The sequence below is a fragment of the Paenibacillus hunanensis genome, from assembly GCF_014645615.1.
Classification (GTDB): Bacteria; Bacillota; Bacilli; order Paenibacillales; family Paenibacillaceae; genus Saccharibacillus; species Saccharibacillus hunanensis.
This window is the reverse complement of record NZ_BMMB01000017.1, coordinates 1-50,157: the sequence shown is the minus strand read 5'-3', so window position 1 is coordinate 50,157 and position 50,157 is coordinate 1. Positions and strand designations below refer to the sequence as shown.

Genomic DNA, 50,157 nt, shown 5'->3' with positions numbered 1-50,157 from the left:
TTTGATCTTCTTCGTATAGTCTATTTTTCATTCTATTTTGTTCTATTTACTACCTCTATTAGCTGCTTTTGTTATTCACTTTCTTTGTATTCTTCTTGTTCTGCTTTCTGTTGTTCTCGATATGTATTATGCAATTGCCACTTAGTGTTTTCTCTTTTCTGGCTTTGTTTCAGGTTTTTTAACTTTTAAGCGTACTCTTGTTGTTCCAATTTTGGATGTAGCAGTAGAAGGTGTTGCAGAGAGGTATTGAAGAACGATGTTGCAGAGGGGCTCGAAAGAAAGAGGGATACGTATTATACAATTGCTATTTGGAGTTTTGTAGCTATTAACTAGAAGCAGATAGTCTAGAAGTGATTATATTAATTGTATGAGCTATGATTAGATCATTTTATTCAGGCGAGCACGAAAGCAGTCGAGTACGAAAGGCTTTTGATATTAGGCATGCAGGATTTGGGTTTCGATTCGGATGGTTAGTTTGGAATTTTATGTAGGGATTTAGTGAAGCATACTTAGTCTTTTAATATAGCGCTTAGAGACATCCAACTTGGAAATCATATACAATATTATTATTTTGTCCATGATGAGAGGACATTCGTGTTCCCTGAAAAGCCAAATTGGATTGTTCAAAGTTCATTTATGTGATTATGCTGTAACGTTCTTGACAGCCCATAACCCCTTTGCTAAGATTGCAATAATATATTTTCAGAAACTTATTTTCAAGAATGTATTTCTTGATCATAAAGGCTTTAAATCAGGCTTAAAAGCTTATGAATATTCCCTTTGAGACGGTGCCCTGAGCACTGGAAATGATCGGAACCTATTCTTTGATTTTTTTCCGGCTGTGACAGCGGATTAAAACGGATTTATTTATAAGCCTCATATCAAAAGAAGAAAAGGGAGGAATATCCTCGTGTGGGAAACAAAGTTTGGTAAAGAGGGACTAACATTTGATGACGTGCTGTTGGTTCCACGTAAGTCGGAAGTATTGCCGAAGGAAGTTAATGTTTCTACTGTACTCAGCTCGTCCGTTAAACTGAATGTACCTCTGATCAGTGCGGGTATGGATACTGTTACTGAAGCTGCAATGGCAATTGCAATGGCACGTGAAGGCGGTATCGGCATCATCCACAAAAATATGTCGATGGAACAGCAAGCAGAGGAAGTAGATCGTGTAAAACGCTCCGAAAGTGGTGTTATCACCAACCCATTCTCCCTTACTCCTGATAAAATGGTATCCGATGCAGAAGCGGTAATGGCAAAGTATCGCATCTCTGGCGTACCGATCGTAGATGCGGATCATAAGCTGGTTGGTATCATTACGAACCGTGACCTGCGTTTCATCCATGACTTTAATATCCCAATCAGTGACGTGATGACTAGCGAAAACCTGGTAACTGCTTCTGTTGGTACAACACTGCAAGAGGCTGAGGTTTTGCTACAAAAGCATAAAATTGAAAAGCTACCACTGGTAGACGAGAACAACATCCTCAAAGGCTTGATCACAATTAAGGATATTGAGAAAGCAATTCAGTTCCCGAATGCAGCGAAGGATGCACAGGGTCGTTTGCTCGTAGGTGCAGCGATTGGTGTATCGAATGATGCTTTTGCACGTGCGGAAGCACTGGTTAATGCTGGTGTGGATCTGATCGTTGTTGACTCTGCACATGGACACCATATTAACATTTTGGATGCAGTACGTAAGCTGCGTAGCATGTTCCCTGAACTCACTATCGTTGCAGGTAACGTAGCTACAGGTGAAGCGACTCGTGATCTGATCCAAGCAGGTGCATCTGTAGTTAAGGTTGGTATCGGTCCAGGCTCGATCTGTACAACACGCGTTATCGCTGGTATCGGTGTACCTCAGATTACAGCGATCTATGATTGTGCGACAGTTGCACGTGAATACGGCATACCAATTATCGCTGACGGGGGTATCAAGTACTCTGGCGAAATTACAAAGGCACTGGCTGCTGGCGCATCCGCAGTTATGCTGGGTAGTATGTTTGCCGGTACAGAAGAAAGCCCGGGCGAATCGGAGATCTATCAAGGTCGTCGTTTCAAAGTATATCGTGGTATGGGTTCCATGGCTGCGATGAAACAGGGTAGTAAGGATCGTTACTTCCAGGATGATGATAAAAAGCTCGTCCCAGAAGGTATCGAAGGCCGTGTAGCTTACAAAGGTCCTTTGTCGGAAACGGTACACCAGTTGATCGGTGGTCTGCGTTCAGGTATGGGGTATTGTGGCACTGGAAGTCTGGAAGAGCTGCGTAATGATACACAATTCATCCGTATCACAGGTGCGGGTCTGCGTGAGAGCCATCCACATGATATTCAGATTACAAAAGAAGCGCCTAACTATTCTCTGTAATCGATAGTATGCGAAGAGTATGCTAATTTCTCTCATTTTGAGCGAGAGAAGTGCGTCTTCACTGTTCTTGTGCGTGAGTATAATTCTGTCTAACTATAATTATGTAATAAAAATTTTCTTATGAGGATCGATTCATAAGGATCAATTCAATTACGACCACTTCCTGGGATATGACTGGGAGGTGGTCTTTTTTGGTTTTGAAAAGTAGTGGTGTACTAGCGCAATATCTCTAAAGCTGTTTAAGAAAGCAGCATAATTAATATAGAACCAAGTAGTCAGAAATAGTAATTAATTATCGGCTTTAATATCAGGCTAGCTTGAATATAAATCGAGTATACATTTGGTTTAGGCGTTAATTCTAAAAGGAGCTGCTCACTTCTATGACTCGGATATAGAGGTAATCAGCAATAGTTATTTGTCCCTTTACCATTAAATATCTGAAAGCTATTTCAAAGCCACCATTTCAAAATATAAATAGTAGGTATAGTTTAGACCGCTTTACTACTAAATTTAGTTAAAAAATGCAGTTGACGTTTATCGGAGCCTATGATTTATTAAGGGCTTGTCTTTTTTTGCATGTCACCATGTGCTAAAATGAGAAAGTCATTGTGATAGCGGGTTTTAACTGTTTGATGGTTTACATAGTACCGCGCATTACATGCAATACTATAGGTGAGTTTTGAGGGGAGCATTTATACATTGGAACGCAAGTGGGGAAAGCAAACAGGAAAGAAGTCGAAACGTCAACTTATTAAAAAAAGTGTAGCATCGTTGATGCTTGTAAATATGCTGTGTCTGTCTACAATTGTTCCAACAGCAGCAATGGCTGCATCGGCTACATCCGGTACTTCGACTGATCAAAAATCTACAGAAGCTACTGCTTCCGGCAGTACATCGATACCTTCTGCTGACTCGCTTGGATTGCAGGTTAAGTCTGCTATTTTGATTGAAGCAACGACAGGTAAGGTTCTCCTGTCTATTAATAGTGATGAAGCATTACCTCCAGCAAGTATGTCTAAAATGATGACTGAGTACATCGTTTCCGATTATGTAAAACAAGGCAAAATCAAATGGGACGATGTGGTAACCGTATCTGCTAACGCAGCAGCACAGGTTGGCTCGCGTGTATTCCTTGCTGAGGGAGATAAGCACACGGTTCTAGATTTGTACAAAGCGATGGCAGTAGGTTCGGCTAATGATGCGACCGTTGCACTGGCAGAGTATATCGCTGGTGGTTCTGAAAAAGAGTTTGTGAAGTTGATGAATGAAAAAGCCAAGGACTTTGGCATGAAAACAGCACATTTTGCTAATGCTACAGGTTTGAGCATTGCGGATATGCCGAAAGGTACACAGCCTGAGGATGGCAAGGAAACCGTTATGTCTGCTTCCGATACCGCTATTCTTGCACGTCATATCGTTGTGGATCATCCTGACTTTAATGAAGTGACCAAAATTCAGTCCTTCAAATTCCGTCCTACCGATAAGTCACCAGTAGTGAACTGGAACTGGATGCTGGCGTCGAACTCGTCTATTACTAACTTTAAGGCGTATGCCTATCCAGGCCTGGATGGTTTAAAAACAGGTCATACGAATGCAGCAGGTCAGTGCTTTACGGGTACAGCTGAGCGTAATGGTATGCGTCTAATCAGTGTCGTAATGGGAACATCCAGTGATAAACAACGTTTTATCCAAACAAAAAAAGTACTGGACTACGGCTTTGATCACTTTGAAGTGAAGCAAATCGTAGGTGCAAAATCGGCGGTCTCTGGTCTGGCTACAATACCGGTAGTAAAGGGTTCAGCAACAGAGGTTCCTGTAGTAACAGATGCAGCGGTTAATGTAGTTGTACCGAAGGGTACAAATCCGCAAAATGTAACTTACACGGTATCGCAAGCGGATGAAACAGCACGTACAGCACCAATCGAAGCAGGCAAAGCACTCGGTACGATCACGTATACGTACAAAAACGACAGCATGCCGCAGGATCAGGTGACAACGGTGAATCTGATTGCATCGGAGCCTGTGGAAAAAGGAAGCTGGCTGCGTCTGTTCTTCCGTTCGATCGGTGACCTGTTTGGTGATCTGTTCAATTCCGTGAAAAATATGTTCTAATTGAATAAAGATATGGCTTGAGTGATGATATAGATTTTGTGATATGCAGGTTTAGATCCAAGCGACGACACAAAGCCATTCTACCGGAATGATGGATATCTCGTCTGGCTGTAAATTTTCAAGGTATCTAATCTACTGTTATAACTGCTCTATTCGATTAGCATCCAATACCCTTTGACCCGCCAGGCACTGCCTGGCGGTCATTCTGCGATATACGGTGAAAATGTATTGTATAATGCATATGTGTCATGTAAAATTATGAGTTAGATTCTGTCCTCTTTTCAGCCTGGAATCAGGCATGGGACGGCTGTTGCGGCCGACGCAGAACGTCATTGATAACGAATCCCGCTGCCGACTGAGCACGGGATATTTACAGAAAGTATTCAGGAGGCATGGACATGGAAACTGGTACATCGAGAGTAAAAAGAGGTATGGCGGAAATGCAAAAAGGCGGCGTCATCATGGACGTTATGAACGCGGAGCAGGCAAAGATTGCCGAAGCTGCTGGTGCAACAGCAGTTATGGCTCTTGAGCGCGTGCCTTCTGATATTCGTGCAGCGGGTGGGGTTGCTCGTATGGCTGACCCGACGATTATCGAGGAAGTTATGAAGGTTGTTACAATCCCGGTTATGGCGAAAGCGCGTATCGGTCACTATGTAGAAGCAAAGATACTGGAATCAATGGGTGTAGATTACCTGGACGAGAGCGAAGTGCTCACACCTGCTGACGAAGTATATCATATCGATAAAAATGAATTTACTGTACCATTTGTATGTGGTGCGAAGGATCTGGGTGAAGCACTGCGTCGTATCGGCGAGGGTGCAGCTATGATTCGCACAAAGGGTGAGCCAGGAACAGGTAACATTGTTGAAGCGGTACGCCATATGCGTCTGATCAACAGCCAGGTTCGCAAGGTACAAAACATGTCTAAGGACGAGCTGTATGCTGAAGCGAAAAACCTCGGTGTAGCTTACGAGCTGCTGCTGGGCGTGCACGAAAGCGGCAAGCTGCCAGTTGTTAACTTTGCAGCGGGTGGCGTAGCGACTCCTGCCGACGCGGCTCTGATGATGCATCTGGGTGCAGACGGCGTATTTGTTGGTTCTGGTATTTTCAAATCCGACAGCCCTGAGAAATTCGCACGTGCGATCGTGGAAGCAACAACACATTATACGGATTACAAGCTGATCGCTGAGGTATCCAAAAATCTGGGTACACCAATGAAGGGGATCGAAATCTCCAAATTGTCTCCTGCTGAGCGTATGCAGGATCGCGGCTGGTAAGAAAGAAGGATAGTGGAATGAAGATCGGTGTACTGGCACTTCAAGGTGCTGTAGCAGAGCATATTCGCAGCTTACAGCTGGCAGGTGCAGAGGCTGTCAGTGTGAAGCGTGTGGACGAGCTGGGTGAGCTAGACGGTATCGTCATTCCTGGTGGAGAAAGTACAACCATCGGGAAGCTGATGCGCAAGTACGACTTTATGGATGCGTTGAAGCAATTTTCGGCACTGGGTAAACCGATGTTTGGTACATGTGCAGGCTTGATTGTACTGGCAGAACGAATTGAAGGCCAGGAAGAAGCGCATTTGGCGCTGATGAATATGACGGTATGCCGGAATGCATTTGGACGCCAGAAGGAGAGCTTTGAGACCGATCTGGATATTCAAGGTGTCCCTGAGCCTGTTCGTGCGGTATTTATTCGTGCGCCACTGATCGAATCGGTGGGTGAAGGTGTGGATGTATTGTCGGTGTATAACGACGAGATCGTAGCTGCACGTCAGCAGCATCTGCTCGCCTGCTCCTTCCATCCAGAGCTGACAGATGACTATCGTCTGCATCAGTATTTTGTAGATATGGTAAAGGAATCACTGGCAAGTAAGGCATAAGCTTGTTATCCATAGTGTTGCTGTGATTGAGGTTAAAGTGTGTGATGCTAGATGAACATCAATAGACAGTGGCGCCTATAGTTACAGTGCTACGGTATAATAAGGCTATGCATAGTCATAATAGAAGCTACACGCTGTATAAACAGCTTATGACGATAAGTAGATAAGTAATGGTAGGATCGACCTTAACTCTTGGCAGCTTCCGTGAGTAGAGCATACTCAACTTGCGGAGTGCGGCAAGTTCTCGCTTGCCCGGTACAGCCGCTGGTGTGGAGAAGCGAATCGCCCTATGGCGGTTGGCTTGCCGCATCCGGTCTGTCGGCGAAAAGGGGAACGGGAGTTAAGGTTATTTTTATGAGGAGGGGTTATTCATGTTAGACGTTAAAATCTTGCGTACCGAGTATGATCGGGTTGCGCAGGCACTACAAAATCGCGGCAAATCGCTCGATCTGATCTCTAGCTTCCCAGAGCTTGATTCGAAGCGCCGTGAGCTGCTACAGGAGACAGAGCTGCTTAAGAACCGCCGTAATACAGTATCTGGCGAAGTCGCACAACGCAAAAAGAACAAAGAGGATGCGGAAGAGCTAATTCTGGAAATGCGTCAGGTGTCTGATCGCATTAAGGCGCTGGATGAAGAGATTCGTAATCTGGAAGCCGAAATCGATAGCCTGACACTGGCTATTCCAAACCTGCCAGATAGCAGTGTACCTGTAGGGGCATCGGAGGAAGACAACGTGGAGCTGCGTCGTAATGGCGAGCCGCGTGAGTTTGCATTCGAGCCGAAGGCACACTGGGATATCGCGCAGGAGCTAGGTATTCTTGATTTTGAAGCAGGGGCGAAGGTTACAGGCTCTCGCTTTACATTTTATAAAGGATTGGGTGCTCGTCTAGAGCGTGCGCTGATCAACTTTATGATGGATGTGCATAGCGGTGATCATGGCTATGAAGAGATTCTGCCTCCATATATCGTGAACCGTGATAGTCTGGTCGGTACAGGACAGCTGCCGAAGTTTGAAGAGGATCTGTTCAAGCTGACGGATACTGACTACTATCTGATCCCGACAGCAGAAGTTCCAGTAACGAACTATCATCGTGAAGAAATTCTGGCCAAAGAAGAGCTGCCTAAGTATTATGTGGCCTACAGCTCATGTTTCCGTTCGGAAGCTGGTGCGGCTGGTCGTGATACACGTGGACTGATTCGTCAGCATCAATTTAATAAGGTCGAGCTGATCAAGGTCGTTGAGCCAGAAACTTCGTATGAAGAGCTGGAGAAGATGACGGCTAATGCAGAGCGTATCCTGCAATTGCTCGGTCTGCCTTACCGTGTGCTTGGACTATGTACAGGCGATATGGGCTTTAGCGCAGCGAAGACATATGATCTGGAGGTATGGCTGCCAGAAAGCAATATGTATCGTGAAATTTCGTCTTGCTCCAATGTGGAAGACTTCCAGGCACGTCGTGCAAGCATCCGCTATCGTAAGGATACGAAGAGCAAGCCTGAATTCGTGCATACACTGAATGGTTCTGGTCTGGCAGTAGGTCGTACAGTCGCTGCGATTCTGGAAAACTATCAGCAGGAGGATGGCAGTGTGATCGTACCTGAGGCACTTCGTCCATATATGCGCGGTGTTGAAGTGATCGGCAAGTCGGAAAAATAAATATTGTGCTACTATAGGATGTATGATATATTAATTATGTTGTGCAATATTCGTTTGAGTATTACATGACGTTAATGTTCGGAGAGGTACCGAAGCGGTCATAACGGGGCGGTCTTGAAAACCGTTAGGGGGCAACTCCACGTGGGTTCGAATCCCACCCTCTCCGCCATACATCTATAATACCAAGCCGTTCTCAATGAGAACGGCTTTTTTGTTGTGTTTATCTCGATGATTGTCCGGTTTTTTATAGGAGGAGCAGATATTTTATGTAATAATAATAAGAGTAGATCATGAATTGGACAAAAAGTTGTCACCTTTCGTGATGCCAATACGTACATAAGAACAGGAGGCTAGGCCATGGCACTGAACCAACCTCCAGATTTGGCCGCGTTCACACCGGTAGAACACGGTAAACGTTCCCTACGCAGCACGATGGTACGCACGATGCTGATTGTATTGGGAGCAATCCTTGTTGCTGTTGCACTTGAATTGTTTCTCGTCCCAAACAATGTTACTGATGGCGGCATTACAGGCATATCGATTATTATGTCCTTCTTAACGGGCTGGAAGCTAGGGATATTTCTATTTCTGATCAATATTCCTTTTCTGGTCATCGGCTACAAGCAGATTGGTAAAACCTTCGCATTATCAACACTGCTCGGTATTTCGGTGATGTCGGTAGGCACACTGCTGTTGCATCCGGTCGCTGCCTTTGTAAATGAAACGGTACTGGCGGTTGTGTTTGGCGGGATGTTTCTCGGACTTGGCACCGGGTTAGTATTACGCTCTGGTGGATCACTGGATGGAACGGAGATTATCGCAATCTTGCTATCGCGGCGGACGATCTTTTCGGTGGGCGAGATTGTAATGATTATCAATGTGTTCATTTTGACTGGAGCAGGCTTCGTATTCGGCTGGGATCGAGCGATGTATTCGATTATTGCGTACTACATTGCTACCAAGGTGATCGATATTACGATCGATGGGCTGGATCAATCCAAGTCAGTCTGGATCATTAGTGATCGGACGTACGATATTGGCAATGCCATTATTAGTCGGTTAGGACGAACTGTTACTTATTTATCCGGTGAAGGTGGCTTCTCTGGCGAAGACAAAAAGGTGATCTTTTGTGTCATTACACGTCTGGAGGAAGCCAAGCTGAAGGAAATCGTTAATCATTTTGACGAAAATGCTTTTATGGCAGTCGGTAATATTCACGATGTCAAAGGCGGTCGCTTCAGAAAGCGGGATATTCACTAAACGGACCCGTGTACATGCTAGACTACGCAGAATGATCCGGTTCTATGCCCATACTGTGTAGCAATCAGCTTGCACAAATGCGCATGATGGAAACCAATCAAGCCTTTTTTACCTATGGAGCAATCCTGAGTTTTACTGAAAGTTGACCTGTTGTGTTAAGAAAATATAACTAATTTTGGCTTTGACATTTAAAATCATGCCAAAATGGGTTATCATGGATGCGGAGTTTATTTTTTCACTTTATGAAATTAGAGTAAAGGATTCACGCTTAGAAACAGGAAGGGGTATCATAATGAACAAGAAAATGACAGGTAGTTTGCTAGCATTGCTGCTGGTATTCACTATCGCACTGGTTGGCTGTACGAAAAAAGAAGAGCCGAAGGAAGCGGTAAAAGCAGCAACAACAGCTGCCGCACAAATGACTTCGTATACGATGAGTACTCAATTTAAAATTACAGATCTGGCAATCAGCTCCGCAGATGGTGCAGCAGCTACAGATTCTACAAATGCACAGATCATCAATGCATTGAAAAATGCAGAGATCACTGCAAACGGTGTGTACCAAGCGGATCCAATGCAAACGGAAATGACGATTAACCTGAAGCTGGGTGGAGGCACAATGAACTTTGAAGTGCCAATCGTGATGACACAGGATACGATGTATGTGAAAATTCCACAAATCCCAATGCTGCCACTGCCACAAACAACAGTTGGCAAATTCCTGAAGCTGGATCTGAAAGAGCTGGCTCAGCAACAAGGACAAGACTACAAGCCGCTTAGCCCGGCAACAAGCCAAAAGCTGGCACAAGAACTGTCCAGCGCGGTTCTGGACAAATACGATCAAGCGACGTACTTCAAAGACATCAAGCCTGCTGATGCAAGTCTGCCAGAAGGTGTAGATGCAAAACAAGTGGTACAATTTGCTGTAACGAACGACAATGCCAAACAAGCTGTTGAAATTTTCGTAAAACAAGCACTGCCAGCAGTACTGGATGTTATTTCTAAAGAAGAATATCGTTCTGCACTGAACGTGTCACAACAAGAAATTGATGACATGAAAAAAGACCTCAATTCTCAGGATTCTCAGAGTGAGTTCTCCAAAGCAGTTGCTGATCTGGACAAATACCTGACGCTGAACCAATTCCACATCAACACAGCGATCAACGATAAGAACTTCCCAGTGTATCAACAAATGGTGATGGACGCAGTATTCTCTGATCCAGATACAAAGGAAAATGTGAAGCTGGCACTGGACGGTAATGCTCAGTACTCCAAGATCAATGAAAAACAAACCTTCGCAATCGGTATTCCAGCGGATGGCGATGTAATCACTATGCAAGAGCTGCAAAAAGAGCTTGGCTATTAATAGCTGAAGCAATCCGTTCATCATTCAATAATGAACGAAATGCCTTTTATCAATGAACAGAGGATTATGACTTAAACGAATGCGATATCGCGTGCATATCATAGGTGAAGAAAGATAAGCATCCATTGATCAGTAAAGGCTGATCGCTTTGCTGGAGTGAATCAACTGACCTTACAGAGTGAGGTGAGGCTGGTTCAGCTCAAGCAGACTGTAGCGTAACGAGCAAGTTGTCGAACAAGTATTGAATCGATACAAGAATCGAAGTAGCTTGAACGTAGTATAGAGCTTTGTATAAGATAAGCAGTATCCTTTAAACACGCGATGATTCATTCGACGATAGCCTAATCTCATACGATTGATATGAAAAACCCCCGCTAACAGCATCAGCTGTTTAGCGGGGGTTTTGTGTTACTGAGCTTGTGTTACTGAGCTTGTGTTACTGAGCTTGTGTTACTGAGCTTGTGTTACTGAGCTTGCATATCTTCTGCCAGTAGCGCATAGATCTGATGATCTTCCCAGTTACCATTGATTTTAACGAGCTTACGAGCGATGCCTTCGGGTTGAAAGCCACACTTTTCTACTACACGCTTGGAAGAGATATTGTCCGGGATAATGCCTGCCTGAATTCGGTGCAGGCCAAGCGAGCGGAAGCTGTAGGTGAGGACGAGCCGCACGGCAGCTGTCATATAGCCGTGTCCCTGATGTTCTGAGCTAAGGGAATAGCCTAATTCGGCGAATTGTCCGACACCTCGCACGATATGGCTAATCGAGATCGTACCGATCAGCTCATCCTTTTCCTGTAGAAAGATACCGAACAGATAACCGCGATCCTCGGCAGCTTCCTGCTGGCGGCGATATAGCAGGTCAAGCTGACTGGCTTTTGTGAAAAATTCTTCTGGATACTGCGGTTCGTAGCGCTGATTCGCGTCTCGGCTTTGTATGCGCATATGTAATAGCGCTTCCGCATCCTCTGGCTGCAATAAACGGACATAGATTCGATGATCTGTATCCTGTAGCTGAATTTGCATCGTGTTAGCCCTCCTTACGTTGCAGCTTGTTTTGCTTCAAACGAACACGCAGCTCGCGAAAGAAGTCCGTCAGCAGAGCGGCACATTCCTCCTGCGCTATACCATCTATTACCTCAGTACGATGATTGAAGCGGGGTTCCTGAAGCAGGTTCATCAATGTGCCTGCACAGCCTGCCTTGGGATCCGTTGTACCATAGACGACAGTTGGGATACGACTCTGCACGATAGCGCCAGCACACATCGGGCACGGCTCCAGTGTGACATATAGAGTACAGTCGAGCAGACGCCAGGAGCCAAGCTGCTCACTCGCTTCGCGAATAGCAATAATTTCGGCATGAGCTGTAGCATCATGGGTCGTCTCGCGTAAATTATAACCACGCCCGACGATCTCATTATTTTTAACGATGACGGCGCCAATCGGAACCTCGCCCAGCTGTTCTGCTTTGCGTGCTTCGGCGATGGCTTCCTTCATCCAGTGCTGATGTTGTACGATCAAAATGACAAAACCTTCTTTCTGCTGTGGATACGTTATATACTTGTCCATCGAACAAATATTCGTTGTTAACAGCTTGTGGACAGAATTGTGGATAACTTTTATTTCTTATAAAAAATAAATTGTGGATAGAAGTAGAGATAGCAAGGGAATCACCAGCAAGCCTTATGGTGTGCTGAATCGCTGGCTTGACTTCGCTACAATTTTCAAAAGAGAATATAACTAAATTATCCACAGGTGGAGCCTATCTGTATTTTATTGTAGGCAATCAGGAATCGTATTTCAATCTATAATGCATATGCGAATGATCCTATAAAAACAAAGAACGGATACCGACGGGTACCCGTTCTTGCTATGTCTGGCACAATGACCAGTATAATAAACGAAGAGACTATGCAAAATTAATTATTTTTGTTATTTACGATCGATTGCAGTGACGTATCGGAATTATTATCTGCATATTTGCGGACAATGGCAACCTCAACGCGGCGATTCTGAGCACGTCCAATATTTGTGCTATTATCCGCGATTGGACGATATTCACCGTAACCGATTGCGCTGAACTTGCGCGGATCCAGGTTTTTGTTCAGCAGTATGATCTGCATGAAATTCAGTGCACGATCCGAGCTAAGATTCCAGTTAGATGTATAACGCGAATTGGAGATTGGAATATTGTCCGTATGACCCGATACGATAACATCGTAGCCAGGAATCTCCTGCAAAATGTTAGAGAGCGATTTGGCGAGTTGACGAGATTCTGGTTTTACGTTAGCCATACCAGAAGCGAACAACGTATTATCGCTGATCGTTACCTTTAGCTCAGACTGATTCAGCTTGGTATTCAGCTGCGAGCTCAGGCCATTACTTTGAATGTATTGATCCAGCTTACGTTTTACCTTTTCCAAATCCTCTTGCTCTTGCTTTTGCAATTGCTCACGTAGCTTTTCCGCTGACGTTTTGGATTTGCTATCCGTAGGTGTAGCAGCAGCTTCGGCCGTATTATTATCGGGTTGACCTTTGCCTGTCACTTTACCGTTGGTTGGTGCGAGTGAGGTTTGATCCATTACACCAGCACCGCCGGTAAAGGCGGCATTAAGCGCCTCAGCCATTCCCTTAAACTTGGAGGCATCGAGGGAGCTCATCGAAAATAGAGTAATAAACAGTGCCAGAAGTAGTGTCATCAAGTCAGAATAAGGAAGCAGCCAGCTTTCGTCCGCGTGCTCCTCATGGGGCTCGTGTCGTTTACCCTTCTTGCTCACCGCTGCCACCTCCTCCTTGATCAGCTTCAAGCTCCGCGCTTTCAGCCGGTGTCAGGAACACAGCCAGCTTTTGACTAATTGCCATTGTGGATACGCCGGATTGAATCGACAGCAGGCCTTCGACCATCATCAGCTTGACCTCTACCTCTGCCTTGGACATACGTTTCAGCTTGTTTGCCATCGGGTGCCACAGTACATAACCGGTAAAGATACCGAGAACCGTCGCGATAAATGCACCTGCAATCGCGTGAGACAGCTTCTCCATATCACTAAGGTCAGCCAGTGCGGCGATCAGACCAACTACCGCTCCAAGTACACCGAGTGTTGGTGCGTACATACCCGCCTGAGAAAAGATGAGCGCGCCTGAGCGGTGACGCTCTTCTGTAGCATTGATATCTTCCATCAGAACGTCCTGAACGAACTCCTGATCATTACCGTCGATAATCATCCGCATCCCATTGCGGAGGAAGGAGTTGTCGATTTCCTCGACTTTGGACTCCAGCGCCAGCAAGCCTTCACGACGCGTGATGGAAGCCCATTCCATAAACATACGAACCAGATCCTTTTTATCAAGCAGGGTCTGGTTTTTGAAAATGATGCCGAATAGCTTGGGAACACGCTTTACTTCGTTCATCGGAAAAGCCATGAAGATGGTGGCTGCTGTACCCACCAGGATGATAACATAAGCCGCCGGGTTATTAACCAGACTGACCAGAGGAGCTCCCTTGAGAACCATCCCGACTACCAGGGACAGTAACCCTGCTACTAAACCAATAATTGTTGAAATTTGCATAATACACCTCGTCCGTGAGTATATATTGTAGTGCGAAACACCACTCTCTTCCTTGGAATGATGGCAATGCTTAAATCGCTGATACTTTTTTATCGACAGAATATGATACATTGTTAAGAGTTTTTTTGAGTTATAATGGAAAGAAGTTGGTAAATGTAACAATATGGACAGATTGAAGGGAGGCGCAGGATGGGCGTTAAGCATGGGCGTGATTATGAAGGGATTCTTAATGATTTGACGAAAGCGCTTGATATGATTCCGGATGGCTATCTATTTTTTCAGATGTCGGCGGAGGAATGGGAAGGACTGAATCCAGAAGAGCGGCGTGAGGTACAGGAAGCGCTGGCTGAGGATTTGTTTTATGCGCTTGGCTCAGAGCCGACGATTCAGGTGGGAAGTGGTGTAGTGATCTACGCTGCGGATACGCACCGTATTGATATTTTGATCGGCGAAACGGAAATGACCTTTGTGTCGTTAATTTAAATCCAATGTAATGAAATAGTTTGCTGCATATAGAAGGCCTGCATCAATGGAGAGTGCGTTGCACTTTCGCTGATGCAGGCCTTTGCTGATATCATTCTATAGCTTCATTGTTCTATAATTGCGAAAAGTTCTAATCGTCTGAAGTTTCTAATCTAATCCATAGTCAGCTTTATTCTACTGTAGCGTCCTCGTCATACACCATACAGTAGAAGGGCTTCATACCGTCTGGCGTTCGGCGGCTATACGTGTCGGTAATATGGAAGCCTGCCTTCTGATACGTACGAATCGCACGCTGATTCCAGGTGAGCACCTCCAGATCGATCTCTGCATCCGGGTTACGGTCGATCGCAGCTTCAGTAATTGCACGCATGAACGATTCGCCATATCCATATCCACATAGATCCGGTCGCATGCCAATGCCGAGCCTTATCGTGCCTGTAAGGGGGAAGAACTGAGCGAAGCCACAAAGCTCGTCTGTTGCATCGAGAATAGACACATACTGCTGTTCCCGCAGCTGTGGATCGCCAAACTCAATTCCTAGCTGCTGCATCTGTTCCCAGGGCAACCAGCCATAAATATTATAAGGCGGCTCATACTGCCAGTTACAAATGAGAGCAGCATGCTCTGTACGCATCGGTACGATGGAAAAAGGTAGTACACATGCAGGCTGCATCACAAAGCTCCTTTCGATATCATAGAATAAATCGAATAAAATTATAAAATAAATATTGGAAAATGTGTTTACCATAATTTATCCGCGGGTAATTATAAGTAGACATAATTATATGGTTGCCTTATTTTTATTTTAACTTTTTTTGTATAAAGTGTAACCTAATCCAGCTTCATTTCGTTTATATAGTATACAGCTACAAAGCGTAAGAGCACATAAAAAAACCGCAAAAGATTCTGGCGGGAATCCTTCGCGGTTTATATTGATAGTCGATTCATTGTTGTCGAAGTTGCATAATGGTCGAATTAATTGTCTGTAGCGTAAGTGTCAAAAGCATAGTTGCTCATAACACGTTTAGCGCCGACAAAACGATCAGCATAATAATCCATGCTAAGATTATCAATTCGTACACCTTTAGATGTAGAAGCGTGTGCGAATTGAGTGCTGCTTACCATAACGCCTACATGTGAAACTCCTGCTCCAGTCGTGTTGAAGAATACGAGGTCACCAGCTTGCAGATCGCCTTTGCTTACTGCTTCGCCTACCTGGTACTGCGACGTGGATTGACGCGGCAGATCAATGTTCATTTTACTGAATACATATTGTGTGAATCCGGAGCAATCGAAACCGTTGAAAGATGTTCCCCCGATGCGGTACGGTGTTCCCATTGCTGGTTCAATGATCTGGTCCATTCTGGAGTCTGCATGTGCATTGCTGTTCCCCATAACAGTAAATGCAATTGCAAATCCCATGAGTGCGGCGGTTAGTTTCTTTTTCATGTTAAATCGATTGTCCCCTTCCAATGCCTACGAGGTTAGCTTAAGGATTCGGTAGAAGGTCTCCCCTATGATCCCTCTCTTGCAAGATCAATTCACCCAAAACGGTTCCCCCGCTTTCCGGTGCCACGAAATTTGGCTTTACACATTTGATTAATGCACCGTACGACGATATCCAACTTTTACGACAATTTTCGGCTTTTCTGACAATAGTTACAAGCTTACTTTTAAAGTTTACAAAGTTGTTACTAAAAACTTGCTGGGTTTATTCTAACAAAGGTTCTTTACTTTGGCAATGTCTGTTATGCACTTTTTACCTGAAAAATCTTGTCATCTTTGTGAGCAGCATGGTGAAAACCGCGCCATTAAAGGGATTACAATTATTAAAAAAATTTAATATTTAGTCGAAAAATCCTGTATAGTTCGTTCGAGATATGCATTTAGACCTATAAAAGTGATTTTTCTGTCGTTTTACTTTGTCATCTTTTAGACTGCAATCCTGGCTAGCTGATCGTTATTCAGGCGAAAGATTAACGTTGTTACTCATAGCTCCGTTGGTTTTTCACACTCGATCCGCTACAATAGGGTTACGACTGCTTACAGTGTTAGCGATCTCCTAACACGAGGTGCACTAAAAAGTAATTTTAGCGAAGCAAAATATCTTACTGCTATTGGGGCTTGTGTCTGTATGGGAGAAGCGTAAAGCATGCTCATGGATCAGACAGGATAGGATAACGTCAGATGAAGTCTAGTATGATGTGATTATGCTTATCGTGCTATCTTATTTCTATAGAAAGAAGTCAATTATTTTATATTCTGTTCTCTTCTATTAAAGGAGTTGTTTTAAGCTCTGCCAAAGCATGTTTATAGATAAAAGTGACTGTCAAGCATGTAGCAGCTATTCTGCAAAAGGTTTGTAAGATATGAAACGCTGCTTTTTTTATATCGGCAGCAAATATAAATTATGAACAGAAAAGGAGTATTTTTCAACATGGATCAAAATATGGATCAAAATCAATCAGCTCAACCTGCTAAAAAAGCGATGTCTCTGAACATTATTAGCAGTAGTACGAAGAGCAGTAAACATAAAGGCTTTGGCGCGGGCGCGATCAATCTGAATAACGTTTCTCCTATTATTATTGATGGAGGCGAAGCGAAGATTGATATCGGCGCAATGCACGCAAAAAGTAAAGTAGAGCGCGGCATCAAGTTCACTACCAATCGCGAGGAGCTGGAAAGCGGACGTCAGGTATGGGTCGTCTGGGTCGCAGTAGATAAGCAGCCAGAGGGCGGAAGCTATGCTGGAGCTACAGCCTGCGAGATGTGGATTGATGAGGAGCATAAAAAGGGCTGGAAAATCCTCGCTGACCATGTGAACAAGCTCGACTATGCGATCAAGCGCCGTATTATGCTGAGTGAGCTTGGTCCGGATGATAAGGCCGCGCTGAAAACATTGCTTGTGAGTCATAATGAAGAATGGTGGAATCGTTCTTCGGACGAGCTGAAGCAGGCGCTGGAGAGCTAAGACAAGCAACGAATGCTATACCATGAACGTTAAAACATGAAAGTATACGCCGACTACAGCTTTTTCAATTCGTGAATGAAGCTCGTATTCGGCTATTTTTATATCTAAAGCGAAAGAATAGATGCTCGTTCATTCATCCGTACTTGTCATTTCTTCTATTCGCATACAACACATACAGCGGATGTATAGACACTTCCAGCCCAATTTCCAGCGGGAATGTATATTTATACAGCGTAAATTCAACGATTCCACTATAAAATCAATACATTTGCTTAAAATATTTATATGAATCACCGGAAAACCTTATCATCTTCTGGAAAAATAGGGTATAAATGATTAAAACCTTTAGCGCCGTTATGAAATTGGAAAATAGCTTTTGTTAATGCACAATCCATTGTTATAATTGCCTTACAGTCATCTTCGTAAGAAAGCTAACCCTTGCGTGACTAAAATTATTCTACAGATGGAGGGAGCAGTATATGCCTAACACAAATGCTATTAAGACACGTGCCATCCATACAGGTATACCCGGACTCGACGAAATTTTGCATGGCGGTATCCCACCGGGTGCTGTAGTGATTCTGGAGGGCGAGCCTGGAACCGGGAAAACGACGATCGGTATGCAGTTTCTGGTAGAGGGTGCAGTTAGCTTCAACGAACCGGGAATTTATATCACATTTGAGGAATTACCGGAGCAGATTTACGAAGATATGAGCGGATTCGGATGGGATTTGCGTCAGCTGGAGCGGGAAAATAAGCTGCGCGTTATTTGTATGGAGCCGGATATTCTACTGGATCAGATGCTACAGCCGAACGGTATCTTCGAGGCGGTTGTGAAGGAGATCGGCTGTAAGCGTGTCGTTATCGACAGCATCAGCCTGTTCCGGATGGTGAGTACGCAGGAGCATGCGCGTAATAATGTGTATACGATTCGCAATATTATGCGCAAGCACAATCTGACGTCCTTTTTTATCCGCGAATATGCGGAGCTTGCTGAAATGAATATTCCTTTTGAAAATTATATATGTGACGGTATCGTGCGACTCTCGCTCAAGCCGCTGATGGAAAAGTACCGCAAGCGTACGATTGAGGTGCTCAAAATGCGCGGTACACGCATTATGGAGGGTGAGCATACGTACAAGTTCCTGAATCAGGGCGTGTACATCGTCCCATCCTTATCGATGGCTGAGGATAAGACGCTCACGCGAGAAAAAGAAGTCTTTTCTACTGGTATCGATACGTTGGATGAATTGCTTGGTGGTGGTATCCCGCGCGGTAGCGTATTTATGATTGATACGAACAGTAAAGCGAATTACCGTTACCTGATGTCCTCGATCTATGCACAGCGAATCAAGGACGATGATTGTACGGTTGCATTGATGTCTGGCAATACACCACTGGATACCTTTGCCGATACGATAGAGTTGTTTGGCGTGTCGCTGCGGGAGGCTGCTCGTGATGGAAAAGCCTTTTTCATCGAGCATTATCGCAGAGCTGTGGATTCTGATCTTGAAAAAGCGATGATTCGCGTAGATAAGGTGGCGAATGATGATTACGCGCAGGTATTAAATGATAAGCTGGGGCCGATTTTTGAATGTGAGGATACATGTGACAAGCGCTGGTTTGTTTACTATGATCTGAATACGATCATTTCCGAGCGTGGCCGCGACTTCCTGTTGCGTTATTTTGCTGAAGAAATGTCGATGTGGCGTTCACTAGGGATTACGATTGTTGTGCATTGCAACTTTGCGGAGATTGGAAAAGAGACTGCTTCATTCCTGGAGCGTACGTGTAACGGCGTTATTCGTACGTGGGTAGATGGCAATTACCAGTATCTTCAGGTCACCAAATCCCCGAGCGGTCGCGTATCTGCACCGCACATTATTGCGAACGCACCCGATGAGCCGTTTGTGCAACTGATTTAAGGAGGGATGGGGACCTTATGGTAGCAGAAAGCGATGTAATTACATTACAAATGGAATGTACTCTATTTTTCGAAAATAATCCGTATGCGATCGAAACAAGCAGTGGCCTATCGAAAAGGCTAGGACGCAGCCAACAGGTAACCGAGCGTGCCTTAAATCGTCTGGCAGATATGTCGATCCTGGAAAAGAATGGAGATGGCCTGCGGGCTATTTACCGTTACCGGGCGCCCTATGTGCAGACAGAAGTGGATCTGAGCGCCTATGATTGAGACAACGGGATTAATAAGCGATATTCGAGACGTCTGTCAGGAGCTACAGGATACGTATGCTCAGTTAACTGATCTGTTAATTATGGTAACGGATCATGAAGGACGCATGATGACTGCGCCTTCGCATCCAGGTCATGCGATTATATTTGAACAGCATGCTGAGGAAATGCAGCGATTCATGCAGCAGGAGATCAACAAGCTACAGGGGATCAAAAATACGTTGTTATCCGATCAATGGGTGCCTGGCATTCGCTGGCTTATTGCGCCGGTGAGTCTGGAACCGCTCTCTACAAGCTTTTTTATCTGGGCGGGTATTCTGATTCAGACGGGTACACGTCAGGCCGTGCTATCCCATCCTAACTTTTCACAGAAGGATGTAGAAGTATCGACTGACTTTTTCGAGGCGATGCAACGCTGGGTGCATGAGACGCAAGAGACTACACCGGAGCAGGAAATATTTAAACGCGAAAAAATTACGCGCTTAGCTCGAGCGATGTCTTTAATTTTAAAATCGAGCTATAAAGAAAAGCGATTGACTGACCGGCTGGTCGCTCTAAGCGATACGCTCGTGACGGATCAGTCTGCTGCACATCCGATTGAGGAAATTACACGGATTGTGCTGTCATCTAGCGATCTGGCGGATATTTTCGGATTTGCTTTGCGTACGGGCACAGGCAAATACACGGTCATTAATAGCATCGGTACAGCTGCCCCTGAGCTGAATGGTGCGGTATTCCACGAGGGAGAGGGCTTCCTCGGACAGGCGGTGCTCAGTGCGCAGCCGTCACGCTGGACGAATGTGGAACGTGACCCACGTAGCAATTTCTTTTTACAAAAGGGTGTGCCTCAGGTTCACGAGGTGCAGTGCTTCCCGATTCGTTATGATGATGAAGTGTACGGCTTGCTATTTGGCGTGAGCTATAAAGAGCGCTCGATTCCAGGTCTGCATTTCCAGTTTGAAGAGACGATGATCTCGCTTATGGGCTGGTATATTGCCAACCATCTGACCTATGAGAAGATGGAAAAGCAGCTTCAGCGCTTCAAGCCGCTGATCGAGCTATCGCGCATGATCGTGTCGGTACAGGATGCACAGCGCGTCATGTTCATGCTGGTAGATATGAGTCTAAATCTGGTATGGAATCCATCGGCGTCTATTGTGGTGCATCGTACTTCAGACGATGGTAAAATCCAGATGGTGGCACGCGGCATGCAGAGCCCGAATGGTGAAACGTATGCGAAGGATGTGGCGCGTCGTTATCTGGAAAATGCAGAACAGCCGGCAGCTAGCTACTACATCAACCACAGCACACCATTTGAGATTATGCTGGAGTATCCGATCGTGTATGCGAATCGTACACGCGCGGTGCTGGCTGTTGCGGTGAGCACGGAGCAGGAGGGCGAGGAATGCCGTGAGATTTTGTCAGCACTCGCGATGATGGGTAGCGTAGTGATGAAGTCGGTATACGATCGTCAGCAGTATATGTCTAACAGTAATCGGTTTGCGCAGATTCTACACGAATCGATTCGTGAATGGAACGTGGCGCTATATCAATTGACTGCCGATGCGCAGCGCATTGTGCAGGAGTTTGCAACATGGGGCGGTATTACGAAGGATGAGGCGGATATGATCGGACGCGCCTGCCTGATGTCGTATTCTGATCCGAATATGCTGCGCAGCTTCCCACATCTGTTCCAGCAAGAAGCTGAGATGATTGAGGACTATAAGCATATACAGGATAACCAGGCTGTTGCAGCAGGAAAGTCTTATTCTCGTGGTGGTCAGATTATGGCACTGGCGTTTGCCATTGCGGCATCTGCGGACGATGATATGCGTGTGGTGAATGATCTGCCGATTAGCGGTATTGATCAAGGACTGGTCAGCCAGTTCCGCCTGTTTGTGCTGAGTCGTCATACACTGGAAACCGAGATCAATCTGGTGGAGGAAGCGCCAGCGGTTGCGGCACGCTCGGTTTCGTCCGAAGGCGCGGAAGGTCGAGGACTGGAAGCGATTGTGAAGCAATTTGGCCTTTCGCCTCGTGAAAAAGAAGTATTGGAGCTGGTCGTGAAAGCATCCAGTAATAAGGAGATTGCGGCTACTCTCTTTATTAGTGAGCACACGGTCAAAAACCATTTAACGAATATTTTTAATAAAATGGGAGTCAGTGATCGTGCTCAAGCGATCGCGGCTGTATTTAATAAAAGCATCGGATAATCAAATACGAATATACTAGATTTCATTACTAATCATAGGAAGCCCGCGTACTTACCAGTATGCGGGCTTTTTGATGTGCCGTAGATTCGTAATTGAAAGCAAGAAAGTGATGTTTTTAAGTTTTTAATAATAAACATTTAAGGAAAAAATAAGAAAATATACTTATTTTTTAAAAAATAGTGATCTTTTTTTAATTAATAGTCGAAATCACAGGTAAAGGAGGGTATATTTGTATATATTCCTAAATTAGGAATAAAATCCTGTTAATTGGTTTAAATGTACCACGTTAGTCTTACGAGCTTCATTTGCTAGCCTAGTCGACATCTACTACAACACTTTCAAAAGGGGCGAAAGAGATGAGGAAAAAGGGGTATTCGTTCTTGATTCTGCTGCTGGTTATTAGCCTAATTTGGCCTAGTATACCAAAGCAAGCGAATGCCGCAGGCGGATTAGGTATTTCGTCTGCTAATGGTCAAAATGTAGCAGGGCAAACAGCCACCGTCACTCTTACTTACGAGCCGGGAATCGCAATTAACCTGATTGGTAGCGTAATTATTTCACTACCAGCGGGATTCACGGCAACGACAGCGGATCAGTTCAATGGAGTGAATATCCCCTCCAACAGTATCAGCTCCGATGGAAGAACCGTTACGCTCAGCAGTCTACTATCGCTGAATCTGGGTGCTTCCAATACATTCACACTCAACAATAAAGTACTTCCTGCCGCAGGAAGCTATACGTTCACAGCCTACACGCGTAATGTGCTGAACGTTACTATTGGTGAGTCCACGCAGCAAAATAATTTTACAATCCTGGCAGCAACTCCAGCTCCTACGATTGCTCAGGTTAGTGTATCCAACCAAATCTCAGGCTCCTCGACGATCACAGTGACGGGTCAAAATCCGAGTGATACCATCACTGTATATAACTCCAGCAATCAGGCGATTGGCACAGGTACAGCGAATGCCTCTGGCACAGCCACTGTAACAGCAACGCTTATTCCTGCGGGTGGAACACTCAGTGTGAGTGCCAAACGTGGCACTGCTGAAAGTTCTCGGACGAGTGTAACCTATGGTGCTGCTGTATTAAGCGCCATTCCCACCTCTAGTATTACCATTGCGAACAATTACGGATCACAGGACACTGTAACCGTAAACAATATTAGTGAGGGCGATCTGGTCACTATATATTCCGGCAGTACCTCGATCGGTACAGCGACAGCGAATGCGAGTGGCACAGCCGTGGTCTCCACTACATTAAATGCAGAAGGCGGTACGATCAATGTAAGCCGTACGCGCAGCAGTGTAGAGAGTGCCTACAATGCTGTGACGTACAGTGCCGAGGTTGTTCCCCCAATTGCTACGGCTAACGTTTCCATCAATAATGCTTATGGTGGAGCATCGACCGTTACCGTTAACAATCTAAAAGTAGGCTCTATTGTAACCGTATCATCCGATAATACGATTCTTGCGACCGGTACGGCAGTCAACACTTCCTTAACTTTGCCAGTTGTCTTAACTCCGGCAGGGGGTAGTTTAAGCGTGAGTGTGAAAGAAGGACTCCTGCAAAGCGCGACCACCACGGTCAACTATCCTTCGATCACTGTACCTGCTATTCTGGCTTCTAATATTACCGTTACTAATAATGCCGGTAATACGGATAGCGTAGCTGTTAGTGGTCAGGTTCAAGGCGATACAGTCACCGTTTATGATAGTACAGGTGTACTGGGTACAGGCACGGTAAGTGCTCAAGGCACAGTCACTGTTCCAGTAACGTTAACCCCTCTGGGTGGTTCCGTTAATGTGAGTGTAACTCATCAGGGAGTGGTAAGCCCGGCAACGGCTGTGGCTTATCTGGCTGAGGTAATCCCACCACTGAATTCATCACAAGTTTCATTGTCCAGTATCGTCAATGGTTCATTGAATGTAACTGTCAATGGACTGACCTCTGGCAATATTGTAAAAGTGTATGGAAATGGAACGGTGCTGGGTACAGCGACTGCAACGGGTACAGGCACTGTAACGATTCCAGTCGCTGCGAATGCACAGGGCGGAAGCTTGAGTCTTAGTGTAACGCAAAACAATATCGAAAGTACCACTATTTCCATTCCTTACGGTGCCATCACGGTTCCTGCTGTAAATGTGGCTAATGTAACGGTTACCAACAATTCTGGTAATAATGATACCGTTCGGGTAACCGGACAGACAGCTGGCAACACGATCAGGGTGTATGGTAATGGCAGCTTGCTGGGCAGTGGAACTGTAGCTAGTAACGGAGAGGTTACAATTAATGTGGCCCTCAATCCGCTTGGCGGCACGGTTGGAATTAGCGTAACTGATCAAGGAGTTGAGAGCTTGGTCGTGCCTGTCGCTTATCCGGCGGAGGTGGTGCCACCGGTAGCTACAGCAAGTGTCAATGTAGGTAATAACTCCGGTAATGCAGATAACGTGATTGTAAGTGGTCTGCAAGCTGGTGACATTATCAAGGTATATGGTAATGCAAGTCTGCTTGGTACAGGTACGGTAGCAACCGGTGGTACAAGTGTGAACATACCGGTGACGCTTATTCCACTTGGTGGCAATGTCAATGTGACACTGACACGAAATGGAGTAGAGAGCGTACCGACGGTTGTGACATATGCAGCCGAGGTTGTTGCAGCGATTAATCCAGCTAACGTCAATATTACGAATGAAATTAATGTCTCCTCGGTGATTGACGTCACATCGCTTCAACCAAATGATATTGTCAGAGTGTATGCAGATGGCACGCTTCTGGATACACAAACTGCAAACGGACAGGGCGTTGTTCAGCTCAATGCAACCTTATCTCCAACAGGCGGTGCAGTTAGCCTTGTTGTAGAGCGCAATGGCGTGCTGAGTTTACCGGTTCTTGTGAATTATGGAGCCGTTCTTATTCCAAATATCCCAGCTGCTAATGTCACTCCGCAAAATAATTACGGTGATAGCGATACTGTAACCGTCACAGGAGTAGACGAAGGGCTGACCGTAACGATCTACGAAGATAATGAGGTGCTCGGCAGCGCAACTGTTCCTGCATCGGGAACGGTCACAATTGACCTGACTCTTACGCCGACAGGCGGAACGGTTTATGCGACAGCCAAATATCTCGGTATCGAAAGCGACCCAGTAGCTGTAAATTATGGACGTGAGGTTGTTCCACCTATTGATGCAGCACTGGTAACCGTAGCTAATAATACAGGTGGCTCTGATACAGTAAGCTTCGTATCGCTCGTCTCCGGTGATCTGATTACCGTGTACAAAGACGGAGCTGTGCTTGGCACAGGTACGGTATCGGCGGCTGGTACAGTCGTTATCAATGCAACGCTGACTCCGCAAGGAGGCACAATTGCTGTAACGAGACAGCATAATGGCATTGAGAGTGCACCAACTTCGATTCCATACAATTCGGAACCAGGTCCTGTATTGGATCCAGCTAGTATTGATGTGACGAATGCGACTGGAAGCAACGATATGATTGATGTCACAGGTCTGGAGCCAGGCGATACGATCCGCGTAGTGGATGCGAACGATACAGTCGTTGGCACAGGCATTGCGAACGCCAGCGGTGTAGTCATGTTCCAAGTGACGTTACTGCCTGAGGGTGGCGCATTAACCTTTGTACTGACGCGTGATCAACTGGATAGTGATCCTGTTCAGGTGAACTACCCGGCAGAACAACCTGCACCAGCGAATCCACCGGTTGCTGTAGTGGATTCGATTAATGCAGACATCGGAACGGTAACCGTAACGAATCTGCAACCAGGTACAGTTGCTAATGTATACGATGATGACGATACATTGCTCGGTACTGCCCCTGCGGATGGCACAGGTAAAGCAACCATTAGCTTTAAGTTCCTGAAAGCACAGGGCAAATTGTTTGTACGTGCATTTGCCAATGGGGTCGAAACGACCGTCCTGACATTTGATTATCAGGATATTGAGGTAGAGAGTACACCAGGTATCGTTAGTGCTGCACTGACTAGCATTAGTGGCAGTCAGGGAACGGTCACAGTGACAGGAGCACAGCCTGGAGATATTTTAAAAGTATATGGTCCAAATAATGTGGTGCTGGGTACAGGAACAGCCGATACGAACGGACAGGCTCTGATCGTATTTACGTTCCCAACCGCTGATGGTGATCTGAGAGTCACCAGCACTACGAACGGTACAGAGACAGATCTGGTGAACTTACCGTATAGCGGTGTAGATATTCCAGCTACGCCTACACCAGCTGCTGCTCTGAGTAATATTAACAATGATCAGGGTACTGTAACGGCAACAGGCTTGCAGTCAGGCGATGTTGTAACAGTATACGGTCCTAATAATGTGGTACTCGGTACAGCGAATGTAGGTAGCGACGGACAGGCTGTCGTTACGTTCTCATTCCCTACATCGGATGGAGCCCTGACCGTCACATCGACCAGAAATGGAACGGAAACGAATATTGTAGTACTGCCGTATTCTGGTGTGACTTTACCAGCGACACCAACTCCAGTTGCAGCTTTGAGTGGTATTAATGGAGCTCAGGGTGTAGTTACCGTAACAGGTGTGGCTGTAGGTCAGAGGGTACGCGTATACAGTGATACCAATGTACAACTGGCTGAAATTACAGCGGATGGTAACGGCGCAGCTGTGTTGCCATTTACATTCCCAACTACGGCTGGTGAATTGTCTGTTCGAACGGTAAGCAATGGAACAGAAACGGAAATTGCGGTTCTGCCATACAGCAATATTACGCTTCCAGTTGCTAATCCAACGGCTGCATTGACCGATATTACCGGAGCACAGGGAACGGTAGAGGTCAGCGATGCACAGCCAGGAGATGTAATTAAAGTCTATGGTCCAGGCAATACGGTATTAGGTACCGCGGTAGCCAACGGTAGTGGACAAGCGACAGTAGTGTTTACGTTTACGGCAGCAGATGGTGATCTGAACGTGACGTATACTCGTAATGGAACCGAGACTGCCATTATTACACTGCCATATAGCGGCGTAGATATTCCAGCTACACCACAGCCAGCGGCAGTCATTACGAATATTAATAGCAATCAGGGTACGATTACAGCTACAGGTATTGACCCGGGTGAGACCGTTACTGTCTATGATGACAATAACGCCGTTCTGGGTACAGGAGTAGCCGCAGCAAATGGAGAAGCCGTGATTAGCTTTACCTTCCCAACTGCTGACGGTACGCTCACCGTCGTAGCTAATGTGAATGGAGTCGAAACCGAAATCGCTGCGCTTCCTTATAGCGGTATCGTGATTCCAACAACACCTACACCAGTAGCATCCATTAGCAGTGTGAATGGAGATGAAGGTGTGGTGACCGTAACTGGTGTAACACCAGGACAAATGGTACGTGTATATAGCGATGCGAATGTACAGCTTGCGGAAGTCACAGCAAATGGAAGTGGAGCAGCAGTGCTCAACGTGACGTTCCCGAATGCAAGCGGGGAGTTGTCTGTTAGAACTGTAGCGAATGGAACAGAAACGGAAATCGCGACCTTGCCATATAGTGACATCGTGATCCCAGCGCCAACACCAACGGCCGATCTGACTGACATTAACGGAGCACAGGGTACTGTGACGGTAACGAACGCACAGTCCGGTGATGTGATTAAAGTATACGGACCGAACAATGAACTGTTAGGTACGCAGTCTGTAGGTACGAATGGTGAAGCGACAGTAGTGTTCACCTTTACCACAGCCGATGGTGACCTGACCGTCACGTATACGCGTGGAGGAACAGAAACGAATATCGTAACCCTGCCATATAGCGGTGTGGATATTCCAACAACTCCGCAACCAACAGCAATCATCAGCGATATTGATGGCGCAGATGGTACTGTAACGGTTACTAATGTAGCCGCAGGACAAACGGTACGTGTGTACAGTGATGCGAATGTACAGCTTGCCGAGGAAACAGCGAATGCAAGCGGAACTGCAGTGCTGAACTTCACCTTCCCGAGTGCGAATGGGGAGCTGTCTGTCAGAACGGTAGCGAATGGAACGGAAACGGAAATCGGTACGCTGCCATACAGCGGCATCGTGATTCCAACGCCGACGCCAACAGCGGATCTGACTGACATTAACGGAGCACAGGGTACTGTGACGGTAACGAACGCACAGTCCGGTGATGTGATTAAAGTATACGGACCGAACAATGAACTATTAGGTACACAGTCTGTAGGCACAAATGGTGAAGCGACAGTTAACTTTACCTTTACCACAGCCGATGGTGACCTGACCGTAACGTATACTCGTGGAGGAACCGAGACAACGATCACTACGTTGCCATATAGTGGCGTTGACATTCCAACCACTCCACAACCGACAGCAATCATCAGCGATATTAATGGTGATGACGGAACAGTTACCGTTACCAATGTAACTGCTGGACAAACGGTACGTGTGTACAGCGATGCGAATGTACAGCTTGCCGAGGAAACAGCGAATGCAGGCGGAACCGCAGTGCTAAACTTCACCTTCCCGAATGCGAATGGGGAACTGTCTGTCAGAACGGTAGCGAATGGAACGGAAACGGAAATCGGTACGCTGCCGTACAGCGGCATCGTGATTCCAGCACCGACGCCAACAGCGGATCTGACTGACATTAACGGAGCACAGGGTACTGTGACGGTAACCAACGCACAGCCAGCAGACGTGATTAAAGTTTATGGACCAAATAACGAGCTGTTGGGTACACAGTCTGTAGGTACGAATGGTGAAGCGACAGTAGTGTTCACCTTTACCACAGCCGATGGCGATCTGACCGTCACGTATACTCGCGGAGGAACAGAAACGACGATCACGACTCTACCTTACAGTGGTGTGGATGTTCCAACGACTCCACAACCTACTGCAACCATCAGTGACATTAACGGAGACGAAGGAACTGTAACTGTCAGCAATGTAGCCGCAGGACAAACCGTACGCGTATATAGCGATGCGAATGTACAGCTTGCGGAAGAAACAGCAGATGCAAACGGAACCGCGGTACTGAACTTCACTTTCCCAAATGCAAACGGCGAATTGTCTGTCAGAACCGTAGCGAATGGAACGGAGACAGAAATCGCGACCCTGCCGTATAGCGGCATCGTGATTCCAACTCCAACACCAACCGCAGAAATAACGAATGTTAACGGCGATGCAGGAACGGTAACCGTAACGAATGTAGCTGCTGGACAAACAGTGCGTGTATATAGCGATGCAAATGTACAGCTTGCCGAGGAAACAGCAGATGCAAACGGAACTGCGGTACTGAACTTCACTTTCCCGAATGCAAATGGCGAACTGTCTGTCAGAACCGTAGCGAATGGAACGGAAACGGAAATCGCGACCTTGCCATATAGCGGCATCGTGATTCCAACTCCAACACCAACCGCTGATCTGACCGACATCAACGGAGCACAGGGCACAGTCACAGTAACCGATGCACAGCCAGGTGATGTGATCAACGTATACGGTCCGAATAATGAATTACTGGGTACGCAAACGGCGAATGCGAATGGTGAGGCAACGATTAACTTTACCTTTACTACAGCAGATGGCGACCTGACGGTAACGTATACGCGTGGAGGAACGGAAACGACAATCACCACCCTGCCATATAGTGGTGTAGATATCCCAACGACTCCAGAGCCAACTCCGGCAGCTGAATTGGGTGCAGTGAATGGATCGCAAGGAAGTGTAACGGTTAGCAATGTGGCTGCCAATCAGGTAGTACGTGTATATGGTGCGAACAATACACTGCTGGCAGAAGGTACAGCCGATGCGAATGGTGCATTGCAATTGACTTTCACTTTCCCAACAGCCAATGGAACACTCTCGGTTCGTACAGTAAGCAATGGAACTGAGACAGAGATTGCAAGCTTGCCATACAGTGGTGCTAACGCTCCAACTACGCCAGGTAACCCGGATAGCCCTGAGGCAACTTTGATCAATACCCAGGGTAATCAGGGAACAGTTCGAGTGAATGGCGTACTGACAGGTGACACTGTAACTGTACAAAGTGATGTATACGGTCAAGGTACCGTTCAACTCGGTACAGTAACCGTCACTGCGGATGGTTTTGTAGATGTACCTGTACAATTCCCTGAAACATCAGGACAAGTTGTTGTTATCCTGAACCGTAACGGTACATCAACGAACATTGCAACAATCAGCTACAATACGCAAAATAATGGCGGTGGTACGAACAATGATAACAACGTGCCAGCCGGACGGATTCCAGGTCAGCTTGGTCTTGGTCCAGAGTTTACCAATGGTGGAGCAGCGGCAGGAACGGGTACACCTGAACCTGCTGGCGAAACGGATTCACCAGCAACTACCACGCCAGCGACGGAACCAACAGACAATACGGTAGGTGCTGCCGCAGGTGAAGGCACGGCAGCCGGAGAAACCGAAGATGCTGACAAGCTGATCACGTTGAAATCGACGAATGTCGCCGACTTTAGTGATACGGCGGGTCACTGGGCACAAGCAGATATCGCTCGCCTGCATCGTCTGGGCATTCTCAATGGCGTAGGTAACAACAAATACGACCCAAATGCAACACTCACACGGGCGCAATTTGCTCAGATGATTAACAATCTGCTACAGCTTAGCCCGGATGGAACCAAAGCGGACTATTCGGATATTCGTAACTCCGCATGGTACAACAACGCAATTCAGGCTGTAACCACTGTAGGCGTAAGCAATGGTTACACCGACGGCACGTACAAGCCTAATCGTAAGATCAGCCGTGAAGAGATGGCGCATATTCTTTTAAATACGATGCGCTACGTTGATCCAGATGACTCGTTTGGTACAGATACCAATCAGGTATTAAACAAATTTAAAGATCAATCCAAAGTCGGCAACTGGGCACGTAGTGATCTGGCCTCTGCAATCACAGAGAAGTTGTTCAAAGGTAGAGCTAACGGTGAGCTAGATCCAAAAGCAAGTACAACTCGTGCCGAAGCAGCTGCAACTATATCGCGCCTGATCGATCAATTGAGTGAAAATTTCAAGATCGATTAATCACACTAGATCATGTAAATTAAATCATATGTAACACTCAGCTGACCGGATACGTGTGATTCGGTCAGCTTTTTCTTTTGAATACCTGTTCATCTATTATGAAATGCCTATAATTAACCGTTGTAATAGAAGAGATGATTTAGCGGCTTAGCAGAAAAAAGCAACTGATCGAATCAATCATCCATGGATTACATCGATTAGCGTGACCGATATTGTTAAATACTAGCGTGGATTGAAAAACGCTTCAGCACATAAGCTTGCTCTCCCTGTATCACGAGCAGGAGCAACACATCAAAGCTGGCTAAAGGAGGATGCTATGGAGCAGTTAACTCTACATTATAACGGATGGATAATTGGCTTATCGGTCATTATTGCCATCGTTGCCGCCTATATTGCACTCAATCTGGCGAGCAAAGTATCACATAGTCGTGGCAAAAGTAAGATCATCTGGTTGTGCTTAAGCTCTTTTGTTATGGGTAGTGGCATATGGTCGATGCATTTTGTAGGCATGCTTGCCTTCCATCTGGAAATGGCCGTGCATTACGATATAACGCTGACCCTATTGTCTGCTCTAGCAGCGATCATTACTTCATTTATTGCTTTTGCGTTTGTCGTTAAGCCCCATCCTAAGCTGTATGAAAATATTATCGCAGGCTTGATGATGGGCATCGGGATTTCAGTCATGCACTATACCGGTATGCACGCGATGCGTATGAACGCAATGATCGCATACGATAAGCAATATGTCGTGTTATCGATTGTGATTGCGCTCGTTGCCTCCTATGGTGCATTATTTCTATTCCATCGTTTCCGGAATCAGCCGGATTTTAGCGTCTGGAAGCTGAGTAGTGCGATCATTATGGGCTTTGCAATTTCGGGGATGCATTATACCGGGATGGCAGCAACGCATTTTCACCATATGCCAGGCTCGATGGATACGACCACCTTTTCCTTCTCTGCCAGTCAGGTGCTGCTTATTACGGCAGTATCTCTCGTGAGCTTTAGCATTCTGGCTGTATCGTGGGCAGCTGTATTTATGGAACGACACTTACTGGAGCGCATGGCGTATAGCGATCCGTTAACCGCGTTACCGAATCGTTATGGATTACAGCGTTATTTCGAAAAAGCCTTTCATGAGAAAATGCAGGGAGCGGTTCTATTTCTCGATCTGGATCGGTTCAAGTCGATCAATGATACGCTAGGGCATGATATGGGGGATGAGCTACTCATTGAGGTAGCACGTCGACTGCGTCAATGCATGCAAGCCGAGCATTTACCCGGTAACAACCAAGTATTTCGGCTGGGTGGAGATGAATTTCTAATTGCGGCAAGTGAGATTCAGCCGGATCATGCGATATCGCTAGCTGAGCGCATCCTGCAATCGATCAAGCAGCCGTATCATTTATCAGGAGATCAGGTATTTGTAACCGGGGGTAGTATTGGGATTGCGTTAGCGCCAGAGCATGGCTATGATCGTACCTCGCTGATGCGTGCCGCCGATACCGCGATGTATGTCTCCAAAAATGCGGGCAAAAATCGCTACAGCATTTTTAATGAAGAAATGAATGTTCGTCAGCTGCGCCGCATGGGTCTTGAAAATGATCTGCGTCAATCGATGGATACGAACCAGCTATTTATCGTGTATCAGCCAAAATGGGATTCGCAGCACGATCGTCTGGTAGGGATGGAGGCATTGCTTCGCTGGAGACATCCTGAGCTGGGGCTTGTATCACCGGGTGAATTTATTCCGATTGCAGAGGAAACGGGACTCATCATACCGATCACCTACTGGATGATTGGTGAGGTATGCGAGCAAAATCTAAACTGGCAGCATGAATTGAAGGTTTTTGTCCCTGTCTCCGTCAATATGTCAGCACGCATGTTTGAAAATCCGTTATTCGCCGGACGCGTGGAGCGGATCGTGCGGCAGAGCGGGCTATCAGCAGAATATTTGGAGCTGGAGATTACCGAGTCCATCGCTATGAACAGTATGGAAGGCACAGTAGAGCAGCTCAAGCATATTCAGTCGCTGGGCATGCGCGTGTCGCTGGACGATTTTGGCACCGGATATTCTTCACTTGGACGGCTGGATGAAATGCCTGTCGATATTATCAAAATGGATCAGATCTTCGTCCGCAAAAGCGATCAGTCCTCCAAGCAAGCGATTGTGAGTACGATCATTGCCATCGCCAGTAATCTGGAGCTGGAGCTTGTAGCAGAAGGTGTGGAAACGGCTGAGCAGGAAGCCTTTTTACAATCAAGAGGCTGTTATCTGATGCAGGGCTATTATTACGGCAAGCCGATGACCGTCGAACAAATGAATGAATGGCTAAAAGAAAAGGTGCTCCACATGCCGCTGGCAGAGTAAATTACTTTGTCTGCGGCTTTTATTTTGTGCAGAGACAAGCGCTGGAGCACCCGTAAAACAGCACCGTACACCATAGCGATATGAGCAACACGGTCATTATCGTTATAGTTGATCCATGAGCTCTGCCCGAACGAACCATCTGCTTACGGAGCATCCAGCGGATGAATATAGGCGAGCGGATTGCTGTTTTTGGCGGATACATAAGGATGATCCTTTATATAAAATCGCCACGGCTTGGCAGCATATTCCTCCGCATAATCAATATTGATGCGCGGGCCGCATTCGATCTCCGTCTCCAGAGAATCGCTGGCTTCCTCGAGCCGTAGCGTGCCACCACTCCCCAGTAGCTGGACGCCATTGAATGACTTATCGATATCCAATGCAAGACACAGCTTGCCCGGGCCGTTACAGAGGGTACGTCTACGGTTCAGCGGAACATTGCGCAATGCCAGCATCCGCTGCTCATCCTTTGTATCCAGCGGCTCTACTGCACGAATAAGCACCGCCTGCGGATCATCCTCGGCACCAGTGACCACATTCAGACAATGATACATGCCATAGATCAGATATACATAAGCGATTCCGCCCTGTCGGAACATCATTTCGGTGCGAGCCGTACGGCGATTGCCATAGGCATGACTGCCTTTATCTTCGGCACCGCCATAGCTTTCCGTTTCTACGATGCGACAGCGAATCTCTCCAGCAGGCGTAATACGACTAATGATCTGTCCCAGCAGTCGAGGGGCTGCTTCGAGTGCGGGTAATTGAACGATTTCTTGAATGGTCATATGTGTGTCTCCTTTCGCGCTATAGAAGGGCTTTGCTTTTGCAGTCCCCCGGGATATCGCGTATAATTCGAGTGAGTTGGAATGGCTACCTATTAGATATGGATGTGTATAACTATATCAGGAAAGAAGGTCATGCAGATGGAATTATGGTATACGGAAAAGCAGACCCCTGTCTTCGGAATTACAGCGAAAATTCGTGAGACACTTGTGACCGAGCAAACCGAATTTCAAGATCTCGCCATGATCGATACCGAGGAGTTTGGACGCATGCTAGTGCTTGACGGCATGGTCATGACGACGGTTAAGGATGAATTTGTCTATCACGAAATGGTCGCTCATCCCGCGCTCCATACGCACCCTAATCCGAAGCATGTACTTGTCGTGGGTGGCGGCGATGGCGGTGTGATTCGCGAAGTGCTCAAGCATCCAGAGGTAGAGAAGGCCGTACTGGTCGAGATAGACGGTAAGGTGATTGAATACTCCAAAAAGTATCTACCCGAGATCGCTGGCGAGCTGGATCATCCGCGCGTCGAGGTGCACGTAGCGGACGGCTATATGCATATCATTGAACATAAAAATACGTACGATGTGATCATGGTCGATTCAACCGAGCCTGTAGGCCCGGCGGCGCCTTTATTTGAAAAAGGCTTTTACCAGGGCATTTACGAAACGTTGAAGGAAGATGGTATCTTTGTCGCGCAGACGGACAATCCATGGTTTAAGGCCGATCTGATTCGTCAGGTTAACCGCGATGTCAAAGAGATATTCCCGATCGTACGTGTATACACAGCGAATATTCCGACTTATCCAAGCGGGCTGTGGACGTTTACTATGGGTAGCAAGGTGTATGACCCGCTGGAAGTGGATGAAGCCTCTATTCCAGAAATGGATAGTAATAAATATTATACCCCGCGTCTGCACAAGGCTGCATTCGCGCTGCCCAAATTTGTCGAGGATCTTTGTAAGTCTTAACGGATAGATGACAGCTATATTAGATTATGACCAGCAGTTCTGCCGTTTCTGGCTGTGCTGCTGGTTTTTGGTGTCGCCAGGCACTGTATGAATCGCTATCAGCAGCCGAAGCGTAGATTGAAGTCAGACTGAACTTTTTCAAGGAAATTGCGGCTTTCCGCTTCATATGATGGTACAATAAGAAGGAGTGCGCTTATTGAATTTATCGTGAAAATGTTCTATATTAGCAAGCCAAGCCGAAGGAATATCCGAAATGGAGCTGGACAGATGACGGAAACTAATGAGGTGCGGCTAACGCTGAGAAGTGAGCAGGATGGAGAGGTTGGTACGACGCATATGGTCGGTCAGGTATTTGCAAAAGGCAATAACCTGTACATCCGTTATGCCGAGCCTCCGCAGCCGCCTCAGCAAGAGATTCGTACCACAGTGAAAATTAGCAATGACGAGATCAAGATTATGCGTCATGGCGGTGTTGAGTCGGAACAGACCTTTCGTCCCGGTGAGCAATTGCTCGGCTTTTACCAATCGCCGTTTACCCGTTTCGAGATGGAAACCTATACACGGTCTCTTCATCATGGACTGAATGGCATAACCGGGCATATCGCATGGGAATATGATCTGTATGTGCATGAACAGCTGAGCGGACGCTTTAAGGTCAGCTTGCATATTCAAGCCAACGACGAATCTCCGGATCATGACTCTGCATCATAAACGCACCAACGTACCAACTGCCGCTTGGCAGACAGGCGCAGCTCCGAACACTCTATTGTGGAGCTGCCGATACAGGAGGAAAGTGAAACAATGACAGCTAATCCATTGGAACAAAGCCGCAATTCCGTAAAGGAAGCCGTTCGTGCTGCTGTACTGGCAGCCGATATCGTGAGCGTAGAAGACCTGCCGGAAGTTGCGCTTGAAGTACCGAAAGACAAAACCCACGGTGATCTAGCGACGAATATCGCTATGCAGCTGACGCGTATTGCGAAGAAGAATCCGCGCCAGATTGCAGAAAGCATCATCGCTAATCTGGATACTGGCAAAAGCGGCATCGAGCATGCTGAGATTGCAGGTCCAGGCTTTATCAATTTCAAGCTGAACAAAAGCTATCTTTACCCGGTGATTGAATCTGTACACGAGCATGGTGATAACTATGGTCGTATCGCTAAAGGAGCAGGTCAACGCGTGGAGGTAGAGTTTGTAAGTGCGAACCCAACAGGCAGTCTGCATCTTGGACATGCTCGTGGCGCTGCATTTGGCGACTCGCTCTGCAATCTGCTTGATTTTGCTGGCTACGATGTGACGCGTGAATACTATATTAACGATGCAGGGAATCAGGTGTCTAATCTGAGCCTGTCGATCGAAGCGCGTTATTTGCAGGAGCTGGGTCAGGATGTACCGATGCCAGAGGACGGTTATCATGGCGAAGACATCAAGGGCTTTGCACGTGAACTGGTAGCGGAAAAGGGCGACAGCCTGCTCTCCATGTCCTCCAGCGAGCGTACCACCTTCTTCCGTGATTACGGACTGAGCAAGGAGCTGGAAAAGATCAAGCGCGACCTGGAAGCCTTCCGTGTTGGCTTTGACATCTGGTTCAGCGAAACCTCACTTTACGAAAATGGTCAGGTGCTCGACGCACTGGATGAGCTGCGCGAGCGTGGACAGATTTTCGAAGAGGAGGGCGCAACATGGCTGCGTACGACCGATTATGGCGATGACAAAAACCGCGTTCTGATCAAAAACGACGGCACATACACCTACCTGACGCCAGACATCGCGTACCACAAGGACAAATACAGCCGCGGATACGATCGTATGATCAATATCTGGGGTGCCGATCACCACGGCTACATTCCGCGTATGAAAGCGGCAATGCAGGCGCTCGGTAATGATCCAGAGAAGCTGACTGTGCTGATTGCACAGATGGTTAGCCTGTTCCAGGACGGCGAAAAGGTAAAAATGTCCAAGCGTACCGGTAAAGCCGTGACGATGGAGGATCTGATGAGCGAGGTTGGCGTAGATGCTGTTCGTTACTTCTTCGCAATGCGTAGTATCGATTCTCATCTGGACTTCGATATGGACCTGGCTGTATCCACGTCCAACGAAAACCCTGTATTCTATGTGCAATATGCTCATGCGCGTATTTGCAGTATTTTCCGTCAGGCAGAAGAGCAGGGCATCGAGCTGCCAGCGCTGTCGGAAATCGACTTCAGTCAGCTGACTACCGAGCATGAGTATGACCTGCTGCAAAAGCTGGGCGAGCTGCCAAACGAAATCGCTGTCGCTGCGGACAACTTTGCCCCGCATCGCCTCATTCGTTACGTATATGAGCTGGCATCGCTGATGCATAGCTACTACAAAGCCGAGCGTACACTGACAGAGGATCGTCCGAAGACACTGGCGCGTCTGGCTCTACTCGGTAGCGTGCGTACGGTTATTGCGAACGTTCTGCGTCTGGTTGGCGTATCTGCACCGGATCGTATGTAATCATCCGCTTGTAAAAGGCGCCGATGTTGTGGAAATTTGCCGCAAATGGGCGCCTGCGAGCGATAATGCCGGATAAATCGTCTATTTTTTGTAAAAAACTTGATTTTTGCAGGCAAATAGGTTTAACTTATCTCAGCATTTTGTATAATGTATCGTATAGTTTAACAATGCCCGTCTCCGGCAGTGCTTTGCTGGCGTTGACCGGAATGAAATAAACAGCCTGAAACTGGATCTGAGAGGAAGTGTCCGTACGTGAGCACACCGCAAGAACTGAAGATCAATCCGGATAAGGTACATGAGATTCCAATGGTGGATCTGGCCTTTGCCGTTTTGAAAAAAATGAATACACCGCTGTATTACCGCGACCTGATGAAGGAAGTAGCTGAGCTACGCGGATATACCGAAGAGCAGGTTAATGAATACATCGCCCAGCTCTACACTGAATTGAACATTGACGGACGCTTTGCCTGTGTAGGTACGAATCTGTGGGGCTTGAAGCGCTGGTATCCGCTGGAGCGTGCAGAAGATCCGATCGCGAATGCGAAACGTCCACGTATCATTAACGATGATAACGACGACGATGATATCGAAGATGATGAGTTCAACAATGATGATACACCGGAAGATTTGGATGAAGATGATGAGATCGAAGAGGACAACTACGATGATGTAGATGAAAACGACGATGACGACATCTACAACGATGAAGAGAGCGAAGAGCTCGTAATCGAAGACGAGGAAGAAGAAGACGACTTCGAGGAAGAAGAAGAAACAGAGTACAACGAAGAAGAAGATAACGAGGAAGAGAAGTAATCTTTTCCTGATCCCGCTTGCTCCGGCAGGCGGGGTTTTTTGTTTATAATCAGGCGATTGGTGTAGCATCAAACCGCCGTCTGGATGTGTTCATGATCGTGATAACGCTATCATTTTACAATGCACAAATCTTTCTGCCGATATGTCTTGACACACAATAAGCCGACAGAGTAAACTATTGCATGGGCTTATGAATTAAACCTTTAAACATATAGATATCCAGCGATTAAACGCTGAAATAATAAAAGTGCCCCGTCACTACGGGTGTCACTTTTTTTGTTTTTTAGAGCGATATCCCCCTATGCATGTTGTATAAAAAAGCCTGCAACCGCGTGGATCAGACAGTGGTCGAATCAGCCGATTCGTCCTATCTTGTCGTGCGTGTAGCAGAGGCTTCATTTATGTATCATGCTGCTTTGAATTTCTGGAAAACCCAATTAGGAGGTCATATTGTGACAAAGTACATTTTCGTAACAGGTGGCGTTGTATCGTCGCTCGGTAAAGGGATTACAGCAGCTTCCCTGGGCCGACTGCTCAAAAACAGAGGCTTAAAAGTAACGATCCAGAAATTCGATCCTTACATCAACGTTGACCCGGGAACGATGAGTCCGTATCAGCATGGTGAAGTATTCGTAACAGACGATGGAGCTGAGACAGACCTCGATCTGGGTCACTATGAGCGCTTTATCGATATTAACCTGTCCAAAAACAATAACGTAACAACAGGTAAGGTTTACTCTTCCGTTATTAGCAAAGAGCGTCGTGGTGAATACCTGGGTGGTACAGTACAGGTTATCCCACACATCACGAATGAAATTAAAGAACGTGTATTCCGCGCAGGTCGCGAAGCAAACTCGGATGTCGTTATCACGGAGATCGGTGGTACGGTCGGTGATATCGAGAGTCTGCCATTCCTGGAAGCCATTCGTCAGATCAAGAGCGATGTCGGTCGTGACAATGTAATGTACATTCACGTTACCCTGATTCCTTATATTAAAGCGGCTGGCGAAGTGAAAACAAAGCCAACGCAACATAGTGTAAAAGAACTGCGCAGCATCGGTATTCAGCCAAACGTGATCGTTTGCCGTACTGAATATGAGCTGTCTGAAGATATGAAAGCCAAAATCGCACTGTTCTGTGATATCGATGCGAATGCAGTTGTAGAATGCCGTGACGCATCCTCCCTGTACGAAGTTCCATTGAACCTGCGTAATGAGGGTCTGGATGATATCGTAGTGAATCACCTCAAGCTGAGTGCTCCTGCACCAGATATGAGCGAGTGGGAAGCACTGCTGAACCGTATTCAGCATCTGGAGAAAACAGTCGAAATCGCGATTGTTGGTAAATATGTAGCGCTGCATGATGCATACCTGAGCGTAGTGGAATCCCTTTCCCATGCCGGTTACCATGCGAATGCTGATGTGAAGCTTCGCTGGGTCGATGCAGAAGAGCTGACCGATGAGAACGTCGCTGAAAAGCTTGGCGGTCTGGGTGGTATCCTGGTTCCAGGCGGCTTCGGTGATCGCGGTATTGAAGGTAAAATCAGTGCGATTCGTTATGCACGCGAGCACAAAGTACCCTACTTCGGTATCTGTCTCGGTATGCAAGTATCCGTTATCGAGTACGCTCGTGCATTTGCAGGTATGAACGGTGCGAATAGCTCTGAGATCAATCCAGCTACACCATATCCGGTTATCGACCTGCTGCCAGAGCAGAAGGATATCGAGGATCTGGGCGGCACCATGCGTCTTGGACTGTATCCATGTAAGCTGCAACCAGGCTCCCTTGCCATGGAATGCTATGGTGAAGAGCTTGTATACGAGCGTCACCGTCACCGGTACGAGTTCAACAACCAGTACCGTGAGCAGATCGAAAGTGTTGGTATGAAAATTTCCGGTACATCTCCAGATGGTCGTCTGGTTGAGATCGTGGAAGTGCCAGATCATCCGTGGTTCCTGGCTGTACAATTCCATCCGGAATTTACTTCCCGTCCAAACCGTCCGCAACCATTGTTCCGTGAGTTCGTGAAAGCTTCCATCGAACACCAGGGCTAAAAGAAGCGCCGGGTTTACGATTATAAGGTTAAATTGCATTTTGCGCAACCACCCGTATAGGAAACATAGATACGGGTGGTTTTTATTTGTGCCAGATCATCGTTTCTAAACACGATGAGTCCAATCCTATATATAAGGAAAGCATCGCTACATACACTGTCTAATTTTTCATACTAAGGAAGGATTCGGAGCTTGGATGGCGAATGTAATCAACCATGTCTGTACACGCTTTAGATCAAGTGACCGTGGCAGCTCGTCATCACTTCTGCATATCCATACCAGCACTAATGAAACCGATTAGCATCGAAGAAGGGAAAGGTGACAGATGGAACAGAAAAAAATACTAATCGTAGATGATCAGAATGGAATTCGCCTACTTCTTGTCGAGTTATTTTCTAATGAGGGCTATGACATGTTTCAGGCTGCCAACGGCAAGGAAGCACTGAATATTGTAGAGCAGCATGTACCGGATCTCGTACTGCTCGATATGAAAATTCCAGGCATGGATGGTCTGGAGATTTTGCGCCATATCAAGCAGACACATCCGCATATCCATGTCATTATGATGACAGCGTATGGAGAACTGGATATTATCCAGCAGGCAAAGGATCTGGGTGCACTGAGCCATTTTACCAAGCCTTTTGATATCGATGAAATGAGAGAAGCGGTCGATCGCTGTCTGCGTGGCAGTAGTGTAGATCACTAAACGACAGGACGATCCAGTTGGATCGTCCGTTTTGATATACAATGTCTGCGAGCGTATACACGACCATGCGATTTTGATGTGAAGCTACCTCGGTTTACATAAATCACATGACTTCAGTAAGGTAAAAGGTCACATAAATCGTGATAAAATGGCGTAAATATGCACAAATTGTTTGTTTAGCATTTAAAGCGGGTTGTGTTATAATAGGCACGTATGCAGTAGCGGCTTACACAATATGGGACATACTGGATAGGATGTGCCCAACATATTTGAGGAGGATGTCATTATGCCATTAGTATCTATGACAGACATGCTGAACAAAGCACTTGAAGGAAAATATGCAGTTGGTCAATACAACATCAACAACCTGGAGTGGACACAAGCGATCCTGGGCGCAGCGGAAGAAGAAAAATCCCCAGTTATTCTTGGTGTATCTGAAGGTGCAGCTCGTCACATGGGCGGCTTCACTACTGTTGTAAAAATGGTAGAAGGTCTGCTGCACGACATGAAAATCACTGTTCCAGTTGCAATCCACCTGGATCACGGTTCTAGCTTTGACAAATGTAAAGAAGCAATCGATGCTGGCTTTACTTCCGTTATGATCGATGGTTCCCACCACCCAATCGAGGAAAACATCGAAATGACGAAAAAAGTCGTTGAGTATGCTCATTCCAAAGGCGTTTCCGTTGAAGCTGAAGTTGGTACAGTAGGCGGACAGGAAGACGACGTAATCGGCGGTATCATGTACGCTGACCTGGACGAGTGCGTACGCATCGTTAAAGAAACAGGCATCGACACACTGGCACCAGCACTGGGTTCCGTACACGGTCCTTACCATGGCGAGCCTAACCTGGGCTTCAAAGAAATGGAAGAAATTCGTGATGCAGTAAAACTGCCACTCGTACTGCACGGTGGTACAGGTATTCCTAAACACGACATCGACAAAGCGATCTCCCTGGGTACGTCCAAAATCAACGTAAACACAGAGAACCAAATCGCATTTGCAAAAGTTGTTCGTGAAGTACTGGCTGAGAAACCAGATGCTTACGATCCACGTACATTCATCGCTCCAGGTCGTGAAGCGATCAAACAAACCGTAATCGGCAAAATCCGCGAGTTCGGTACAAGCAACAAAGCGTAATTCGCTTTTTGAGTTAGCTTGGTGTATATTACAGTATGCAGAAGTTAAAACAAGACGATTTATCGCAATGAACGTAACTTTTATGCACTAGATGCGTTGAATTAAATAGGTTGAACATGGGAAGTACACCGCTCAGACGGTGTCTTTCCATTTTAACCGCCAAAAATGCCAATATGTATCGTTTTATCGGCTGCAAAATACGTAGGGGGATACTAAGCTTTATGGAAAAATTGATGATCAGCGGCGGAAGTCCGTTGCAGGGAACTATCACCATCAGTGGTGCGAAAAACAGCGCCATTGCGCTTATTCCTGCGGCATTGCTCGCCGAATCGGAAGTTGTGCTGGATAATTTGCCACTTCTGAGCGATGTGGCGGTTTACGCAGAAATACTAGAGAATCTTGGCGCAACCGTAAGCTGGAACGAGCTGGATAACCAGATGCGTATTGATCCAAGTGACGTACGTTCAATCCCAATGCCCAATGGGCCTGTCAAAAAACTAAGAGCATCCTATTATATGATGGGAGCACTGCTTGGTCGTTTTGGAGAAGCTACGATCGGCTTGCCAGGTGGCTGTAACTTTGAGCCTCGACCAATCGATCAACATATCAAAGGCTTTGAAGCGCTTGGCGCAACGGTAACGAATGAGCATGGTTCGATTCATTTATATGCAAAAGAGCTTCGCGGTGCGAAGATTTATTTGGACGTAGCCAGTGTAGGCGCGACCATCAACATTATGCTGGCGGCAGCAAGAGCCAAAGGCCATACAATTATTGAAAACGCGGCGAAAGAGCCTGAGATTATAGATGTTGCAACATTACTGAACGCCATGGGTGCCGTAATTAAAGGTGCCGGAACCGAGACCATTCGTATTGAAGGCGTCTCTGAAATGCATGGCTGCAAACACTCCATTATTCCTGACCGTATTCAGGCAGGTACGTATATGATCGCAGCAGCGGCAACGCGCGGCGATGTGATTATCGACAATGTCATTCCCAAGCATCTTGAGGCATTAACAGCTAAGCTGCTGGAAATGGGTGTGCATGTGGATGAGCTGGATGAAGGTATTCGTGTTATCGGTAAATCGACTTACACGCATGTCGATGTCAAAGCATTGACCTATCCGGGCTTTGCGACTGATCTTCAATCACCGATGACGAGCTTGCTCACACAAGCACAGGGGGTTAGTGTACTGAGCGATTTTGTGTACAGTAGCCGCTTTAAGCATGTGCCGGAGCTGGCGCGCATGGGCGCGAAGATTAAGGTGGAGGGACGTTCTGCTATCATTGAGGGCGGCCCGCTGAATGCAGCTAAAGTGAAGGCAACGGATCTGCGTGCAGGTGCTGCACTGGTCATTGCTGGCTTGACGGTGCCGGAAGGCGTGACAGAAGTATCTGGTGTTGAATTTATTGATCGGGGTTATGACCATCTGGTTGATAACCTGCGCCATCTCGGTGCCAATGTTTGGAGAGAGATGCTGTAGCTTTCAGCATCTTTCCATTATGATTGTTCCTCTTACCCCTGGGGGAGAATTCATTTGTATTTTGCAAAATACATACCTCTTGAATATCTCCTCCCAACAATGGGTAATGCTATCCTATGAATGGATTCAGAACGTATCCACTCCTGACGATTCAACCTTCTGATTGATTCCCAACATCTTCCATCACTTGTCTTCACACTCCCGACTAAAATTGAATAGGTGGTTATGGTATGGATTTACAAATTTCCGATCTGGAAGAAATGAAGCTGACAGATCTGTACAAGCTGGCCAAGCAGTATCAGATTCCATATTACGGACAGCTTAAGAAAAAAGAATTAATTTTTGCGATTTTGCGTGCACAGGCAGAGCGTAGCGGCTTGATGTTTATGCAAGGTGTACTGGAAATTTTGCCTGAGGGCTATGGTTTTTTACGACCAATCAACTACCTGCCAAGTGCTGAAGATATTTATATCTCTGCTTCTCAGATTCGTAAATTCGATCTGCGTACAGGTGACCTGGTGTCCGGTAAATGTCGAGCACCAAAAGAAAACGAACGCTATTTCGGCTTGCTGCAAGTCAATGCGGTAAATGGCACCAGCCCGGAGCAAGCGGCAGAACGTCTGCACTTCCCGGCGCTCACCCCTCTCTACCCACAAAAGAAACTCGTGCTTGAAACAGCTCCTAATAAATTATCCACTCGCATTATGGATGTTCTCGCTCCTGTAGGTCTTGGACAGCGTGGTCTGATTGTAGCACCGCCCAAAGCAGGTAAAACACTGCTACTCAAAGAGATCGCGAACAGTATTTCCGAAAACAACCCGGAGATTGAACTATTCGTGCTGCTGATCGACGAGCGTCCGGAGGAAGTAACGGATATGCAGCGTTCGGTTAAAGGTGAAGTGGTGGCTTCTACATTTGATGAATTGCCGGAAAATCATATCAAGGTAGCTGAGCTTGTACTGGAGCGTGCTCTGCGTCTGGTCGAGCATAAAAAGGACGTTGTCATCCTGATGGACAGCATCACTCGCCTTGCGCGTGCATATAACCTCGTCATTCCGCCATCGGGACGTACGCTCAGCGGTGGTATCGACCCTGCGGCGTTCCATCGTCCAAAGCGCTTTTTTGGTGCGGCTCGTAATGTGGAGGAAGGCGGTAGCCTGACAATTCTGGCAACCGCATTGATCGATACCGGCTCTCGTATGGACGATATCATTTACGAGGAGTTCAAAGGTACAGGTAATATGGAGCTGCATCTGGATCGCAAGCTGTCCGAGCGCCGTATTTTCCCTGCGATCGATATTCGCCGCTCCGGCACACGTCGTGAGGAGGATCTGCTGGCGAAGGAAGAGCTGGACACGATCTGGCATATCCGCAAAAATATGAACGAAACGCCCGACTTCGTCGAAGGCTTCCTGAAAAAGCTGCGTAACTCCAAAACCAATCAGGAATTCCTGGCATCGTTCGATATCACTGAGGAAGGCAAGACCACATCCGGTTCTGCCAACGGCTCCAACGCGAAAAAGCCAGCATCCTCTGGTGGCACATCAGGTACCGGACGACGTACCACTCGTTCCACCGCCACATCGGCAACCACGAACTAAGCTTGCGGTTTCGTTGGACAAGCACAAGCAATAGGTCTATCCGCCATCAAGCTTACAGATATAAGAACTGTAGTATCGCAAGTCTCGCTTATTCACTTTTTGTATCTGTAGGGAGTGATGCTGGAGCATGAATGAGGACTGAACAGGTCGACTTATGTATTACTCATTTATTGCAGTGTCATCGATACTCTATACGTTAGCGGTATCTCGACATTTGCCGTATGCTTGGTGTCTTGTTCTGCCAGTTCGATATAACGGTTGCAAATGCATGCTAATCCCGGTATAATTATATAATGCCGTGCTAGATGGGGAGGTAGCGGTGCCCTGTAACTCGCAATCCGCTGTAGCGAGATTGAATTCCTGTCCTAGGTATTGTCGATGTGAGGCAGGTATCTGAGCTCAGTGTTGACGGGTGGGTCCTTCGCAAGGAACTCCTGTGAACCTGGTCAGGTCCGGAAGGAAGCAGCCATAAGCAGTTTCGTTCTTGTGCCGAGGGAGTGCCTACCCTGAGCTGTTGCTCAGAAGAACCGTTCGGATCGCAATTATCGAAGACAGGTGCACGGTATATAATACAGCATATTCAAAACACCTTTTGCACATTGCAGGGGTGTTTTTTTGCTTGTTAAAAGGGCTGTTTCGGTTTTGTTAAAGGCCGATTTATAGTATAATAAAGAGCAGGATATAACGCTTTGTCATCGCCTTATGAAGAGGCGAGCAGGAGCTTGATGTATAGGCTTATTACAGGGCAAAGCCTAATTTCTATCGTGTTTTTGATTTTCAAGCAGGGGGTACAGGAAAAAGGCTTTTGCATAGCAAAAGACCGTACCTCGATATGCAGAAGGAAGGTAAGCAAGTGGAACACATCGCACTTTATCGTGCTTGGCGGCCGCAGTCGTTTCAGGACATGGTAGGACAGCAGCATATCATTCAGACACTGCAAAATGCCATTCGGGAAGAGCGTATTTCACATGCGTACCTGTTTAATGGTCCCAGAGGAACAGGGAAAACGTCAGCAGCCAAAATACTGGCAAAGGCGATTAACTGTGAAAAAGGCCCTTCCGTTGAGCCGTGTAACGAATGTGAAACTTGCAAAAGGATCACTTCGGGCAATATTATGGACGTGCTGGAGATTGACGCCGCATCCAACCGTGGTGTGGAGGAAATTAGGGATCTGCGGGAAAAGGTAAAATATGCGCCTACCGAAGTTCGGCGCAAAGTATATATCATCGATGAGGTCCACATGCTGACGACGGAGGCGTTCAATGCGCTGCTGAAGACGCTGGAAGAGCCGCCAGGGCATGTGGTCTTTATTCTGGCCACAACCGAGCCTCACCGTCTGCCAGCAACGATCATTTCACGGTGCCAGCGTTTTGACTTCCGCAGAGTATCGTTGCAGGAGCAGGCGCAACGTCTGGAGTTAATCGCTTCTCAGGAAGGAATGGAGGCGGATCCAGATGCACTGGAGTATATCGCACGTCTATCCGATGGCGGTATGCGTGATGCGCTAAGTATTCTCGACCAGGTATCTGCTTTTACCGAGGGTAAGATCACCTATCCGCAGGTGCTGCAAATGACCGGAGGCATTGCTTCCGAGCAATTTGCCGAGCTGGCGACCGCATTGCTGCAAGGCGATGTAGGACGGGTACTGCAAATGGTCGAGTCGTTTATGCAGGAGGGCAAGAGCGCAGAGAAATGTATGGAGAATCTGCTGTACTATTTCCGTGACGTGCTTATGATCAAAATGATCCCGAATGCAGGCGACCTGACCGAGCGGATGCTGAATCCGGATAATTTCCGCGATACAGCATCTGCATTTAGCCGGGAGCAGCTATTCGCTATTATCGATACGCTCAATCATTACCAGACAGAAATGAAGTATGCGACACAGCCACAGATGCTATTTGAAGTAGCGCTGCTCAAGCTGAGCGGCTTGTCCAGTCAAGGTGGCGCAGTTGCTAGTGATGCAGGTATGAGTACGACTGCACAGCCAGCTGCCGCTGATGAGGTTCGTCAGCTTAAGCAACAACTGGCAGCACTGGAGCAAAAGCTGGAAAAAGCGATTAAAGCTGGTGGTGTAGGTGGCGATTCATCGGGTAATAGCGCTCCAGCAGGAAGACGTGCTCCAGCGCCTCGTATTTCATCAACAGCGAAGATTCCGTCGCAGATGAACCAGTATGTCGCTAACCGAACGCATGAGGATTTTACCCGCGTTTCTGGCTCATGGAGCAAGGTGCTGCAACGAGTGAAGGAAGTCAAGGTGACGATTCATGCCTGGTTTGTGAACTGTGATCCGGTATCGATCCATGAGGATGCTATTCTAGTAGCGTTCAAGCATGATATGCACCGGGAAACGATTGAGAAGGCAGCGAACCGTCAGGTGGTAGAATCTGTACTGGAGGAAGTACTGGGTAGTCCGTATCGACTCGTTACGATGATGCAAAAGGACTGGCTAGAAGCGATTGAAGGTACAAGTGAGCAGCCTGGCGAAGAACTTAAGCTGGAGCATGAGCAAGAAGACAAGGGCGAAGCGTTAGTGGATGAAGCGATTCAGCTGTTTGGCGAAGAACTCATTGTCATTAAAGAATAATACAATAACCATTTGACCAGAGGAGATGATCGTAATGGGTAACATGAACCAGATGATGAAGCAGGTAAAGAAAATGCAGGAGCAAATGCTCAAAGCACAGGAAGAGCTGGGCACTAAAACAGTTGAAGGTACATCCGGTGGCGGCGTTGTTTCTGTTGAAGTAAACGGACACAAAAAAGTACTGGCTATCAACATCAAGCCAGAAGCAGTAGATCCAGACGATGTAGAAATGCTGCAAGATTTGGTGATGGCAGCTGTTAATGATGCAATGACTAAAGCTGAAGAGCTAGCCAACAAAGACATGGGCAAATTCACAGGCGGAATGAACATTCCAGGCCTGTTCTAAAATTATAGATCGGCATTCATGCAATGACCGGTCTCAAAGGAGATCGCTGTATTGTACTATCCCGAACCGATTGCCAAGTTGATCGATGCTTTTACGCACCTGCCAGGGGTTGGACCGAAGACAGCAGGGCGATTGGCGTTTCACGTACTGCGTATGCAGGAGGATGATGTGATCGATTTTGCCAAAGCCCTGGTCAATGTGAAGCGCAATCTTCATTATTGCTCGGTCTGCGGTAATATTACCGATGCAGACCCTTGCCAGATCTGTCAGGACAAAACGCGCGACGCCTCTGTTATTTGCGTGGTGCAGGAGCCTAAGGATCTGGTGGCAATGGAGCGTACCAAAGAATTCAACGGCTACTATCATGTATTGCATGGCGCAATTTCACCGATTGAAGGGATTGGACCAGAAGAGATCAAGCTCAAGGAGTTATTGAACCGCCTTAGTGATGAGCGGGTGCAGGAGCTTATTCTGGCGACCAACCCGAATATTGAGGGAGAAGCGACAGCTATGTACATTTCCAGACTTGTAAAGCCATTTAACCTGCGAGTGACTCGTATCGCTCATGGTCTGCCTGTCGGCGGCGATCTGGAATATGCAGATGAAGTAACCTTGTCCAAAGCACTGGAAGGACGACGTGAGCTATAAAGGCGAGCTGTAATTGTTCAGGCTTTGCGATCGTATACGAGTGCGAGATCATTCAGATCAGTTATGAAACTGCATGGTATTGGATGTTCTCTAGACCAAATGTATAAAATAGATGTATGAAAATCAGATTGCTACCGATAGATTAACCGACACTCACCTATAAGCAGTGAGTGAAAGTAAATAACGAATTGCTTATTCACCCAGAGAGGATACGTTAACGCGTATCCTCTTTTTTATGGCATTACATGCTCGCCAACAAAATAAAAACTGAAAACATGCCGGCGCCGATATCCAACTGACACCGATACCAATGCATAACAGTAGGATAACTTACAATCAAGCAGCCTGAGCCGGAGACGATAAAGATAAACTCATAAAAAAGGTAGTAACAGCAGAAAAGTGAAGTGATACAGACAGATAAGCCACGATATAGCCCGATCTTCGTACAGAATTCCCACAATACATTACGTTATACACCGCATGAATAGCCTTCAATAAAGATTGATTAATTTAGGAATTGACGAGTACTAAATGAACATGCTATATTAATCAACGGTCATTATTTTATGACCTGAGCAATGAATATCATCACTTTAAAATGATTTTCAAAAAAAGTGTTGACACTCTGAAGTTCACATGATATATTATAAAAGTTGTCACGAACGAGTGACAATGAAAGAAAAGATATCATCAGCTTCCTTCGTGAAGCGCTTTGAAGCGAAAAACACTTCAAAAAAAGTGCTTGACGAACGAAACACAACATGATATGATATAAAAGTTGCTGCGAGAGACACTGAGCGGCAACGAAAGAGTTTGATCTTTGAAAACTGAACAACGAGTGAGTGAAGAACTTCGGTTCTTCAAAATTATAGAGAACAGCAATGTTCTCGCCAGCAAGAAATGAGCACGTCAAACACTTTATTGGAGAGTTTGATCCTGGCTCAGGACGAACGCTGGCGGCGTGCCTAATACATGCAAGTCGAGCGGAGTCGATAGGAAGCTTGCTTTCTTGAGACTTAGCGGCGGACGGGTGAGTAACACGTAGGCAACC

At 46.6% G+C, this 50,157-nt stretch carries 33 protein-coding genes, 1 tRNA gene, 1 rRNA gene, 1 other RNA gene and 1 riboswitch; of the genes, 29 read left to right on the top strand and 7 right to left on the bottom strand.

Going from position 1 to position 50,157, the window contains the following annotated elements; translation table 11 throughout:
* The first annotated feature begins 910 nt into the window (after window positions 1-910).
* From guaB to IEX62_RS22250, 8 genes are all read left to right on the top strand, one after another.
* A complete protein-coding gene (guaB, locus tag IEX62_RS22285) occupies window positions 911-2,368 on the top strand; it encodes an IMP dehydrogenase (RefSeq protein WP_188778419.1) in 1,458 nt (485 codons plus the stop codon).
* A gap of 699 nt (window positions 2,369-3,067) precedes the next feature.
* Window positions 3,068-4,480 carry a D-alanyl-D-alanine carboxypeptidase family protein gene (locus IEX62_RS22280; RefSeq protein ID WP_229686019.1) on the top strand — a complete coding sequence of 471 codons (1,413 nt, stop codon included), beginning with the start codon at window positions 3,068-3,070 and terminating at the stop codon, window positions 4,478-4,480.
* A gap of 398 nt (window positions 4,481-4,878) precedes the next feature.
* Window positions 4,879-5,760, top strand: coding sequence for a pyridoxal 5'-phosphate synthase lyase subunit PdxS (gene pdxS / locus IEX62_RS22275; protein WP_188778417.1), 882 nt, complete (start codon window positions 4,879-4,881; stop codon window positions 5,758-5,760).
* A 17-nt stretch (window positions 5,761-5,777) separates the two neighbouring features.
* The gene (gene pdxT / locus IEX62_RS22270; RefSeq protein WP_188778415.1) at window positions 5,778-6,362 is read left to right on the top strand and encodes a pyridoxal 5'-phosphate synthase glutaminase subunit PdxT; all 585 of its coding nucleotides are present in this window, start codon (window positions 5,778-5,780) and stop codon (window positions 6,360-6,362) included.
* A gap of 371 nt (window positions 6,363-6,733) precedes the next feature.
* Entirely contained in the window at window positions 6,734-8,020 is a 1,287-nt protein-coding gene (gene serS, locus IEX62_RS22265; protein WP_188778413.1) for a serine--tRNA ligase, read from the top strand.
* 80 nt (window positions 8,021-8,100) lie between these two features.
* A tRNA-Ser gene (locus IEX62_RS22260) sits at window positions 8,101-8,189 on the top strand.
* A gap of 188 nt (window positions 8,190-8,377) precedes the next feature.
* Complete coding sequence (locus IEX62_RS22255) at window positions 8,378-9,280, top strand: YitT family protein (protein ID WP_188778411.1); 903 nt, start codon at window positions 8,378-8,380, stop codon at window positions 9,278-9,280.
* Window positions 9,281-9,572: 292 nt separating this feature from the next.
* Entirely contained in the window at window positions 9,573-10,646 is a 1,074-nt protein-coding gene (locus IEX62_RS22250) for a hypothetical protein (protein ID WP_188778410.1), read from the top strand.
* A gap of 464 nt (window positions 10,647-11,110) precedes the next feature.
* On the opposite strand, the gene IEX62_RS22245 is transcribed toward IEX62_RS22250, so the two are convergent.
* The 4 genes from IEX62_RS22245 to motA all read right to left on the bottom strand — a co-directional run bounded on the left by IEX62_RS22245 (window position 11,111) and on the right by motA (window position 14,219).
* Entirely contained in the window at window positions 11,111-11,674 is a 564-nt protein-coding gene (locus IEX62_RS22245; RefSeq protein ID WP_188778408.1) for a GNAT family N-acetyltransferase, read from the bottom strand.
* Between the two features lie 4 nt (window positions 11,675-11,678).
* Window positions 11,679-12,167, bottom strand: coding sequence for a tRNA adenosine(34) deaminase TadA (gene tadA, locus IEX62_RS22240; RefSeq protein WP_373289182.1), 489 nt, complete (start codon window positions 12,165-12,167; stop codon window positions 11,679-11,681).
* 401 nt (window positions 12,168-12,568) lie between these two features.
* Window positions 12,569-13,426, bottom strand: a complete 858-nt coding sequence (gene motB / locus IEX62_RS22235) for a flagellar motor protein MotB (protein ID WP_188778403.1) — start codon at window positions 13,424-13,426, stop codon at window positions 12,569-12,571.
* Window positions 13,410-14,219 (bottom strand): flagellar motor stator protein MotA, encoded by an 810-nt coding sequence (gene motA, locus IEX62_RS22230; protein WP_188778401.1) that lies wholly within the window; start codon window positions 14,217-14,219, stop codon window positions 13,410-13,412. The genes motB and motA overlap by 17 nt, the downstream gene beginning before the upstream one ends.
* Window positions 14,220-14,408: 189 nt before the next feature.
* On the opposite strand from motA, the gene IEX62_RS22225 reads away from it, so the two are divergent.
* Window positions 14,409-14,702 (top strand): hypothetical protein, encoded by a 294-nt coding sequence (locus tag IEX62_RS22225; RefSeq protein WP_188778399.1) that lies wholly within the window; start codon window positions 14,409-14,411, stop codon window positions 14,700-14,702.
* A 169-nt stretch (window positions 14,703-14,871) separates the two neighbouring features.
* Here IEX62_RS22225 and IEX62_RS22220 read toward each other — a convergent pair whose 3' ends face one another.
* Both IEX62_RS22220 and IEX62_RS22215 read right to left on the bottom strand, forming a co-directional pair.
* A complete protein-coding gene (locus IEX62_RS22220) occupies window positions 14,872-15,375 on the bottom strand; it encodes a GNAT family N-acetyltransferase (RefSeq protein ID WP_188778398.1) in 504 nt (167 codons plus the stop codon).
* Window positions 15,376-15,677: 302 nt separating this feature from the next.
* Window positions 15,678-16,151, bottom strand: coding sequence for a C40 family peptidase (locus tag IEX62_RS22215; protein WP_188778396.1), 474 nt, complete (start codon window positions 16,149-16,151; stop codon window positions 15,678-15,680).
* Between the two features lie 9 nt (window positions 16,152-16,160).
* Window positions 16,161-16,299, bottom strand: a riboswitch (cyclic di-AMP (ydaO/yuaA leader).
* An 852-nt stretch (window positions 16,300-17,151) separates the two neighbouring features.
* Between IEX62_RS22215 and IEX62_RS22210 the strand changes: the two genes are divergently transcribed.
* From IEX62_RS22210 to IEX62_RS22185, 6 genes are all read left to right on the top strand, one after another.
* Complete coding sequence (locus IEX62_RS22210; RefSeq protein WP_188778425.1) at window positions 17,152-17,673, top strand: YwhD family protein; 522 nt, start codon at window positions 17,152-17,154, stop codon at window positions 17,671-17,673.
* Between the two features lie 479 nt (window positions 17,674-18,152).
* Window positions 18,153-19,598: an ATPase domain-containing protein gene (locus tag IEX62_RS22205; protein WP_188778394.1), complete on the top strand. Its 1,446-nt coding sequence runs from the start codon at window positions 18,153-18,155 to the stop codon at window positions 19,596-19,598.
* 17 nt (window positions 19,599-19,615) lie between these two features.
* Window positions 19,616-19,867 (top strand): hypothetical protein, encoded by a 252-nt coding sequence (locus tag IEX62_RS22200; protein WP_188778392.1) that lies wholly within the window; start codon window positions 19,616-19,618, stop codon window positions 19,865-19,867.
* Complete coding sequence (locus IEX62_RS24055) at window positions 19,860-22,079, top strand: LuxR C-terminal-related transcriptional regulator (protein WP_308422666.1); 2,220 nt, start codon at window positions 19,860-19,862, stop codon at window positions 22,077-22,079. Before IEX62_RS22200 ends, IEX62_RS24055 begins: the two co-directional genes overlap by 8 nt.
* 356 nt (window positions 22,080-22,435) lie before the next feature.
* Window positions 22,436-31,120: an S-layer homology domain-containing protein gene (locus IEX62_RS22190; protein WP_188778390.1), complete on the top strand. Its 8,685-nt coding sequence runs from the start codon at window positions 22,436-22,438 to the stop codon at window positions 31,118-31,120.
* 316 nt (window positions 31,121-31,436) lie between these two features.
* Entirely contained in the window at window positions 31,437-33,488 is a 2,052-nt protein-coding gene (locus tag IEX62_RS22185; RefSeq protein WP_188778388.1) for a bifunctional diguanylate cyclase/phosphodiesterase, read from the top strand.
* Between the two features lie 143 nt (window positions 33,489-33,631).
* Here the strand turns inward: IEX62_RS22185 and IEX62_RS22180 are convergent, their stop codons facing one another.
* Window positions 33,632-34,276, bottom strand: coding sequence for a DNA-3-methyladenine glycosylase (locus IEX62_RS22180; RefSeq protein ID WP_188778386.1), 645 nt, complete (start codon window positions 34,274-34,276; stop codon window positions 33,632-33,634).
* A 138-nt stretch (window positions 34,277-34,414) separates the two neighbouring features.
* Here IEX62_RS22180 and speE point away from each other — a divergent pair, with 138 nt between their 5' ends.
* The 14 genes from speE to IEX62_RS22110 form a co-directional block, all read left to right on the top strand.
* Window positions 34,415-35,248: a polyamine aminopropyltransferase gene (gene speE, locus IEX62_RS22175; RefSeq protein WP_188778384.1), complete on the top strand. Its 834-nt coding sequence runs from the start codon at window positions 34,415-34,417 to the stop codon at window positions 35,246-35,248.
* Window positions 35,249-35,515: 267 nt separating this feature from the next.
* Window positions 35,516-35,959 (top strand): YwiB family protein, encoded by a 444-nt coding sequence (locus tag IEX62_RS22170; RefSeq protein WP_188778382.1) that lies wholly within the window; start codon window positions 35,516-35,518, stop codon window positions 35,957-35,959.
* 90 nt (window positions 35,960-36,049) lie between these two features.
* Complete coding sequence (gene argS / locus IEX62_RS22165) at window positions 36,050-37,729, top strand: arginine--tRNA ligase (protein ID WP_188778380.1); 1,680 nt, start codon at window positions 36,050-36,052, stop codon at window positions 37,727-37,729.
* A gap of 252 nt (window positions 37,730-37,981) precedes the next feature.
* Window positions 37,982-38,542, top strand: a complete 561-nt coding sequence (rpoE, locus tag IEX62_RS22160; RefSeq protein WP_188778378.1) for a DNA-directed RNA polymerase subunit delta — start codon at window positions 37,982-37,984, stop codon at window positions 38,540-38,542.
* Window positions 38,543-38,994: 452 nt separating this feature from the next.
* Window positions 38,995-40,596: a CTP synthase gene (gene pyrG / locus IEX62_RS22155; protein WP_188778377.1), complete on the top strand. Its 1,602-nt coding sequence runs from the start codon at window positions 38,995-38,997 to the stop codon at window positions 40,594-40,596.
* A gap of 325 nt (window positions 40,597-40,921) precedes the next feature.
* Window positions 40,922-41,302, top strand: coding sequence for a response regulator (locus IEX62_RS22150; RefSeq protein WP_188778374.1), 381 nt, complete (start codon window positions 40,922-40,924; stop codon window positions 41,300-41,302).
* Between the two features lie 286 nt (window positions 41,303-41,588).
* The gene (gene fba, locus IEX62_RS22145) at window positions 41,589-42,443 is read left to right on the top strand and encodes a class II fructose-1,6-bisphosphate aldolase (RefSeq protein WP_188778372.1); all 855 of its coding nucleotides are present in this window, start codon (window positions 41,589-41,591) and stop codon (window positions 42,441-42,443) included.
* 221 nt (window positions 42,444-42,664) lie between these two features.
* On the top strand, window positions 42,665-43,924 hold the full coding sequence (murA, locus tag IEX62_RS22140) for a UDP-N-acetylglucosamine 1-carboxyvinyltransferase (RefSeq protein WP_188778370.1): 1,260 nt from the start codon (window positions 42,665-42,667) through the stop codon (window positions 43,922-43,924).
* Between the two features lie 230 nt (window positions 43,925-44,154).
* Window positions 44,155-45,525: a transcription termination factor Rho gene (rho, locus tag IEX62_RS22135; protein WP_188778368.1), complete on the top strand. Its 1,371-nt coding sequence runs from the start codon at window positions 44,155-44,157 to the stop codon at window positions 45,523-45,525.
* Window positions 45,526-45,821: 296 nt separating this feature from the next.
* An RNA gene (gene ffs / locus IEX62_RS22130) (signal recognition particle sRNA large type) lies at window positions 45,822-46,088 on the top strand.
* A gap of 290 nt (window positions 46,089-46,378) precedes the next feature.
* Window positions 46,379-48,112: a DNA polymerase III subunit gamma/tau gene (dnaX, locus tag IEX62_RS22125; protein ID WP_188778421.1), complete on the top strand. Its 1,734-nt coding sequence runs from the start codon at window positions 46,379-46,381 to the stop codon at window positions 48,110-48,112.
* 34 nt (window positions 48,113-48,146) lie between these two features.
* Entirely contained in the window at window positions 48,147-48,458 is a 312-nt protein-coding gene (locus tag IEX62_RS22120; protein ID WP_188778366.1) for a YbaB/EbfC family nucleoid-associated protein, read from the top strand.
* 51 nt (window positions 48,459-48,509) lie between these two features.
* The gene (gene recR / locus IEX62_RS22115; RefSeq protein ID WP_188778364.1) at window positions 48,510-49,106 is read left to right on the top strand and encodes a recombination mediator RecR; all 597 of its coding nucleotides are present in this window, start codon (window positions 48,510-48,512) and stop codon (window positions 49,104-49,106) included.
* A 918-nt stretch (window positions 49,107-50,024) separates the two neighbouring features.
* Window positions 50,025-50,157, top strand: a 16S ribosomal RNA gene (locus IEX62_RS22110); the annotation flags it as partial.

Excerpts from the sequence above, each read along its gene's own strand:
- speE (WP_188778384.1), top strand. The coding sequence starts at position 34,415 with ATGGAATTATGGTATACGGAAAAGCAGACCCCTGTCTTCGGAATTACA.
- fba (WP_188778372.1), top strand. The coding sequence starts at position 41,589 with ATGCCATTAGTATCTATGACAGACATGCTGAACAAAGCACTTGAAGGA.
- IEX62_RS22150 (WP_188778374.1), top strand. The coding sequence starts at position 40,922 with ATGGAACAGAAAAAAATACTAATCGTAGATGATCAGAATGGAATTCGC.
- IEX62_RS22170 (WP_188778382.1), top strand. The coding sequence starts at position 35,516 with ATGACGGAAACTAATGAGGTGCGGCTAACGCTGAGAAGTGAGCAGGAT.
- IEX62_RS22220 (WP_188778398.1), bottom strand. The coding sequence starts at position 15,375 with ATGCAGCCTGCATGTGTACTACCTTTTTCCATCGTACCGATGCGTACA.
- IEX62_RS22185 (WP_188778388.1), top strand. The coding sequence starts at position 31,437 with ATGGAGCAGTTAACTCTACATTATAACGGATGGATAATTGGCTTATCG.
- IEX62_RS22205 (WP_188778394.1), top strand. The coding sequence starts at position 18,153 with ATGCCTAACACAAATGCTATTAAGACACGTGCCATCCATACAGGTATA.
- IEX62_RS22200 (WP_188778392.1), top strand. The coding sequence starts at position 19,616 with ATGGTAGCAGAAAGCGATGTAATTACATTACAAATGGAATGTACTCTA.
- IEX62_RS22180 (WP_188778386.1), bottom strand. The coding sequence starts at position 34,276 with ATGACCATTCAAGAAATCGTTCAATTACCCGCACTCGAAGCAGCCCCT.
- pdxT (WP_188778415.1), top strand. The coding sequence starts at position 5,778 with ATGAAGATCGGTGTACTGGCACTTCAAGGTGCTGTAGCAGAGCATATT.
- IEX62_RS22210 (WP_188778425.1), top strand. The coding sequence starts at position 17,152 with ATGGATCAAAATCAATCAGCTCAACCTGCTAAAAAAGCGATGTCTCTG.
- IEX62_RS22190 (WP_188778390.1), top strand. The coding sequence starts at position 22,436 with ATGAGGAAAAAGGGGTATTCGTTCTTGATTCTGCTGCTGGTTATTAGC.
- IEX62_RS24055 (WP_308422666.1), top strand. The coding sequence starts at position 19,860 with ATGATTGAGACAACGGGATTAATAAGCGATATTCGAGACGTCTGTCAG.
- IEX62_RS22120 (WP_188778366.1), top strand. The coding sequence starts at position 48,147 with ATGGGTAACATGAACCAGATGATGAAGCAGGTAAAGAAAATGCAGGAG.
- rho (WP_188778368.1), top strand. The coding sequence starts at position 44,155 with ATGGATTTACAAATTTCCGATCTGGAAGAAATGAAGCTGACAGATCTG.
- murA (WP_188778370.1), top strand. The coding sequence starts at position 42,665 with ATGGAAAAATTGATGATCAGCGGCGGAAGTCCGTTGCAGGGAACTATC.
- IEX62_RS22250 (WP_188778410.1), top strand. The coding sequence starts at position 9,573 with ATGAACAAGAAAATGACAGGTAGTTTGCTAGCATTGCTGCTGGTATTC.
- argS (WP_188778380.1), top strand. The coding sequence starts at position 36,050 with ATGACAGCTAATCCATTGGAACAAAGCCGCAATTCCGTAAAGGAAGCC.
- pdxS (WP_188778417.1), top strand. The coding sequence starts at position 4,879 with ATGGAAACTGGTACATCGAGAGTAAAAAGAGGTATGGCGGAAATGCAA.
- IEX62_RS22215 (WP_188778396.1), bottom strand. The coding sequence starts at position 16,151 with ATGAAAAAGAAACTAACCGCCGCACTCATGGGATTTGCAATTGCATTT.
- IEX62_RS22255 (WP_188778411.1), top strand. The coding sequence starts at position 8,378 with ATGGCACTGAACCAACCTCCAGATTTGGCCGCGTTCACACCGGTAGAA.
- serS (WP_188778413.1), top strand. The coding sequence starts at position 6,734 with ATGTTAGACGTTAAAATCTTGCGTACCGAGTATGATCGGGTTGCGCAG.
- motA (WP_188778401.1), bottom strand. The coding sequence starts at position 14,219 with ATGCAAATTTCAACAATTATTGGTTTAGTAGCAGGGTTACTGTCCCTG.
- IEX62_RS22225 (WP_188778399.1), top strand. The coding sequence starts at position 14,409 with ATGGGCGTTAAGCATGGGCGTGATTATGAAGGGATTCTTAATGATTTG.
- IEX62_RS22245 (WP_188778408.1), bottom strand. The coding sequence starts at position 11,674 with ATGCAAATTCAGCTACAGGATACAGATCATCGAATCTATGTCCGTTTA.